Source organism: Comamonas endophytica (genome assembly GCF_023634805.2).
Lineage (GTDB): Bacteria > Pseudomonadota > Gammaproteobacteria > Burkholderiales > Burkholderiaceae_C > Comamonas > Comamonas endophytica.
Genome location: NZ_CP106881.1, coordinates 1,201,880 through 1,256,335, shown reverse-complemented (window position 1 = coordinate 1,256,335; position 54,456 = coordinate 1,201,880). Strand labels below are relative to the sequence as shown.

General features: G+C 66.7%; 62 protein-coding genes and 1 tRNA gene (2 of these 63 only partly in view). 52 read left to right on the top strand and 11 right to left on the bottom strand.

The genetic code is table 11. The annotated features are described in order from the left end of the window. The 33 genes from M9799_RS05595 to tatC form a co-directional block, all read left to right on the top strand. Positions 1-2,171: the end of a glutamate synthase-related protein gene (locus M9799_RS05595; protein ID WP_231043425.1), read on the top strand. It extends 2,560 nt beyond the left edge of the window; 2,171 of the gene's 4,731 nt are visible here — the last part of the coding sequence; its start codon lies off the left edge, out of view; its stop codon occupies positions 2,169-2,171. Positions 2,172-2,218: 47 nt separating this feature from the next. Continuing rightward, complete coding sequence (locus tag M9799_RS05590) at positions 2,219-3,694, top strand: glutamate synthase subunit beta (protein ID WP_231043426.1); 1,476 nt, start codon at positions 2,219-2,221, stop codon at positions 3,692-3,694. A 1,186-nt stretch (positions 3,695-4,880) separates the two neighbouring features. Next, the gene (locus M9799_RS05585) at positions 4,881-5,684 is read left to right on the top strand and encodes an amino acid ABC transporter substrate-binding protein (RefSeq protein ID WP_231043427.1); all 804 of its coding nucleotides are present in this window, start codon (positions 4,881-4,883) and stop codon (positions 5,682-5,684) included. Positions 5,685-5,765: 81 nt separating this feature from the next. After that, the gene (locus tag M9799_RS05580; protein WP_231043428.1) at positions 5,766-6,419 is read left to right on the top strand and encodes an amino acid ABC transporter permease; all 654 of its coding nucleotides are present in this window, start codon (positions 5,766-5,768) and stop codon (positions 6,417-6,419) included. After that, positions 6,400-7,197 carry an amino acid ABC transporter ATP-binding protein gene (locus M9799_RS05575; protein ID WP_304505207.1) on the top strand — a complete coding sequence of 266 codons (798 nt, stop codon included), beginning with the start codon at positions 6,400-6,402 and terminating at the stop codon, positions 7,195-7,197. Before M9799_RS05580 ends, M9799_RS05575 begins: the two co-directional genes overlap by 20 nt. Positions 7,198-7,333: 136 nt before the next feature. Next, a complete protein-coding gene (locus M9799_RS05570; RefSeq protein ID WP_231043429.1) occupies positions 7,334-8,146 on the top strand; it encodes an ABC transporter ATP-binding protein in 813 nt (270 codons plus the stop codon). Next, positions 8,143-8,925: a lipid asymmetry maintenance ABC transporter permease subunit MlaE gene (gene mlaE / locus M9799_RS05565; RefSeq protein WP_231043430.1), complete on the top strand. Its 783-nt coding sequence runs from the start codon at positions 8,143-8,145 to the stop codon at positions 8,923-8,925. Before M9799_RS05570 ends, mlaE begins: the two co-directional genes overlap by 4 nt. A 31-nt stretch (positions 8,926-8,956) precedes the next feature. Continuing rightward, positions 8,957-9,445: an outer membrane lipid asymmetry maintenance protein MlaD gene (mlaD, locus tag M9799_RS05560; protein WP_231043431.1), complete on the top strand. Its 489-nt coding sequence runs from the start codon at positions 8,957-8,959 to the stop codon at positions 9,443-9,445. Continuing rightward, positions 9,442-10,245 (top strand): MlaA family lipoprotein, encoded by an 804-nt coding sequence (locus tag M9799_RS05555; RefSeq protein WP_231043432.1) that lies wholly within the window; start codon positions 9,442-9,444, stop codon positions 10,243-10,245. The genes mlaD and M9799_RS05555 overlap by 4 nt, the downstream gene beginning before the upstream one ends. A gap of 115 nt (positions 10,246-10,360) precedes the next feature. Beyond that, positions 10,361-10,975, top strand: a complete 615-nt coding sequence (locus M9799_RS05550) for an MlaC/ttg2D family ABC transporter substrate-binding protein (RefSeq protein WP_231043433.1) — start codon at positions 10,361-10,363, stop codon at positions 10,973-10,975. Positions 10,976-10,981: 6 nt separating this feature from the next. After that, a complete protein-coding gene (locus M9799_RS05545; protein ID WP_231043434.1) occupies positions 10,982-11,281 on the top strand; it encodes an STAS domain-containing protein in 300 nt (99 codons plus the stop codon). Between the two features lie 75 nt (positions 11,282-11,356). Beyond that, positions 11,357-12,283, top strand: coding sequence for an ABC transporter ATP-binding protein (locus M9799_RS05540; RefSeq protein WP_231043435.1), 927 nt, complete (start codon positions 11,357-11,359; stop codon positions 12,281-12,283). Next, positions 12,280-13,035 carry an ABC transporter permease gene (locus M9799_RS05535; protein ID WP_231043436.1) on the top strand — a complete coding sequence of 252 codons (756 nt, stop codon included), beginning with the start codon at positions 12,280-12,282 and terminating at the stop codon, positions 13,033-13,035. The genes M9799_RS05540 and M9799_RS05535 overlap by 4 nt, the downstream gene beginning before the upstream one ends. A gap of 73 nt (positions 13,036-13,108) precedes the next feature. Beyond that, the gene (locus M9799_RS05530; RefSeq protein WP_231043437.1) at positions 13,109-13,348 is read left to right on the top strand and encodes a BolA family protein; all 240 of its coding nucleotides are present in this window, start codon (positions 13,109-13,111) and stop codon (positions 13,346-13,348) included. A 64-nt stretch (positions 13,349-13,412) separates the two neighbouring features. After that, a complete protein-coding gene (murA, locus tag M9799_RS05525) occupies positions 13,413-14,675 on the top strand; it encodes a UDP-N-acetylglucosamine 1-carboxyvinyltransferase (RefSeq protein WP_231043438.1) in 1,263 nt (420 codons plus the stop codon). Beyond that, a complete protein-coding gene (gene hisG / locus M9799_RS05520) occupies positions 14,675-15,319 on the top strand; it encodes an ATP phosphoribosyltransferase (RefSeq protein WP_231043439.1) in 645 nt (214 codons plus the stop codon). Before murA ends, hisG begins: the two co-directional genes overlap by 1 nt. 18 nt (positions 15,320-15,337) lie before the next feature. Further along, on the top strand, positions 15,338-16,651 hold the full coding sequence (hisD, locus tag M9799_RS05515) for a histidinol dehydrogenase (protein ID WP_377007456.1): 1,314 nt from the start codon (positions 15,338-15,340) through the stop codon (positions 16,649-16,651). Positions 16,652-16,863: 212 nt separating this feature from the next. Continuing rightward, positions 16,864-17,115 carry a DUF6364 family protein gene (locus tag M9799_RS05510; protein ID WP_231043441.1) on the top strand — a complete coding sequence of 84 codons (252 nt, stop codon included), beginning with the start codon at positions 16,864-16,866 and terminating at the stop codon, positions 17,113-17,115. Next, on the top strand, positions 17,112-17,576 hold the full coding sequence (locus tag M9799_RS05505) for a PIN domain-containing protein (RefSeq protein ID WP_231043442.1): 465 nt from the start codon (positions 17,112-17,114) through the stop codon (positions 17,574-17,576). The genes M9799_RS05510 and M9799_RS05505 overlap by 4 nt, the downstream gene beginning before the upstream one ends. Positions 17,577-17,582: 6 nt before the next feature. After that, positions 17,583-18,701 (top strand): pyridoxal phosphate-dependent aminotransferase, encoded by a 1,119-nt coding sequence (locus tag M9799_RS05500; protein ID WP_231043443.1) that lies wholly within the window; start codon positions 17,583-17,585, stop codon positions 18,699-18,701. Then, a complete protein-coding gene (gene hisB / locus M9799_RS05495; RefSeq protein ID WP_231043444.1) occupies positions 18,698-19,324 on the top strand; it encodes an imidazoleglycerol-phosphate dehydratase HisB in 627 nt (208 codons plus the stop codon). The genes M9799_RS05500 and hisB overlap by 4 nt, the downstream gene beginning before the upstream one ends. A 2-nt stretch (positions 19,325-19,326) precedes the next feature. After that, complete coding sequence (gene hisH, locus M9799_RS05490; protein ID WP_255662595.1) at positions 19,327-19,989, top strand: imidazole glycerol phosphate synthase subunit HisH; 663 nt, start codon at positions 19,327-19,329, stop codon at positions 19,987-19,989. A 47-nt stretch (positions 19,990-20,036) separates the two neighbouring features. Beyond that, positions 20,037-20,780 carry a 1-(5-phosphoribosyl)-5-[(5-phosphoribosylamino)methylideneamino]imidazole-4-carboxamide isomerase gene (hisA, locus tag M9799_RS05485; protein WP_231043446.1) on the top strand — a complete coding sequence of 248 codons (744 nt, stop codon included), beginning with the start codon at positions 20,037-20,039 and terminating at the stop codon, positions 20,778-20,780. Then, complete coding sequence (locus M9799_RS05480) at positions 20,761-21,666, top strand: D-hexose-6-phosphate mutarotase (RefSeq protein ID WP_231043447.1); 906 nt, start codon at positions 20,761-20,763, stop codon at positions 21,664-21,666. Before hisA ends, M9799_RS05480 begins: the two co-directional genes overlap by 20 nt. Further along, the gene (gene galE, locus M9799_RS05475) at positions 21,663-22,679 is read left to right on the top strand and encodes a UDP-glucose 4-epimerase GalE (protein ID WP_231043448.1); all 1,017 of its coding nucleotides are present in this window, start codon (positions 21,663-21,665) and stop codon (positions 22,677-22,679) included. Before M9799_RS05480 ends, galE begins: the two co-directional genes overlap by 4 nt. 31 nt (positions 22,680-22,710) lie before the next feature. Continuing rightward, on the top strand, positions 22,711-23,511 hold the full coding sequence (gene hisF, locus M9799_RS05470) for an imidazole glycerol phosphate synthase subunit HisF (RefSeq protein ID WP_231043449.1): 801 nt from the start codon (positions 22,711-22,713) through the stop codon (positions 23,509-23,511). Positions 23,512-23,536: 25 nt separating this feature from the next. Beyond that, the gene (gene hisI, locus M9799_RS05465) at positions 23,537-23,926 is read left to right on the top strand and encodes a phosphoribosyl-AMP cyclohydrolase (protein ID WP_231043450.1); all 390 of its coding nucleotides are present in this window, start codon (positions 23,537-23,539) and stop codon (positions 23,924-23,926) included. Continuing rightward, on the top strand, positions 23,923-24,297 hold the full coding sequence (locus M9799_RS05460) for a phosphoribosyl-ATP diphosphatase (protein WP_377007451.1): 375 nt from the start codon (positions 23,923-23,925) through the stop codon (positions 24,295-24,297). The genes hisI and M9799_RS05460 overlap by 4 nt, the downstream gene beginning before the upstream one ends. A 29-nt stretch (positions 24,298-24,326) precedes the next feature. Next, positions 24,327-24,719: a DUF4870 family protein gene (locus tag M9799_RS05455; protein WP_231043452.1), complete on the top strand. Its 393-nt coding sequence runs from the start codon at positions 24,327-24,329 to the stop codon at positions 24,717-24,719. A gap of 68 nt (positions 24,720-24,787) precedes the next feature. Further along, a complete protein-coding gene (locus M9799_RS05450) occupies positions 24,788-25,144 on the top strand; it encodes a histidine triad nucleotide-binding protein (RefSeq protein WP_231043453.1) in 357 nt (118 codons plus the stop codon). An 83-nt stretch (positions 25,145-25,227) separates the two neighbouring features. Beyond that, positions 25,228-25,476 carry a Sec-independent protein translocase subunit TatA gene (tatA, locus tag M9799_RS05445; protein ID WP_231043454.1) on the top strand — a complete coding sequence of 83 codons (249 nt, stop codon included), beginning with the start codon at positions 25,228-25,230 and terminating at the stop codon, positions 25,474-25,476. Positions 25,477-25,496: 20 nt separating this feature from the next. Then, positions 25,497-25,985: a Sec-independent protein translocase protein TatB gene (tatB, locus tag M9799_RS05440; RefSeq protein ID WP_231043455.1), complete on the top strand. Its 489-nt coding sequence runs from the start codon at positions 25,497-25,499 to the stop codon at positions 25,983-25,985. 109 nt (positions 25,986-26,094) lie between these two features. Next, positions 26,095-26,898, top strand: a complete 804-nt coding sequence (tatC, locus tag M9799_RS05435; protein ID WP_231043456.1) for a twin-arginine translocase subunit TatC — start codon at positions 26,095-26,097, stop codon at positions 26,896-26,898. Between the two features lie 60 nt (positions 26,899-26,958). Here tatC and M9799_RS05430 read toward each other — a convergent pair whose 3' ends face one another. Next, on the bottom strand, positions 26,959-28,107 hold the full coding sequence (locus M9799_RS05430; protein ID WP_231043457.1) for a Do family serine endopeptidase: 1,149 nt from the start codon (positions 28,105-28,107) through the stop codon (positions 26,959-26,961). A 286-nt stretch (positions 28,108-28,393) separates the two neighbouring features. Between M9799_RS05430 and M9799_RS05425 the strand changes: the two genes are divergently transcribed. The 9 genes from M9799_RS05425 to M9799_RS05385 all read left to right on the top strand — a co-directional run bounded on the left by M9799_RS05425 (position 28,394) and on the right by M9799_RS05385 (position 36,048). After that, entirely contained in the window at positions 28,394-29,728 is a 1,335-nt protein-coding gene (locus tag M9799_RS05425) for an MFS transporter (protein WP_231043458.1), read from the top strand. A gap of 31 nt (positions 29,729-29,759) precedes the next feature. After that, positions 29,760-30,521 (top strand): Nif3-like dinuclear metal center hexameric protein, encoded by a 762-nt coding sequence (locus M9799_RS05420; RefSeq protein WP_231043459.1) that lies wholly within the window; start codon positions 29,760-29,762, stop codon positions 30,519-30,521. Between the two features lie 3 nt (positions 30,522-30,524). Next, positions 30,525-31,574, top strand: a complete 1,050-nt coding sequence (gene pdxA / locus M9799_RS05415) for a 4-hydroxythreonine-4-phosphate dehydrogenase PdxA (RefSeq protein ID WP_231043460.1) — start codon at positions 30,525-30,527, stop codon at positions 31,572-31,574. Between the two features lie 271 nt (positions 31,575-31,845). Continuing rightward, positions 31,846-32,442, top strand: coding sequence for a ubiquinol-cytochrome c reductase iron-sulfur subunit (gene petA, locus M9799_RS05410; protein WP_231043461.1), 597 nt, complete (start codon positions 31,846-31,848; stop codon positions 32,440-32,442). A 10-nt stretch (positions 32,443-32,452) separates the two neighbouring features. Beyond that, complete coding sequence (locus M9799_RS05405; RefSeq protein ID WP_231043462.1) at positions 32,453-33,880, top strand: cytochrome b; 1,428 nt, start codon at positions 32,453-32,455, stop codon at positions 33,878-33,880. Then, positions 33,877-34,632 (top strand): cytochrome c1, encoded by a 756-nt coding sequence (locus tag M9799_RS05400; protein ID WP_231043463.1) that lies wholly within the window; start codon positions 33,877-33,879, stop codon positions 34,630-34,632. The genes M9799_RS05405 and M9799_RS05400 overlap by 4 nt, the downstream gene beginning before the upstream one ends. A 108-nt stretch (positions 34,633-34,740) precedes the next feature. Next, entirely contained in the window at positions 34,741-35,352 is a 612-nt protein-coding gene (locus M9799_RS05395) for a glutathione S-transferase N-terminal domain-containing protein (protein WP_175505044.1), read from the top strand. Between the two features lie 15 nt (positions 35,353-35,367). Beyond that, on the top strand, positions 35,368-35,871 hold the full coding sequence (locus M9799_RS05390) for a ClpXP protease specificity-enhancing factor (RefSeq protein WP_231043464.1): 504 nt from the start codon (positions 35,368-35,370) through the stop codon (positions 35,869-35,871). Positions 35,872-35,972: 101 nt separating this feature from the next. After that, positions 35,973-36,048 (top strand) — tRNA-Thr (locus M9799_RS05385). A 17-nt stretch (positions 36,049-36,065) separates the two neighbouring features. Here the strand turns inward: M9799_RS05385 and M9799_RS05380 are convergent. After that, positions 36,066-36,365 (bottom strand): hypothetical protein, encoded by a 300-nt coding sequence (locus M9799_RS05380; protein ID WP_231043465.1) that lies wholly within the window; start codon positions 36,363-36,365, stop codon positions 36,066-36,068. A gap of 171 nt (positions 36,366-36,536) precedes the next feature. On the opposite strand from M9799_RS05380, the gene secA reads away from it, so the two are divergent. The 4 genes from secA (at position 36,537) to M9799_RS05355 (ending at position 42,187) form a co-directional block, all read left to right on the top strand. Beyond that, positions 36,537-39,293: a preprotein translocase subunit SecA gene (gene secA, locus M9799_RS05375; RefSeq protein WP_231043466.1), complete on the top strand. Its 2,757-nt coding sequence runs from the start codon at positions 36,537-36,539 to the stop codon at positions 39,291-39,293. Between the two features lie 106 nt (positions 39,294-39,399). Continuing rightward, a complete protein-coding gene (gene argJ, locus M9799_RS05365) occupies positions 39,400-40,629 on the top strand; it encodes a bifunctional glutamate N-acetyltransferase/amino-acid acetyltransferase ArgJ (RefSeq protein ID WP_231043467.1) in 1,230 nt (409 codons plus the stop codon). Positions 40,630-40,787: 158 nt separating this feature from the next. Further along, positions 40,788-41,732: an ATP-binding protein gene (locus M9799_RS05360; RefSeq protein WP_231043468.1), complete on the top strand. Its 945-nt coding sequence runs from the start codon at positions 40,788-40,790 to the stop codon at positions 41,730-41,732. Further along, positions 41,729-42,187: an NUDIX domain-containing protein gene (locus M9799_RS05355; RefSeq protein WP_231043469.1), complete on the top strand. Its 459-nt coding sequence runs from the start codon at positions 41,729-41,731 to the stop codon at positions 42,185-42,187. The genes M9799_RS05360 and M9799_RS05355 overlap by 4 nt, the downstream gene beginning before the upstream one ends. Here the strand turns inward: M9799_RS05355 and M9799_RS05350 are convergent. The 8 genes from M9799_RS05350 to M9799_RS05315 form a co-directional block, all read right to left on the bottom strand. Then, the gene (locus M9799_RS05350; RefSeq protein WP_231043470.1) at positions 42,184-42,393 is read right to left on the bottom strand and encodes a DNA gyrase inhibitor YacG; all 210 of its coding nucleotides are present in this window, start codon (positions 42,391-42,393) and stop codon (positions 42,184-42,186) included. The genes M9799_RS05355 and M9799_RS05350 overlap by 4 nt on opposite strands. A 7-nt stretch (positions 42,394-42,400) precedes the next feature. Continuing rightward, on the bottom strand, positions 42,401-43,156 hold the full coding sequence (gene zapD, locus M9799_RS05345) for a cell division protein ZapD (protein ID WP_231043471.1): 756 nt from the start codon (positions 43,154-43,156) through the stop codon (positions 42,401-42,403). A 60-nt stretch (positions 43,157-43,216) separates the two neighbouring features. Then, positions 43,217-43,849 carry a dephospho-CoA kinase gene (gene coaE / locus M9799_RS05340; protein ID WP_231043472.1) on the bottom strand — a complete coding sequence of 211 codons (633 nt, stop codon included), beginning with the start codon at positions 43,847-43,849 and terminating at the stop codon, positions 43,217-43,219. Then, positions 43,849-44,730, bottom strand: a complete 882-nt coding sequence (locus M9799_RS05335; protein WP_231043473.1) for a prepilin peptidase — start codon at positions 44,728-44,730, stop codon at positions 43,849-43,851. Before M9799_RS05335 ends, coaE begins: the two co-directional genes overlap by 1 nt. Continuing rightward, entirely contained in the window at positions 44,730-45,938 is a 1,209-nt protein-coding gene (locus tag M9799_RS05330; RefSeq protein WP_231043474.1) for a type II secretion system F family protein, read from the bottom strand. Before M9799_RS05330 ends, M9799_RS05335 begins: the two co-directional genes overlap by 1 nt. Positions 45,939-45,951: 13 nt before the next feature. Beyond that, a complete protein-coding gene (pilB, locus tag M9799_RS05325; RefSeq protein ID WP_231043475.1) occupies positions 45,952-47,691 on the bottom strand; it encodes a type IV-A pilus assembly ATPase PilB in 1,740 nt (579 codons plus the stop codon). Between the two features lie 118 nt (positions 47,692-47,809). Continuing rightward, positions 47,810-48,277: a DUF2269 family protein gene (locus M9799_RS05320; protein WP_231043476.1), complete on the bottom strand. Its 468-nt coding sequence runs from the start codon at positions 48,275-48,277 to the stop codon at positions 47,810-47,812. Between the two features lie 11 nt (positions 48,278-48,288). Next, positions 48,289-49,575 (bottom strand): SDR family oxidoreductase, encoded by a 1,287-nt coding sequence (locus tag M9799_RS05315; protein ID WP_231043477.1) that lies wholly within the window; start codon positions 49,573-49,575, stop codon positions 48,289-48,291. Between the two features lie 107 nt (positions 49,576-49,682). Between M9799_RS05315 and M9799_RS05310 the strand changes: the two genes are divergently transcribed. The 5 genes from M9799_RS05310 to M9799_RS05290 all read left to right on the top strand — a co-directional run bounded on the left by M9799_RS05310 (position 49,683) and on the right by M9799_RS05290 (position 53,904). Further along, positions 49,683-50,192: a hypothetical protein gene (locus M9799_RS05310; RefSeq protein ID WP_231043478.1), complete on the top strand. Its 510-nt coding sequence runs from the start codon at positions 49,683-49,685 to the stop codon at positions 50,190-50,192. Between the two features lie 215 nt (positions 50,193-50,407). After that, positions 50,408-50,752: a KGG domain-containing protein gene (locus tag M9799_RS05305; RefSeq protein WP_231043479.1), complete on the top strand. Its 345-nt coding sequence runs from the start codon at positions 50,408-50,410 to the stop codon at positions 50,750-50,752. Positions 50,753-50,997: 245 nt separating this feature from the next. Continuing rightward, positions 50,998-51,801: a ferritin-like domain-containing protein gene (locus M9799_RS05300; protein WP_231043480.1), complete on the top strand. Its 804-nt coding sequence runs from the start codon at positions 50,998-51,000 to the stop codon at positions 51,799-51,801. A gap of 26 nt (positions 51,802-51,827) precedes the next feature. Next, positions 51,828-53,009 carry a hypothetical protein gene (locus M9799_RS05295; RefSeq protein ID WP_231043481.1) on the top strand — a complete coding sequence of 394 codons (1,182 nt, stop codon included), beginning with the start codon at positions 51,828-51,830 and terminating at the stop codon, positions 53,007-53,009. A 13-nt stretch (positions 53,010-53,022) separates the two neighbouring features. Further along, on the top strand, positions 53,023-53,904 hold the full coding sequence (locus tag M9799_RS05290) for an MBL fold metallo-hydrolase (protein WP_231043482.1): 882 nt from the start codon (positions 53,023-53,025) through the stop codon (positions 53,902-53,904). On the opposite strand, the gene M9799_RS05285 is transcribed toward M9799_RS05290, so the two are convergent. Then, positions 53,892-54,353, bottom strand: coding sequence for an Lrp/AsnC family transcriptional regulator (locus M9799_RS05285; RefSeq protein ID WP_231043483.1), 462 nt, complete (start codon positions 54,351-54,353; stop codon positions 53,892-53,894). The two genes, M9799_RS05290 and M9799_RS05285, sit on opposite strands and share 13 nt — an antisense overlap. Positions 54,354-54,454: 101 nt before the next feature. Between M9799_RS05285 and M9799_RS05280 the strand changes: the two genes are divergently transcribed. Beyond that, a protein-coding gene (locus M9799_RS05280) for an aminotransferase class V-fold PLP-dependent enzyme (protein WP_231043484.1) crosses the window boundary here: on the top strand, positions 54,455-54,456 show a 2-nt sliver of it. The gene runs 1,639 nt beyond the window's last position; just 2 of its 1,641 coding nucleotides fall inside the window; the start codon is cut by the window's right edge — 2 of its three bases fall inside, at positions 54,455-54,456; the stop codon falls past the right edge of the window.

Here is a 54,456-nt window from a genome sequence, read left to right as displayed (position 1 = left end):
ACCAGAGCCAGCGCCACATGACGCTGCGCGGCCTGTTCGAGTTCAAGGGCGACCCGGCGCAGGCCATCCCGCTCGAGGAAGTGGAACCCGCATCGGAGATCGTCAAGCGCTTCGCCACCGGCGCCATGTCGCTGGGCTCGATCTCGACCGAAGCCCATGCCACGCTGGCCGTGGCCATGAACCGCATCGGCGGCAAGAGCAACACCGGCGAAGGCGGCGAGGACCCCACGCGCTACCGCAACGAGCTCAAGGGCATCCCGATCAAGCAGGGCGACACCCTGGGTTCGGTCATCGGCCACGACCAGGTCGAGGTCGACGTCGAGCTGCAGGACGGCGATTCGCTGCGCTCGAAGATCAAGCAGGTCGCATCGGGCCGCTTCGGCGTCACCGCCGAGTACCTGTCATCCTCGGACCAGATCCAGATCAAGATGGCGCAGGGCGCCAAGCCCGGCGAGGGCGGCCAGCTGCCCGGCGGCAAGGTCACCGACTACATCGGCCGCATGCGCCACTCGGTGCCGGGCGTGGGCCTGATCTCGCCCCCGCCGCACCACGACATCTACTCGATCGAGGATCTGGCGCAGCTGATCCACGACCTGAAGAACGTCGCGCCGCATGCCGACGTGTCGGTCAAGCTGGTGTCCGAAGTCGGCGTCGGCACGATTGCCGCGGGTGTGGCGAAGTGCAAGAGCGACCATGTGGTCATTGCCGGCCATGACGGCGGCACCGGCGCCTCGCCGCTGTCGTCCATCAAGCATGCCGGCGGCCCCTGGGAGATCGGCCTGGCCGAAACCCAGCAGACGCTGGTGCTCAACCGCCTGCGCGGCCGCATCCGCGTGCAGGCCGACGGCCAGATGAAGACCGGCCGCGACGTGGTGATCGGCGCGCTGCTGGGCGCCGACGAATTCGGCTTCGCCACCGCGCCGCTGGTGGTCGAAGGCTGCATCATGATGCGCAAGTGCCACCTGAACACCTGCCCGGTGGGCGTGGCCACGCAGGACCCGGTGCTGCGCAAGCAGTTCTCCGGCAAGCCCGAGCATGTGGTGAACTACTTCTTCTTCGTTGCCGAGGAAGTGCGCCAGATCATGGCCCAGCTGGGCATCCGCAAGTTCGACGACATGGTCGGCCGCGCCGACCTGCTCGACATGCGCAAGGGCCTGGCGCACTGGAAGGCCCAGGGCCTGGACTTCAGCCGCCTGTTCGCCCAGCCCATCGTGCCCGCCGACGTGCCGCGCCACCACGTGGACACCCAGGACCACCTGCTGATCAAGGCGCTGGACACCAAGCTGATCGAGCGTTGCAAGCCGGCGATCGAGCAGCGCGAGCCCGTGCGCCTGATGGAAGTGGTGCGCAACGTGAACCGCTCGGTCGGCGCGATGCTGTCGGGTGCCGTGACCCGCGCGCATCCCGAGGGCCTGCCGGATGACACCATCCGCATCCATTTCGAGGGCACGGGCGGCCAGTCGTTCGGCGCCTTCCTGTGCAAGGGCATCACGCTGAACCTGACGGGCGACTCCAACGACTACACCGGCAAGGGCCTTTCGGGCGGCCGCGTGGTCGTGCGCCCGAGCCACGCCTTCCGCGGCGCCTCCGCGGAGAACACCATCGTCGGCAACACCGTCATGTTCGGTGCCACCAGCGGCGAAGCCTTCTTCAGCGGCGTGGCCGGCGAACGCTTCGCGGTGCGCCTGTCGGGTGCCACGGCCGTCGTCGAAGGCACGGGCGACCATGGCTGCGAATACATGACCGGCGGCACCGTGGTGGTGCTGGGCAAGACCGGCCGCAACTTCGCGGCCGGCATGAGCGGCGGCGTGGCCTATGTCTATGACGAGGACGGCACGTTCGCGCAGCGCTGCAACACCGCCTCGGTGACGCTCGAGAAGGTGCTGCCGCACAGCGAGTTCGCCAGCAGCGTGCACCCCGGCATCTGGCACCGCGGCGAGAGCGACGAGCAGCAGCTGCGCGCGCTGGTCGAGGCCCACAGCCGCTGGACCGGCTCGAAGCGGGCGCGCGATCTGCTGGACAACTGGGCCGCGGCGCGTTCCAAGTTCGTCAAGGTGTTCCCGTCGGAATACCAGCGCGCCCTGTCCGAAATCCATGAACGTAAAGCGAAGGAAGCCATTGCTGCGCAAGCAGAACTAGCTACTGAATCCGAGCCAATCGCGGCCAACTGAGCCCGACCAGCCAAGCCATTCGCCAATCATTCAAGGACAGTTTCATCATGGGAAAAGCCACCGGTTTTCTGGAGTACGAGCGCATCGAGGAGGGCTACAAGCCCGTTGCCGAGCGCCTGAAGAACTACAAGGAGTTCGTCATTGCCCTCACGCCCGAGCAGGCGCGGGTGCAGGGCGCGCGCTGCATGGACTGCGGCACGCCGTTTTGCAACAACGGCTGCCCGGTCAACAACATCATTCCGGATTTCAATGATCTGGTGTACCGCGACGACTGGGCCAACGCGATCCGCGTGCTGCACAGCACCAACAACTTCCCCGAGTTCACCGGCCGCATCTGCCCCGCGCCCTGCGAGGCGGCCTGCGTCGTGAACATCAATGCCGCGCCCATCGGCATCAAGAGCATCGAGCACGCGATTGCCGACCGCGCCTGGGCCGAGGGCTGGGTCAAGCCCATGCCCGCGGCCGTCAAGACCGGCAAGACGGTGGCCATCATCGGCGCCGGCCCGGCCGGCATGGCCGCGGCCCAGCAGCTGGCGCGCGCCGGCCACGCCGTGACGCTGTTCGAGAAGAACGACCGCATCGGCGGCCTGCTGCGCTACGGCATCCCCGACTTCAAGATGGAGAAGTCGCACATCGACCTGCGCGCCAAGCAGCTCGAAGCCGAAGGCGTGACCATCCGCACCGGCGTGCTGGTGGCGGGCCCCGAAGGCCTGGGCAAGGATTCCAAGGTCACTAACTGGGCCAAGGAAACCGTCTCTCCCGAGCAGCTGATGGCCGAGTTCGACGCCGTGCTGCTGACCGGCGGCGCCGAGCAGTCGCGCGACCTGCCGGTGCCGGGCCGCGAGCTCAATGGCGTGCACTTCGCCATGGAGTTCCTGCCCCAGCAGAACAAGGTCAACGCCGGCGACAAGCTCAAGAACCAGATCCGCGCCGACGGCAAGACCGTCATCGTGATCGGCGGCGGCGACACCGGCAGCGACTGCGTGGGCACCTCCAACCGCCATGGCGCCGTGAGCGTGACCCAGTTCGAGCTGATGCCCATGCCGCCCGAGCAGGAGAACAAGCCGCTGGTCTGGCCCTACTGGCCCTACAAGCTGCGCACCTCCTCGAGCCACGAGGAAGGCTGCGAGCGCGAGTTCGCCATCGCCACCAAGGAATTCATCGGCGAGAAGGGCCAGCTCACGGGCGTGAAGACCGTGCGCCTCGAGTGGAAGGACGGCAAGATGACCGAAGTTCCGGGCTCGGAGCAGGTGCTCAAGGCCGACCTGGTGTTCCTGGCGATGGGTTTCGTGAGCCCGGTGGCTTCGATTCTCGAGTCCTTCGGTGTCGACAAGGACCAGCGCGGCAACGCCAAGGCCACGACCGACGCGGCCGTGGGCTACGCGACCAACGTGCCCAAGCTGTTTGCCGCGGGCGACATGCGCCGCGGCCAGTCGCTGGTGGTGTGGGCCATCCGCGAAGGGCGCCAAGCGGCGCATGCGGTGGATGCGTTCCTGATGGGGAAGAGTTCGCTGCCGCGTTAAGTCTTTTTGACTTGATTGAAGGCGCCTCTGTGGCGCCTTTTTCGTTGGCTGGGTTTTTGTGCGGTATACGCTGTGTGATTTGCTTACTGCATGCCTCTGCCGAGGGCGGGGGCCGGGTCTCGGCCCGGCAGCCGACTTCATTTTCTTGTACGCACAAGAAAACGAAGCAAAAGAAAGCGCCCCTGCTGTCTGCGTCCCTCCGCTACGCTCCGGGCAACCTGTCGTGCTCGGTCCCGGGCTGCACCGCGGAACTCGCTGCGCGGCTACGCCGCTCCGCTCGAACAACCGCGGTGAGTCAGTTCACCAAGCAGGTGTGTCCTTCGGCACACCTGCCCAGCCCGGGCCCTGCGCGCGTCAGGCGCAGCCAGAAGGGGTGGGAGCGGGATAGCTTCTTTGAGGGGTAAAAGCTGTACCCTTGGCTTTAATGTGCCCTCGCGGTTTTAAAAACCGTTCGTCCTGAGCTTGCCTGGGCGACCCCGTCGAAGGATGGGCAGCCTGCTCTCTATTTTTAGAGCAGGCCGTCCATGGTTCGACAAGCTCACCACGAACGGTATGGGCGCGCCGTGGCAAGGGGTTCGTCCTGAAAGTCCAAATAGCTATCCGGCTCCCGGCTCCCGGCTCCCGGTTCCCGGTTCCCGGTTCCCGGTTCTCGGTTTTCGGTTCTCGGTTCTCGGACCCCGGACCCCGGACCCCGGTTCCCGCCCATCTGGCTGCGCCTGCCGCGCGCAGGGCCGGGGCTGGGCCGGAGTGCCGTAGGACACGGAGGCTTCGTAATCTGACTCACCGCAGTTGTCCGAGCGCAGCGGCGAAGCCGCGTAGCGAGTTCTGCGGTGCAGCCCCGGACCGAGCACGGCAGGTCGCCCGCAGCGCAGCGGAGGGTCGCAGACAGTTGGGGCTAGGCGCCCCCGCCGATTCTTTTGCTTACTTTTCTTGTGCGAGCAAGAAAAGTGAGTCGGCCGCCGGGACGAATCCCCGGCTCCTGCCCGTGGCAACGGCATGGAGTAAACAAATAGTGCAGCGTGTGCAAGACACACAAAAGAGTAAAACCAATCCAACCCACGGGCGCTTTCGCCACACCCCCATGCACTCCCAACCGGACTGCGCCACAATACCCCTCTTTCCCGCAAGCCAGCAGGCGCCGCAAATGCCCCGCCTGGCATGCCATCGTTCCCAGATCTGAACCACCATGAAAAAACGTACCCTCGTCGCAATGCTGGCCCTGAGCGCCATCTTGGCCGCCTGTGGCAAGAACGAGCCTTCGCAGCCTGCTGCCACCGGAGCTGCAGCGCCTGCCGCGGCCGTGACCAAGATCGTGGTGGGCCTGGACGACAACTTCCCACCCATGGGTTTTCGCGACGAGAAGAACGAACTGGTCGGTTTCGACATCGACCTGGCGCGCGAAGCCGGCAAGCGCATGGGCCTGGACATGGAGTTCAAGCCGATCGACTGGAGCGCCAAGGAAGCCGAGCTGGCGGGCAAGCGCGTCGACATGCTGTGGAACGGCCTGACCATCACCGAGCAGCGCAAGGAGAAGATCGCCTTCTCCTCGCCCTACATGGAAAACCACCAGATCATCGTGGTGCTGGCCAGCGGCGGCATCAAGACCAAGGCTGATCTGGCCGGCAAGGTCGTGGGCGCGCAGGACGGCAGCTCGGCGGTGGACGCGATCAACAAGGACGAAGTCGTGGCCAAGAGCTTCAAGCAGCTCAAGACCTTCGGCGACAACATCACCGCGCTGATGGATCTGTCCGCCGGCCGCCTCGATGCCGTGGTGGTCGATGAGGTCGTGGGACGCTTCCATGTGGCGAAGAAGTCCGAGGAGTACCGCGTGCTCGAGGAGAACTTCGGCGTCGAGGAATATGGCGTGGGCCTGCGCAAGGAAGATACAGAGCTGCTGGCCAGGCTGGAAGCGTCCATGGCCGAGATGAAGAAGGACGGCAAGGCCGCCGAGATCGCCACCAAGTGGTTCGGCAAGGACATCATCAAGTAAGCGCAAGCTCCAGCCCCTGGCACCGGCTGCGCCTTTACAGGCCTGCCGGTGTTTTGCTTTTCTGGACCACAAGGCTTTTGCATGGAATACGTAATCTCCCTTCTGGGGCCCCTGTCCCAGGGGGCGCTGGTCACCTTGAAGCTGTTCGTGATCACGCTGGCGCTGGCGATGCCGCTCGGGCTCGCGCTGGCGCTGGCGCGGGTGTCGCGCTTTCGCGCGCTGGCGCGGCTGGTGGGCGGCTACATCTGGCTGATGCGCGGCACGCCGCTGATGCTGCAGATGCTGTTCATCTACTTCGCGCTGCCCTTCGTGCCGGTGATCGGCGTGCGCTTCGACGACTTTCCCGCGGCCGTCGTCGCCTTCTCGCTCAATTACGCGGCCTATTTCGCGGAGATCTTCCGCGCCGGCATCCAGTCGATCGACCGCGGCCAGTACGAGGGCGCCAAGGTGCTGGGCCTGAGCTACGGCCAGACCATGCGCCGCATCGTGCTGCCGCAGATCTGGCCGCGCATCCTGCCGCCGATCAGCAACGAGACCATCACGCTGGTCAAGGACACCTCGCTGATCTACGTGCTCGCGCTCAATGACCTGCTGCGCGCGGCGCGCGGCATCGTGCAGCGCGACTTCACGACCACGCCCTTCATCGTCGCGGCGTGCTTCTATCTTGTCATGACCCTGGTGCTGACCTGGGGCTTCCAGTACCTGGAGAAACGCTATGCCAAATACGACGCCTGAAGTGCAGGCGCCAGGCGCCGAGGTGATGATCAGCGCGCGCGACATCTGCAAGTCCTTTGGCGGCCAGCAGGTGCTGCGCAAGGTCTCGCTGGACCTGCTGCGCGGCGAGGTCGTGGCGGTGATCGGACCTTCGGGCTCGGGCAAGAGCACCTTCCTGCGCTGCCTCAACCACCTGGAGACCATCGACAGCGGCCACCTGGAGATCGAGGGCGAAGTCCTGGCCGCGACCGATGCCGCGGGCGTCTGCAGCTACGTGCCCGAAGCGCAGATCCGGCGCATCGGCCGCAAGATGGGCATGGTGTTCCAGTCGTTCAACCTGTTTCCGCACCTCACGGTGCTGGAGAACGTGATCGAGGCGCCGATGGTCGTCAAGGGCCTGGCGCGCGCGCAGATCGTGCCGCGGGCCGAGGCGCTGCTGGCCAAGGTCGGCCTGCTGGAAAAGCGGGACAGCTACCCGGCGCGCCTGTCGGGCGGACAGAAGCAGCGCGTGGCCATCGCGCGCGCGCTGGCCATGGAGCCCGACATCCTGCTGTTCGACGAGCCCACCTCGGCGCTCGATCCGGAGCTCACCGGCGAGGTGCTGCGCACCATGCGCGAGCTGGCCCAGGAGCACATGACGATGTTGGTCGTGACCCATGAGATGGGCTTCGCGCGCGAAGTGGCGAACCGCGTGGCCTTCATGGACCGTGGCGAATTGATTGAATCGGGGCCGGCCGCGCAATTCTTTGCGCAGCCAAAACACCCACGCACGCAAGCATTTCTGCACAATATGCTTTGACCTCGGTGCCAGTGCGTCGCGCGCGTTCATGCCGGTCGCTGCACGGGGGTTTGTGTGAGCAAACATACATGAATGTATGTAATCGTTTAGTATTCTTTCCTATCCCTTCTCCATCCTCTCTAGGAACTGCCGGTCCATGACAGCCTCCGCGCCCCTGGTTGAACTGCGCAACGTGACCTTTGGTTACGGCGAGCGCGTGATCCTGCGCGACCTCAGCCTGCAGATTCCGCGCGGCAAGGTCACGGCGCTGATGGGTGCTTCCGGTGGCGGCAAGACCACGGTGCTGCGCCTGATCGGCGGCCAGCAGCGCGCCCAGCAGGGCCAGGTGCTGTTCGACGGCCAGGACGTGGGCCGCATGAACCAGGCGCAGCTGTATGCCGCGCGCCGGCGCATGGGCATGCTGTTCCAGTTCGGCGCGCTGTTCACCGACATGAGCGTGTTCGACAACGTGGCCTTCGCGCTGCGCGAGCACACCGACCTGCCCGAGGAGCTGGTGCGCGACATCGTGCTGATGAAGCTGCATGCCGTGGGCCTGCGCGGCGCGCGCTCCCTGATGCCCAGCGAGATCTCCGGCGGCATGGCGCGGCGCGTGGCGCTGGCGCGCGCGATCGCGCTCGACCCGGAGCTGATCATGTACGACGAGCCCTTTGCCGGCCTGGACCCGATCGCGCTGGGCACTGCCGCGCAGCTGATCCGCGAGCTCAACGATGCCATGGGCCTGACCACGGTGCTGGTTTCGCACGACGTGGCCGAAACCTTCCAGGTGGCCGACCACGTGATTATCCTCGGCCCGGCCAGCGTCGCGGCGCAGGGCACGCCGGCCGAAGTCATGGCCAGCGCCGATCCGCTGGTCGACCAGTTCGTGCATGCGCGCGCCAAGGGGCCGGTGCCCTTCCACTATCCAGGCGTCGATGCGGCCCAGGACTTCGGCCCGGGAGCGCGCCCATGAACCGCCTGCATCCCGCGCGCATCGGCCGCGCCGTGCGCGAACAATGCGCCGCCATCGGCTATGCCGCGCGCCTGCTGCTGCGCCTGGCCTGCCTGCTGGGCGCCACGCTGCGCCGTCCGCGCCTGATGGGCGACCAGATCCATTTCCTGGGCAATTATTCGCTGGCCATCATCGGCGTGTCGGGCCTGTTCGTCGGCTTCGTGCTGGGGCTGCAGGGCTATTACACGCTGCAGCGCTACGGCGCTTCCGAGGCGCTGGGCCTGCTGGTGGCGCTGTCGCTGGTGCGCGAGCTCGGGCCGGTCGTGACGGCGCTGCTGTTCGCCGGGCGCGCGGGCACGGCGCTGACGGCGGAGATCGGCCTGATGAAGGCCGGCGAGCAGCTCAGCGCCATGGAGATGATGGCCGTGGACCCGGTGCGCCGCATCCTGGCGCCGCGCTTCTGGGCCGGCGTCATCGCGCTGCCGCTGCTGGCCGCGGTGTTCAGCGCCGTCGGCGTGATCGGCGGCTGGATGGTCGGCGTGCTGATGATCGGCGTCGATGGCGGCGCCTTCTGGGGCCAGATGCAGCAGGGCGTCGACTGGTGGGCCGACGTGGGTAACGGCGTGATCAAGAGCCTGGTGTTCGGCGTGGCCGTCACCTTCATCGCGCTGCTCCAGGGCTATCTGGCGAAACCGACGCCCGAAGGCGTTTCCCGCGCGACGACGCGCACCGTGGTGATGGCCTCGCTGGCCATCCTGGGGCTGGATTTCCTGCTCACCGCGACGATGTTCAGTATTTGATGCTTCCACCATTGGGTGAGAGGAAGAAACCATGCAGCAATCTAAAAGTGACATGTGGGTGGGCTTGTTCGTACTGCTGGGCGCGGCCGCGCTGGCGTTCCTGGCGCTGCAGTCGGCCAACCTGCTGAGCCTGAGCTTCCAGCCGACCTATTCGGTGACGGCGCGCTTCGACAACATCGGCGGCCTCAAGCCCAAGTCCGCGGTGCGCAGCGCCGGCGTGGTCGTGGGCCGGGTGCAGTCGATCACCTTCGACGACCAGACCTTCCAGGCCAGCGTCCAGCTGGACCTCGAAGAGCAATACCGCTTTCCCAAGGACAGCTCGCTCAAGATCCTGACCACCGGACTGCTGGGCGACCAGTACATCGGCATCGAGGCCGGCGCCGACGAAGCCCTGCTGGCGCCGGGCGACCGCATCGTCGCCACCCAGTCGGCCGTGGTGCTGGAAAACCTCATCGGACAGTTCCTCTACAACAAGGCGGAAGAGGGTGGCACCAGCACGCCCGCTCCGGAAAAACAATGAACTCAAGCAATCCCGTAGGCACATCCCGCGCCCCCCTTTCCGTGGCACTGGTGCTGACGCTGGCCTTGGCCGGCTGCGCCACCACGGCCGATCCGCAGGCCGTGGGCGACACGGCCACGGCGTCCACGCCCAACCCCGCCGACCCGTTCGAGCCCTTCAACCGCAGCATCTACAGCTTCAACACCGTGCTCGACGACGCGGTGATCAAGCCCGTGGCCACGGTGTACCGCGACGTCACGCCGGCGCTGGCACGCGAGGGCGTGGGCAACTTCTTTTCCAACCTGGGCGATGCCTGGTCGTTCATCAACAACCTGGCCCAGGGCCGGGGCGAGGGCGCCTACAACAGCATCGTGCGCTTCAGCGTCAACACGTTCCTGGGCATCGGCGGGCTGCTGGACATCGCCGGCGAGATGGGTGTCGAGCGCCGCCCACAGGATTTCGGCCTGACGCTGGGCCGCTGGGGCGTGCCTACCGGGCCCTACCTGGTGCTGCCGGTGCTGGGCCCTTCGACGGTGCGCGACACCGCGGCCCTGCCGGTGGACTTCAAGGGCAATCCGTTGAGCTACAGCAATGACGTGGCTGCGCGCAACAGCCTGTCGGTCCTGGGCCTGGTGGACCGGCGCGCGCGCCTGCTGCAGGCCGGCGAGATGCTCGATGCCGTCGCGCTCGACAAGTACAGCCTGACGCGCGACGTCTACCTGCAGCGCCGCGACCAGCGGGCCCAGGGCAACGGGGATCTGGAAGCCGACGATTTCGCCGATTTCGATGCCGATGCCGGCATGCTGCCGCCCGAAGAGTGAATTTCTTGCATCTGCTTGCAATCCTTGACATGCGCGCCATCTTCCAGGAGGTGCGCTCAAGCACAATCGAACCTGACGAGGTCCCATGACCATCGCTTCGGAAAAGGAAAACAAGATGATGAATCGACGTACCTGGACAGCCACCGCTGCCGCCTGGCTGGCCCTTTCTGCCACTTTGCCGACCACGGCGTTCGCCCAGGAAACGCCCGATGCCCTGGTCAGGCGCGTTTCGGCCGAGGTGCTGGAGACGATCCGCAACGACCCGTCGCTGAAGTCCGGCGACGTCTCGCGCATCGGCGCCCTGGTCGACAAGATGGTCATGCCGCACGTGAACTTCCAGCGCATGACGGCCGCCGCCGTGGGCCCGAAGTGGCGCCAGGCGACCCCCGAGCAGCGCCAGCGCCTGCAGGACGAATTCAAGGCGCTGCTGATCCGCACCTACGCGGGCGCGGTGGCCCAGGTCAATGACCAGACCGTGGTCGTGAAGCCGATGCGCGCCGCTGCCGGCGACAAGGACGTGCTGGTGCGCACCGAAGTGCGCGGCAAGGGCGACCCGATCCAGCTCGACTACCGCCTCGAGCAGAGCGCGGATGGGTCCTGGCGCATCTACAACCTGAACGTGCTGGGCGTGTGGCTGGTGGAAACCTACCGCAGCCAGTTCGCGCAGGAAGTCAATGCGCGCGGCATCGACGGCCTGATCCAGGCCCTGGCTTCGCGCAACAAGGGCTAAGGCATCATGGAGGCTGCACGCCTGCAACTGCCTGCCGAGCTGACCCATGCGCAGGCGCGGGCCTGCGCGCAGGCGCTGAACGCCGGCATCGGCGCCGCGGACCAGCCGCGCGTCGATGTCGATGCATCGGCGCTGCAAAGCTTCGATTCCTCGGCGCTGGCCGTGCTGCTGGGCGGCCGGCGCGCGGCGCTGGCCGCGGGCAAGACGTTCGCGGTGACGGGGCTGCCCGCGGGGCTGCAGTCCCTGGCCGCGCTGTATGGCGTGCGCGCACTGCTCGAGCCTGAAGCCGGCACGCCGGCGCATTGAAACAGCCGCCGTGCGCGGCTTTCGCGGGTGCCCGCAGCGGACAATGCGGGCCCGGGCTTAAAATGCCAAGCTCCCATGCCCGCTGTCTCATTCCAATCCATCTCCAAGACCTACCGCACGCCCAAGGGCGTGTTCCGGGCCCTCAATGACGTCAACCTGGACATCGAGGAGGGCGAGTTCTTCGGCCTGCTCGGGCCCAACGGCGCCGGCAAGACCACGCTGATCAGCATCCTGGCGGGCCTGGCGCGCGCCGATGGCGGCCGCGTGCTGGTGCACGGCAGCGACGTCCAGGCCGACTATGCCCAGGCGCGGCGCAAGCTGGGCATCGTGCCGCAGGAGCTGGTCTTCGACCCGTTCTTCAACGTGCGCGAGGCGCTGCGCTTCCAGTCCGGCTACTTCGGCGTGCGCCACAACGATGCCTGGATCGACGAGCTGCTGCACAGCCTGGGGCTGAGCGACAAGGCCGACGCCAACATGCGCCAGCTCTCGGGCGGCATGAAGCGCCGCGTGCTGGTGGCGCAGGCGCTGGTGCACAAGCCGCCGATCATCGTGCTCGACGAACCCACGGCCGGCGTGGATGTGGAGCTGCGCCAGACGCTGTGGCATTTCATCGCCAAGCTCAACAAGCAGGGCCACACGGTGCTGCTGACCACCCATTACCTGGAAGAGGCCGAGGCGCTGTGCAGCCGCGTCGCCATGCTCAAGAAGGGCGAGATCGTGCGGCTGTCCAGCATGTCCGAGCTGCTCAAGTCGGCCTCGGCCAACGTGCTGCAGTTCAAGACCAACCACCCGCTGCCCGAGCACCTGCGCGTGCTGGCGCGCGTGACCGGGCGCATCGTGCAGATCCCGGCGCATGACGCCGGCGACATCGAGGGCTACCTGTCGGCGCTGCGCGAGGCCGGTGTGGCCATCGAGGACATGGAGATCCGCCGCGCCGACCTGGAGGATGTGTTCCTCAACATCATGGGCGAGGCCCGCACTGCACACGGGAGCGTCGCATGAGAGGCTGGCAGACCCTGTTCTACAAGGAAGTGCTGCGCTTCTGGAAGGTGAGCTTCCAGACCGTGGCCGCGCCGGTGCTGACCTCGGTGCTCTACCTGCTGGTCTTCGGCCATGTGCTGGAGGACCATGTCCTGGTCTATGACCGCATCAGCTACACCGCGTTCCTGATTCCCGGGCTGGTGATGATGAGCGTGCTGCAGAATGCCTTCGCCAACAGCTCCTCGAGCATCGTGCAGAGCAAGATCATGGGCTCGATGGTGTTCATCCTGCTCACCCCGCTGTCGCACTGGGCCTGGTTCGCGGCCTATGTCGGCTCCTCGGTGCTGCGCGGGCTGCTGGTCGGCCTGGGCGTGTTCATCGTCACGCTGTTCTTCGCCGTGCCCGAGTTTGCCGCGCCGCTGTGGATCGTGACCTTCGTGCTGCTGGGCGCGGCGCTGCTGGGCACGCTGGGCGTCATTGCCGGGCTCTGGGCCGACAAGTTCGACCAGATGGCGGCGTTCCAGAACTTCCTGATCATGCCCATGACCTTCCTGTCGGGCGTGTTCTATTCCATCGGTTCGCTGCCGCCGTTCTGGCAGACCGTGAGCCACCTGAACCCGTTCTTCTACATGATCGACGGCTTCCGCTACGGCTTCTTCGGCCAGAGCGATGTCTCGCCCTGGACCAGCCTGGCGATCGTCGGCGGCGCCTGGCTTGCCGTGAGCGCGCTGGCCGTGCACCTGCTGCGCACCGGCTACAAGATCCGCCACTGATCCGCATGGCACCCTTTGTTTGCAACCCTTTTTCCGGCGCAGGCCGCGCCTGCGGCGCTGCGCCCAGCCCGACATGACTGCCGACCAACTCAAAGCCATCATCAGCGCGGGCCTGCCCTGCGAATACCTGGAACTCGAAGGGGACGGCCGCCACTGGTTCGCGACCATCGTCTCCACGCAATTCGAGGGCCAGCGCCCGCTGCAGCGCCAGCGCATGGTGTATGCCACCCTGGGCAACAAGATCCAGACCGACGAGGTCCATGCCCTGTCGATGAAAACCTTCAGCCCGGCCGAATGGGCCCGCAAGGCCTGAGCGGCGCCGTCTTTCTTCGCGCCTGCGTTCCAGGCGGTTTCAACCTTTACTGGGCCTACGAGCCATGGACAAACTCTTGATTCGCGGCGGTCATCCGCTGCACGGCGAGGTCGCGATTTCCGGCGCCAAGAACGCCGCCCTGCCCGATCTGTGCGCGGCGCTGCTCACGGCCGAGCCGGTGGTGCTGCGCAACGTGCCGCGGCTGCAGGACGTGGCGACGATGCTCAAGCTGATCCGCAACATGGGCGTCGAGGCCGAGCATGCGGCCGACGGCTCGGTGCGCATCGACGCGGGCCGCCTGTCCAACCCCGAAGCCCCCTATGAGCTGGTCAAGACCATGCGCGCCTCGGTGCTGGCGCTGGGCCCGCTGCTGGCGCGCTTCGGCAAGGCCACGGTATCGCTGCCCGGCGGCTGCGCCATCGGCTCGCGCCCCGTCGAGCAGCACATCAAGGGCCTGCAGGCGATGGGCGCGCAGATCGTCGTCGAGCACGGCTACATGATCGCCCGGCTGCCCGAGGGCCGCACGCGCCTGCAAGGCGCGCGCATCACCACCGACATGGTCACCGTGACCGGCACCGAGAACTTCCTGATGGCGGCGGCGCTGGCCGAGGGCGAGACGGTGCTGGAGAACGCGGCCATGGAGCCCGAGATCGTCGATCTGGCGGAGATGCTGATAGCGATGGGCGCGCGCATCCAGGGCCACGGCACCAGCCGCATCACCATCCAGGGCGTGGAGCGCCTGCACGGCTGCGATCATCAGGTGGTGGCCGACCGCATCGAGGCCGGCACCTTCCTGTGCGCCGTGGCGGCCACTGGCGGCGACGTGGTGTTGCGCCACGCGCGCGCCGACCACCTGGGCGCCGTGCTCGACAAGCTGCGCGACGCCGGCGTGCAGATCGAGGCGCTCGAAGGCGGCGTGCGTGTGAAGTCCGCGGGCCGCCTCAAGGGGCAGAGCTTCCGCACCACCGAGTACCCGGGTTTCCCGACCGACATGCAGGCCCAGTTCATGGCGCTGAACGTCATTTCCCAAGGCGCGGTGTCGGTGACCGAAACCATCTTCGAGAACCGCTTCATGCATGTCAACGAACTGGTGCGCCTGGGCGCGAAGATCCAGATCGACGGCAAGGTGGCGCGCGTCGAGGGCGTCGAGCGCCTGTCGGGCGCCACGGTGATGGCCACCGACCTGCGCGCCTCGGCCAGCCTGGTCATTGCCGGGCTGGTGGCCAGCGGCGAGACCGTGGTCGACCGCATCTATCACCTCGACCGCGGCTACGACTGCATGGAAGCCAAGCTGCGCGCGATCGGCGCCGATATTGAAAGAGTCTGATGATTACCCTTGCCCTGTCCAAAGGCCGCATTTTTGAAGAGACCCTGCCGCTGCTGGCCGCCGCCGGCATCGAGGTGCTGGAAGACCCGGAGAAATCGCGCAAGCTGATCCTGACCACCAACCAGCCCGACCTGCGCGTGGTGCTGGTGCGCGCCACCGACGTGCCGACCTATGTGCAGTATGGCGGCGCGGATCTCGGCGTGACCGGCAAGGACACGCTGATCGAGCATGGCGCCGAAGGCCTGTACCAGCCGCTGGACCTGCGCATCGCCGAATGCCGCGTGAGCGTGGCGGTGCGCGCCGACTTCGACTACGAACAGGCCGTGAAGCAGGGCAAGCGCCTGAAGGTGGCGACCAAGTACACGGCCATCGCGCGCGAGTTCTTCGCCAGCAAGGGCGTCCACGTCGACATGATCAAGCTCTACGGCAGCATGGAGCTGGCGCCGCTGACCGGGCTGGCCGATGCCATCGTCGATCTGGTGTCGACGGGCAACACGCTCAAGGCCAACCACCTGGTCGAGGTCGAGCGCATCATGGACATCAGCTCGCACCTGGTCGTCAACCAGGCCGCGCTCAAGCTCAAGCAGGCGCCGATGCGCCGCCTGATCGACGTGTTCGCGCGCGCCACGCAGGCCCGGGCCTGAACCATGGAAGCTGAAATGATGAACGCCAAGCCCCTTCGCCTGCGCACCGACAGCGCCGATTTCGAAACCGCCTTCCAGGCCCGGCTGCACTGGTCGGCCGACACCGACGCGGCCATCGAGCAACGCGTGGCCGATATCCTGGCCGATGTGCAAAAGCGCGGCGATGCCGCGGTGCTGGAATACACGCAGCGCTTCGATGGCCTGAGCGCCACCGGGATGCCGGCGCTGGAACTCACGGCCGCCGAGCTCAAGGCCGCATTCGACGGCCTGCCCGGCATCCAGCGCGACGCGCTGCAGGCGGCTGCTGCGCGCGTGCGCCGCTACCACGGGGCGCAAAAGCAGGCCAGTGGCGAGAGCTGGAGCTACCGCGATGAGGACGGCACGCTGCTGGGCCAGAAAGTGACGCCGCTGGACCGCGTGGGCATCTACGTGCCCGGCGGCAAGGCCGCCTATCCCTCGAGCGTGCTGATGAATGCCATCCCCGCGCATGTCGCGGGCGTCGGCGAGATCATCATGGTCGTGCCCACGCCCCAGGGCGCGAAGAACGCGCTGGTGCTGGCCGCGGCGCACGTGGCCGGCGTGCACCGCGCCTTCACCATCGGCGGGGCGCAGGCCGTGGCGGCGCTGGCCTACGGCACGCAGACCGTACCCAAGGTCGACAAGATCACCGGCCCGGGCAATGCCTATGTGGCCAGCGCCAAGAAGCGCGTGTTCGGCACCGTCGGCATCGACATGATTGCCGGGCCCTCGGAAATCCTGGTGCTGGCCGATGGCAGCACGCCCGCCGACTGGGTGGCCATGGACCTGTTCAGCCAGGCCGAGCACGACGAGCTGGCGCAAAGCATTCTGCTGTGCCCCGATGCCGCCTATCTCGATGCGGTGCAGGAGGCCATCGATCGCCTGCTGCCCGAGATGCCGCGCGCGGAGATCATCGCGAAGAGCCTCAACGACCGCGGCGCGCTGATCCTGACGCGCGACATGGAAGAAGCCTGCGCGATCAGCAACCGCATCGCGCCCGAGCACCTGGAGGTCTCGAGCCAGGACCCGCACCGCTGGGAGCCGCTGCTGCGCCATGCCGGCGCGATCTTCCTGGGCGCCTACACCAGCGAATCGCTGGGCGACTACTGCGCCGGCCCGAACCATGTGCTGCCGACGAGCGGCACGGCGCGCTTTTCCTCGCCTTTGGGCGTCTATGACTTCCAGAAGCGCTCGAGCCTGATTGAAGTCAGTGAGGCCGGGGCGCAGACGCTGGGGCGCATTGCTTCGGTGCTGGCGCATGGGGAAGGGTTGCAGGGGCATGCAAGGGCGGCGGAGATGCGGCTGAAGGGTTAAGCCGAACTACCTGTTTGCCCTGGACTTGACCACAGGCCGTTCATCCTTCGACGGGCTCAGGACGAACGGTTTGTAGTTACGCCTGAGTTTGGTAAATGCCGTTCGCCCTGAGCTTGTCGAAGGGCGTTTCAGGTGCAGTACTGGTACTTCGAGACACTGGATGCGTGCCACACGAACTTCGTGTCACACGAATCCCGTGTAAAATCCGTCCCATGAAAAACGTGACCATCACCGTGGACGACAACGTGCTCGAATGGGCCCGTATCGAAGCCGCGCGGCGCGGCACCAGCGTGTCGCGCATGGTCGGCGATTTCCTGGCGGAGATGCAGCGCCGCGAGGATGCCTACGAGCGCGCCTACCTCGCATGGCGCACCGACGAACGCACCTGGCAGGCGGATGGCGAACAGCCATCGGCCACACGCAGCGTATGCCTGTCACGCACCGGAGCCGGGGAGAGCGCATGAGCCGATCCAACCCATTGCGCCAGCCGGTATTCGTCGATACCTCGGTACTGGTCTGTGCCGAAGATGCCTCCGATCCGGCGCAGCCCGCGGTGCTGGGCTGGCTCGACCGCCTGTGGCGCGAGCGCCTGGGGCGCGTCAGTTCGCAGGGGCTGGCCGAGTTCTATGAAACCGTGACCAACGCGAAGCCGCGCCCCATGCCCCAGGGCGACGCGCGCGCCGCCATCCGCCGCTACAACACCTGGACGCCGTGGCAGATCGATGCCGCGACGCTCGAGACCGCCTGGGCCGTCGAGGCGCGCCACCAGCTGGCCTGGGGCGACTGCCTGGCGCTGGCCGCGGCCCAGCACAGCGGCTGCGAGACCCTGCTGTCGCTGCAGCTGCCGCACGGCGCGCAGTTCGGCGGCGTGCAGATCATTCATCCCGGCCAACAGCCCCTGGGCGCTGCCGGGGCAGAGGACTGAAATTCCATGACAGAACCCGAGAATCTTTCGCGCGCGCTGCAGCGCATCCGCCCCGACGTGCGCGCCATGCACGCCTATGTGGTGCAGCCCGCGGGCGGCATGCTGAAGATGGACGCGATGGAAAATCCCTTCGAGCTGCCTGCGCACCTGCAGGCCGCCCTGGGCGCACGCCTCGGGGCGCTGGCGCTGAACCGCTATCCGGGCGAGCGCCTCGAGGACCTCAAGCGCGCGCTGATGGACTACGCGGGCGCACCCGCGGGCTCGGCCATCGTGCTGGGCAATGGCTCGGATGAACTCATCTCGCTGCTGGCCCTGGCCTGCGCCCAGGCCGGCGAGGGCCGGCGCGCGAAGCTGCTGGCGCCGATGCCGGGCTTCGTTATGTACCCGATGAGCGCGCAGCTGCAGGGCCTGGACTTCGTCAATGTCTCGCTGGACGCGGATTTCGCGCTGGACGAGGCGGCGATGCTCGCGGCCATCGCCGAGCACCGCCCGGCCATCACCTACCTGGCCTATCCGAACAACCCCACCGCCACGCTCTGGGACGAAGCCGTGGTGCAGCGCGTGATCGACGCGGCCGGCGCGCAGGGCGGCATCGTCGTCATGGACGAGGCCTACCAGCCCTTTGCCAGCCGCAGCTGGATCGCGCGCATGCATGCCGAGCCCGAGCGCAACGCGCATGTGCTGCTGATGCGCACGCTCAGCAAGTTCGGCCTGGCCGGCGTGCGCCTGGGCTACCTGATAGGCCCGTCCGCGCTGGTGCAGGAAATCGACAAGGTGCGCCCGCCCTACAACGTCAGCGTGCTCAACTGCGAGGCCGCGCTGTTCGCGCTCGAGCATGCCGAGGTGTTTGCCGCTCAGGCCGCCGAGCTCGTGGCCGCGCGCGGCGAGCTGGTCGCCGCGCTGCGCCGCATGCCCGGCGTGCTCAAGGTGTGGGACAGCGAGGCCAACATGGTGCTGATCCGCGTGAGCGACAGCGCCGCCGCGCATGCGGCCATGAAGGCGCGCGGCGTGCTGGTGAAGAATGTCGCGGCGCTGCACCCGCTGCTGGCCCAATGTTTGCGCCTGACCGTGGGCAGCACGGCCGACAATGCTCTTATGCTTGCCGCTCTGGAAGCTTCGATATGACCTCCTCCGCCCTCATTCCCTCCACCGCCGGCGCGCCGCGCACGGCCGAAGTCACCCGCAACACGGCTGAAACGCGCATCAGCGTGCGCATCGATCTCGACGGCACGGGCCAGAACCAGCTCAGCAGCGGCATCGGCTTTCTGGACCACATGCTCGAGCAGATCGCGCGCCACGGCCTGATCGACATGGAAGTGCAGTGCGAGGGCGACCTGCACATCGACGGCCACCACACGGTGGAGGACATCGGCATCACGCTGGGCCAGGCCTTCGCGCGCGCCGTCGGCGACAAGAAGGGCCTGCGCCGCTATGGCCACGCCTACGTGCCGCTCGACGAGGCGCTGTCGCGCGTGGTCATCGATTTCTCGGGCCGCCCGGGCCTGCACATGGACGTGAAGTTCACGGCCGGGCGCATCGGCCAGCTCGACACGCAGCTGGTCTACGAGTTCTTCCAGGGCTTCGTCAACCATGCCGGCATGACGCTGCACATCGACAACCTCAAGGGCTTCAATGCCCACCACCAGTGCGAATCGGTGTTCAAGGCCTTTGCGCGCGCGCTGCGTGCGGCGCTGGAGATCGATCCGCGCGCGGCCACTACCATTCCTTCCACCAAGGGCTCGCTGTGAACATGCCACAAAACTCCGTTGCCGTGGTCGACTACGGCATGGGCAATCTGCGCTCGGTCTCGCAGGCGGTGAAAGCCGCCGCGCAGGGCACGGGCTGGCAGGTCGTGGTGACCGCCGACCCCGAAGTCGTGCGCGCCGCGGACCGCGTGGTGCTGCCCGGCCAGGGCGCCATCCCCGACTGCATGCGCGAGCTGCGCGACTCGGGCCTGCTCGAGCCGGTGCTCGAAGCCGCGCGCAGCAAGCCGCTGTTCGGCGTGTGCGTTGGCATGCAGATGCTGCTGGACCACAGCGAGGAGGGCGACACGCCGGGCCTGGGCCTGATCCACGGCGACGTGCGCAAGTTCCAGCTCGAAGGCCGCACCCAGGCCGACGGCAGCCGCTTCAAGGTGCCGCAGATGGGATGGAACAGCGTGCATCAATGCCTGCAGGGCGGCCAGCCGCACCCGATCTGGCAAGGAGTGCCGGACGGCAGCTTCTTCTATTTCGTGCACAGCTTCTACGCCCGGCCGCAGGACGCGGCGCATTGCGCGGGCGAAACCGATTTCGGCGGGCGCTTTGCCGCCGCCATCGCGCGCGATAATATTTTCGCCACCCAGTTCCACCCGGAGAAAAGCGCCGACCAGGGCCTGGCCCTGTTCCGCAATTTCCTGTACTGGAATCCCTGATTTCCTGTTCCCCGCCGGCGCCGCCGGCACCTTTGCTCTCAATCATCATGCTGCTCATTCCCGCCATCGACCTCAAGGACGGCCACTGCGTTCGCCTCAAGCAGGGCGACATGGACCAATCGACCACCTTTGGCGAAGACCCCGGAGCCATGGCCCGCAAGTGGCTTGACGCCGGCGCCCGCCGCCTGCATCTGGTCGACCTGAACGGCGCGTTCGCGGGCGCGCCCAAGAACAACGCCGCCATCAAGTCGATCCTGGCGGAAGTCGGCAGCGAGATCCCGGTGCAGCTGGGCGGCGGCATCCGCGACCTCGACACCATCGAGCGCTACATCGACGCCGGCATGCGCTACGTGATCATCGGCACGGCGGCGGTGAAGAATCCGGGCTTCCTGCAGGATGCCTGCACGGCCTTTGCCGGCCACATCATCGTCGGCCTCGACGCCAAGGACGGCAAGGTCGCCATCGACGGCTGGAGCAAGCTCACGGGCCAGGACGTGCTGAGCGTGGGCAAGCGCTTCGAGGACTGGGGCGTGGAGTCCATCATCTACACCGACATCGGCCGCGACGGCATGCTCTCGGGCATCAACATCGATGCCACGGTGAAGCTGGCGCAGTCGCTGTCGATCCCGGTCATCGCCTCGGGCGGCCTGGCCGGCATGAGCGATATCGAGCAGCTGTGCGCCGTGGAGAGCGAAGGCGTGCAGGGCGTGATCTGCGGCCGCGCGATCTATTCGGGCAATCTCGACTTCGCAGCGGCTCAAGCCCGCGCAGATGAGCTCGCCGGTGCTTGAGCCGGGCTTCAAGGCCACAGCCGCCGAATGGCAGGGTTTGCCCGCCATCGCGCTGGCGCTGCCCCATGGCGACAGCGCGCTGGTGGCGCTGCAGGGCGCACAGGTCCTTTCCTGGGTCGCCGGCGGCAAGGAGCAGCTGTTCCTGAGCCCGCGCGCGGCCCATGACGGCAGCACGCCGATACGCGGCGGCATTCCGCTGTGCTTTCCCCAGTTCAACCAGCGCGGCCCCCTGGTCAAGCATGGCTTTGCGCGCACGCTGGCCTGGCAGGCGGATGCGGACGATGCATCTGTGGATGGTGATGGCCTGCGCCTCGCGCTGCGCCTGCATGACAGCGAAGCCACACGCGCCGTCTGGCCGCATGCCTTTGCCGCCGAGCTGCGGTTGCTCCTGCAGCCCGGTGCGCTGACGGTGGAGCTGGCGGTGCACAACACCGGCAACGCGCCGCTGGCCTTCACGGCCGCGCTGCACAGCTACCTGCGCGTCGATGAGGTCACCGAGACCACGCTGCAGGGCTTTGACGGGCTGCGCTATTGGGATGCGGTCGAAGACACCCATCCGCAGCAGCAGGGCGCGCTGGCGTTCGGCGCCGAGCTGGACCGGGTCTATCCGCGGCCCGCGCAGGCGATGGAGCTGCACGCCGCTGGCGGCGCGCGGCTGCGCATCACGCAGGACCCGGCCTGGGCCGATACCGTGGTCTGGAACCCCGGTCCGGCGTTATGCGCGCGCTTGGCCGACATGCCTGCCGATGGATACCGGCATATGCTGTGCGTGGAAGCCGCGGCCATCGATGCGCCCGTAGTGCTGGCACCGCAGGGCCGTTGGCAGGCGGCGCAGCGGCTCCAGCATCTGCCGCGCATGGCGCAGACCCCGAAGGAAACGACGTGATTCTTGTGACAGGCGGAGCCGGCTTCATCGGCTCGCATACCTGTGTGGAGCTGGCCGCGGCCGGCGAAGCCTTTGTGATCCTGGACAATTTCAGCAACAGCCAGCGCAGCGTGCTCGAGCGCCTGGAGCGCATCACCGGCCAGGCGCCGCTGTGCGAGGAAGGCGACGTGCGCGACGCTGCGCTGCTGGCGCGGCTTTTCGCCAAGTACCCCATCGATGCGGTGATCCATTTCGCCGCCTCCAAGGCCGTGGGCGAATCGGTCGCCAAGCCACTGGCCTACTACGACAACAATGTCGCCGGCACGCTGGCGCTGCTGCAGGCCATGCAGCAGGCCGACGTGCGCACGCTGGTGTTTTCCTCCTCGGCCACGGTCTATGCGGAATCGGCCGTCATGCCGATCGCCGAGGACTTCGCGCTGGCGCCGAGCAATCCCTATGGCCAGACCAAGCTCATGATCGAGCAGATCCTGGCCGACCTCGACGCCTCCGAGCCGCGCGCCTGGCGCCTGGCGCGGCTGCGCTACTTCAACCCGGTAGGCGCACATGAAAGCGGCCTGATCGGCGAGGACCCGCAGGACGTGCCCAACAACCTGATGCCCTTCGTGGCCCAGGTGGCGACGGGCCTGCGCGACCAGTTGCGCGTGTTCGGCAACGATTACCCGACAGTGGACGGCACCGGCGTGCGCGACTACATCCACGTCACCGACCTGGCCAAGGGGCACCTCGCTGCGCTCAACTACCTGCGCCAGCACCCCGGCCTGCTGACGGTGAACCTGGGCTCGGGCCGCCCGGCCTCGGTGCTGCAGCTGATCGCCGGTTTCGCGCGCGCCAGCGGCCGCCCCATCCCCTATGAAGTGGTCGAGCGCCGCGCCGGCGACCTGGCGCAGTACTGGGCCGACCCGGCGCTGGCCGAACGCCTGCTGGGCTGGCGCGCCGAGCTCGATCTCGACCGCATGTGTGCCGATGTCTGGCGCTGGCAGGATGGCGAAGCCCGCCGCATCGCCCGCGCCTAGACCTTTTCCATTTTTCAGAGATTCCCGCGCCATGCTTGCCAAACGCATCATTCCCTGCCTCGACGTCACCGGCGGCCGCGTCGTCAAGGGCGTCAATTTCCTCGAACTGCGCGACGCCGGCGATCCGGTGGAGATCGCGGCCCGCTACAACGGCCAGGGCGCGGACGAACTCACTTTCCTCGACATCACCGCCACCAGCGACGAGCGTGACCTGATCCTGCACATCATCGAGGCCGTGGCCAGCCAGGTGTTCATTCCGCTCACCGTGGGCGGCGGCGTGCGCACCGTCGAGGACGTGCGCCGCCTGCTCAACGCGGGCGCCGACAAGACCAGCTTCAACTCGGCGGCGCTGGCCAACCCCGATGTGATCAACGCCGCCTCGCAGAAGTACGGCGCGCAGTGCATCGTGGTCGCCATCGACGCCAAGCGCCGCACGCTTGAGGACGCGCAGCGCATCGGCGCCAATGGCCTGCCCCTGGGGCCGGGCTGGGACGTCTACAGCCATGGCGGACGCAAGAACACCGGCCTGGACGCGGTGCAATGGGCCAGCGAGATGGCACGCCGCGGCGCGGGCGAGATCCTGCTGACCAGCATGGACCGCGATGGCACCAAGTCGGGCTTCGACCTCGAACTCACGCGTGCCGTCAGCGACGCGGTCGGCGTGCCGGTCATCGCCTCGGGCGGCGTGGGCAACCTCGACCACCTGGCCGATGGCGTGCAGCAGGGCGGCGCCGATGCGGTGCTGGCGGCCAGCATCTTCCACTATGGCGAGTACACGGTGGGCCAGGCCAAGCAGCGCATGGCCGACAGAGGCATCCCTGTCCGTCTTTGAACGGCAAATAACCGACAATGCAAGCATGAACTGGTTGGATCAAGTGAAATGGGATGCGCAGGGCCTGGTGCCCGTCATTGCGCAGGAGCACGCCTCGGGCGACGTGCTGATGTTCGCCTGGATGAACCGCGAGGCGCTGGCCAAGACGGCCGAGCTGGGGCGCGCGGTGTATTTCAGCCGCTCCCGCAACCGCCTGTGGTTCAAGGGCGAGGAATCGGGCCATGTGCAGCAGGTGCATGAGATGCGCCTGGACTGCGACAACGACGTAGTGCTGCTGAAGATCACCCAGCTGGGCCACGAGCCCGGCATTGCCTGCCATACCGGCCGCCACAGCTGCTTCTACAGCGTGCTCAAGGACGGCGCCTGGACCCCGGTGGAGCCGGTGCTCAAGGACCCTGAAAGCATTTACCGATGAACTCTGCGATGACTGCTCCCCAGAATCTTTCCAGCGAAGGCGCGCTGGCGCGGCTGGCCGCGGTGATTGAAAGCCGCAAGGCCGCCAATGGCGGCGACCCCGAGAAAAGCTATGTCGCCAAGCTGCTGCACAAGGGCCCGGATGCCTTCCTGAAGAAGATCGGCGAGGAAGCCTGCGAAGTCGTGATGGCAGCCAAGGATGTGGACCATGGCAGCGATCCGAGCAAGCTGCTGTACGAGATCGCCGACCTGTGGTTTCATACGATGATTGCCCTGTCGCATTACGGGCTCGATCCCGCGCAGGTCGTTGCCGAGCTCGAGCGCCGCGAGGGCACCAGCGGCCTCGAGGAAAAAGCCCGGCGCAAAGCCTAGCAGCGCGCCATTGAAGGAGGAATAGCATCATGCGTGAAGACATCGTCGAAGCCCGCGCCGCAGACCCCTTGCACAGCGACGGCCTCAAGGCCTGGGGCTGGCTCAGCTACGTGCTGCACCTGGTGGTTGCCGTGGCCGCCGTCGTGCCCGCCGCCCAGCCCAGCATCGTGCTGCTGGTCATTGCATTGATCATCGACCTGGTCAAGCGCAGCGATGCCGCCGGCACCTGGCACGCCAGCCATTTCGCCTGGCGCATCCGCAGCGTGGTCTGGGCCGGTGTCCTGTACCTGGTCACCGCGCCGCTGTGGCTGCTGTTCTTCTTCCCCGGCTGGATCGCCTGGGTCATCATCTCCATCTGGTTCCTGTATCGCATCGTGCGCGGCATGGTGGCGATGAACAAGGGCCAGCCGGTCGAGGCCTAGGCGGCCCTGCCCGAGCGGCCTGCCAGAGCGGCCCTGATCGCCCATCCATCACAAACGCTCCCATCGAAATGCACGATCCCGACTGCCTCTTCTGCAAGATCATCGCCGGCCAGATTCCCTCGCGCAAGGTGTACGAGGACGATCAGGTCTTCGCCTTCCACGACATCCATCCGGGCGCCCCGATCCACTTCCTGATGCTGCCCAAGAAGCACATCGCGTCGATGGCCCAGGTCCAGCCCGGGGATGCGGGCGTGCTCGGCCACATGCTGACGCTGGCGCCGCGGCTGGCCCAGGAGCAGGGCTGCAATCCCTATCCCGAAGGCGGCTTCCGCGTGGTGATCAACACCGGCAACGAGGGCGGGCAGGAAATACATCACCTTCACATGCATGTCATGGGTGGCCCGCGCCCCTGGTTGAAAGGTTGATGACGGCTGTGTGGCCAAAAGGGCGATTCATCATTGCTTCACGCGCGCCGTCTAAAATGTCCGCAATTCGTTAGGAGATATCCATGGGTTCGTTTTCCATCTGGCACTGGCTGATCGTGCTGCTCATCGTCGTCATGGTGTTCGGCACCAAGAAGCTCAAGAACCTCGGCTCCGACCTGGGCGGCGCGGTGAAGGGCTTCAAGGACGGCGTCAAGGACGGGGGCAGCGACACGACGGCAGCGCCGGGCAGCGTGCCGGCTCCCAGCCAGGTTGCCAACCAGACCGCAGCCGACAAGGCCACGATCGACGTGGAAGCCAAGCAAAAGAGCTGAGGCGCTGAGGCACTGCCTGCATGATCGATATTGGCCTGTCCAAGATGGCGCTGATCGGCGCGGTGGCATTGATTGTCATCGGGCCAGAGAAGCTGCCGCGCGTGGCGCGTACCGTGGGGACCTTGCTGGGCAAAGCCCAGCGCTATGTCGCCGATGTGAAAGCCGAGGTCAACCGCTCGATGGAGCTCGATGAGCTCAAGAAGATGAAGGAAACGGTGGAAGGGGCGGCGCGCGATGTCGAGCAGACCATCCATACCAGTGCCGCCGACTTCGAAAGAGACTGGAATGCCAGCACCAGCGAAGCGCTGGACAGCGCCTCGGGCAGCCACACGTCTTCGTACGAGGACCCGGGACGCGGCGTGGTGCCGGCCTACACCCATCCGCGCAAGAACTGGCGGCTCAAGCGCGCCGCCGTGCCACAGTGGTACAAGGCGCGCACGGGAGTGCGCAACAAGGCACAATCGGGTGCGGCGCGCGTGGCGCGCTTTCGTCCGCAGAAGTTCCGCTGAGCCGGCTGCCGCGCGGCAGTTCCGGGGCGGGCGCGGCGCAGGCATTGCGCTGCGCGCTTTTTCATTGGCCTTTCAGAAATGTGTCAGGGCCTGAGCGCCCGATTCCACCATGGCAGACATTCCTCCCAAAGAAGACGAGCTGGCCGGCACCGAGCAGCCCTTCGTGCAGCACCTGCTGGAGCTGCGCAACCGCCTGCTCTATTGCATCTACGGCATCGCGCTCGCGGTGGCCCTCCTGGCGTTGTGGCCCGGCCCGAACGGGCTGATCGACTTCATCTCACACCCGATCAAGGCGCACATGCCGCCCGACGCCAAGCTGATCGCGGTCGGCGTGTTCACGCCCTTCTTCGTGCCGATCAAGGTGCTGGGCATGGTCGGCGTGCTGGCCACGCTGCCCTGGATCATGTACCAGATGTGGGCCTTCGTGTCGCCCGGCCTCTACAGCCACGAGAAGCGCTTCGCGCTGCCGCTGATCCTGTTCGGCAGCCTGCTGGCCTATGTCGGCATCGCCTTCGTGCAGTTCTTCGTGCTCGACAAGATGTTTGCCTTCATCCAGGGATTCACGCCCGACAGCGTGGCCGCGACCCCGGACATCGCCTCCTATGTCGAAGCCATCCTGTCGCTGTACCTGGCCTTCGGCCTGGCCTTCCAGGTGCCGATCGTGGTGATGCTGCTGGTGCGCTTCAATCTGGTCGAGATCGAGAAGCTCAAGTCGTTCCGCGGCTACTTCGTCGTGCTGTCGTTCGTGATCGCCGCCGTGGTCACGCCGCCGGATGTGATTTCCCAGCTGGCGCTGGCCATTCCCATGTGCATCCTCTACGAGGTCGGCATTCTGGGCGCGGGCTGGTTCAGCCGGGTTTCGCGCTCGCCTGAAAGTGACGAGGAGCAGCCATCGACCCCGGTGGAGAAGTAGCTTCTGCACAGCGCATGAAAAAGCGGCCCGCGGGCCGCTTTTTCTTTGCCGTGAATTGGCTTACCGGCGCTGGCCGCGCTGCACCTGGTTCGGGCGCGCAGTCGGTGTGACCTGGATCGTGACTTCGCCATCGCCGCGGCGCAGCTGGAAGTCGGCGGCGGTGCCGGGCGTCAGGCCGGCGACGGTGGTGAGCAGCTCGGAGACGGTGCGCACCGCCTTGCCCTGCACCTGCAGGATCACGTCGCCCGGGCGCATGCCGGCCTGGGCCGCGGGGCCGGCCTGCAGCACGCCGGTGACGATCACGCCCGCGCCGGGCTTGACGCCGAAGGTCTCGGCCAGCTCGGGCGACAGTTCGTTGGGCTCGACGCCGATCCAGCCGCGCGTCACGTGGCCTTCCTTGACGATGCTGTCGAGCACCAGCTTGGCGGTCGACACCGGAATGGCAAAGCCGATGCCCATGCTGCCGCCGGAGCGCGAGTAGATCGCGGTGTTGATGCCCAGCAGGTTGCCGTTCACGTCGACCAGCGCGCCGCCCGAATTGCCGGGGTTGATCGCGGCATCGGTCTGGATGAAGTTCTCGAAGGTGTTGATGCCCAGCTGGCTGCGGCCCAGCGCGCTGACGATGCCGCTGGTCACGGTCTGGCCCACGCCAAAGGGGTTGCCGATGGCCAGCACCTGGTCGCCGACGGCCAACTGGTCGGAATTGCCCAGCACGATCACCGGCAGCTTGTCGAGCGCGATCTTCAGGATGGCGAGATCGGTTTCGGGATCGGTGCCGATGACGCTGGCCTTGGCCTGGCGGCTGTCGGTGAGCGTGACCTCGATGTCGTCCGCGCCTTCGACCACATGGTTGTTGGTCAGGATGTAGCCGTCAGGGCTGATGATGACGCCGCTGCCCAGGCCGGTCTGCTCCTGCGGGCCCTGGTCGCCAAAGAAGAACTGGAACCAGGGGTCGTTGCTGCGCGGGTGGCGCACGGCCTTGCTGGTGTTGATGCTCACCACCGCCGGCGCGGCCTTGCGCGCGGCAGCGCTGAAGCTGCCGGGCGCGGTCGTGCCCGCGGGCAGGGCCGGAGCCTCGACCAGCGCCACGCCGGCGCTGGAGCGGGTCGTGTAGCCGCGCAGCCAGTCCGGCTGCAGCGTCGCGACAACGAAATAGGCGGCAACCATCACGGTCACGGCCTGGGAAAACAAAAGCCAGGAGCGCTTCATGAAATCCATCAGCTAGGGTCGAACAAGCTCCCATTGTGCTGCATGCCCGCACCGACACAAGCGGCATGGTCTGACGCGCTAGTACCGGGGTAGCGCATGCAGGTTAAGGGGAAACCCTAGAATCGTGCCGACTGCGCCAGGCTGCGTTCACTGGCGTCCCGCTCCATCGCTGCGGGGCGCCAGCCATTCTTTCCTCATCCAGGCATTGGAAGAACCGGTTGCCGGGCACCTATCCGGTGCGCGGCAGCTGCGCTGTCTTGTTGTTGACCCATTTTCTGCGAATGCCATGACCACGATTGATTACTCCACCGGCAAGGCCCTGCCAGACGGTGCGCCGCCCCGACCGTTGACGAAGAAGGACTACAAGACCCTGGGGCTGTCGGCCCTCGGCGGCACGCTCGAGTTCTACGATTTCGTCGTCTATATCTTCTTTGCCAACGTGCTGGGCCGCCTGTTCTTTCCCGAGCAGATGCCCGAATGGCTGCGCCAGCTGCAGACCCTGGGCATCTTTGCCGCGGGCTACCTCGCGCGGCCGCTGGGCGGCATCATCATTGCGCACTACGGCGACATCCTGGGCCGCAAGAAGATGTTCACGCTGTCGATCTTCCTGATGTCGCTGCCGACGCTGGTGATCGGCCTGCTGCCGACCTACGAGGCCATCGGCATCGCCGCGCCGCTGCTGCTGCTGGCGATGCGCGTGCTGCAGGGCGCGGCCATCGGCGGTGAAATGCCCGGGGCCTGGGTCTTCGTGGCCGAGCACGTGCCGCAGAAGCACTACGGCCTGGCCGTGGGCACGCTCACGGCCGGCATCACCGGCGGCATCCTGCTGGGCTCGCTGATCGCCGTGGGCATCAACAGCTGGTTCAGCACCAGCGAGATCAATGCCTACGCCTGGCGCATTCCGTTCATCCTGGGCGGCGTGTTCGGCATGGTGTCGGTCTACCTGCGCCGTTTCCTCGAGGAAACGCCGATCTTTCAGGAGCTGGCCGCGCGCAAGAAGATCGGCCGCGAGCTGCCGCTCAAGACCATCCTGCGCGAGCACCGCCCCGCCATCGTGCTGGTGGCGCTGATGACCTGGGTGCTGTCGACGGCGATCGTCGTGGTGATCCTGTTCACGCCGGCCTATCTGCAGAAGGTGTTCCAGATCGCACCGGCGCTGTCGCTGCAGGCCAACGTCGCCGCGACGCTGATGCTGACCATCGGCTGCCTGTTCACGGGCTGGGCCACGGACCGCTTCGGCACGAAGGCGGTGATGATCGTCGGCTGGGGCGGCATGGCCGTGACTGCCTACCTGTTCTACCTGGGTCTGCCGGGCACGGCGACCTCTCTGGTCTGGACCTACGGGCTGGTGGGCTTCTTCGTCGGCTCGATCTCGCTGCTGCCGATCGTCGGCGTGCGCGCGTTCCCGCCGGCGGTGCGCTTCTCGGGTCTGTCGTTCTCCTACAACATGGCCTATGCGGTGTTCGGCGGGCTCACGCCGGTGCTGATCAGTGTCGGTCAGCAGTACGACCAGCTGTTCCCGGCGCACTATGTCGCAGCCATGGGCGTGCTGGGCGTGGCGCTGGCGTTCTGGCCGCTGGCCTCCAGGGGCTGGCAGCTGCGCGGCGGCGAAAAAGCCTGAGTCGCGAGGGCATGGATGCGACAATCGCGCCATGACCCTCTCGCGACAAGACCTGCTGGGCAGCCTCGACGATCTGCTGCAGCCCCAACGCTTCAAGGACTACGGGCCCAACGGCCTGCAGGTCGAAGGCAAGGCGCGCATCAAGCGCCTGGTCAGCGGCGTCACCGCCAGCCGCGCGCTGATCGAGGCTGCCATCGACCTGCAGGCCGATGCCGTCTTCGTGCACCATGGCCTTTTCTGGCGCGGCCATGACGGGCGCGTCACGGGCTGGATGAAGGAGCGCCTGCGCCTGCTGCTGGCGCATGACATCAATCTCTTTGCCTACCACCTGCCGCTCGACGGCCACCCCGAGCTGGGCAACAACGCGCAGCTCGGCCTGCGCCTGGGCTGGGAGGCGCAGGGGCGCTTTGGCGAGCAGGAACTGGGCTGGCTGGGGGCGCTGCCAGCGGCCGCAGCCGGGGCGGATGCCAGCGCCATTGCTTCCCAGGTGCAGCAGACGCTGGGCCGCGACACCACCTGCCTGCCGGGCGACGGCCGGCCGATCCGCCAGCTGGCCTGGTGCACGGGCGGTGCACAGGGCTTCTTCGAGTCGGCCATTGCCGCGGGCGCCGACCTGTTCCTCACCGGTGAGATTTCCGAGCCCCAGGCGCACCTGTCGCGCGAGACCGGCGTCGCTTTCATTGCGGCCGGCCACCATGCGACCGAACGCTATGGCGCGCCCGCAGTCGCGGCGCATGTCGCGGCCGCGCATGGCCTCGACCATGTGTTTGTAGAGATAGATAACCCGGCTTGATCAATGTCCCCGTCTGAATCCTCGGCCCGCGCCATCGCCATCACCCAGGGCGATTGCGCCGGCATAGGCCCCGAAACCATCGCCAAGGCCTTCCGCGATGCGCCTGAAGCGCTGCGCGGCTGCTTTGCCGTGGGCGAGCTGCAGACCATGCGACGCGCGGCGGATGCGGTGCAGCGCGCGGGGGACAGCTCGCTGCCGATCGCGGTGATCGACGGCCCCGACGAAGCCTGGTCCGTTCCCAAGCACTGCCTGCCGCTGCTGGCGCTGCCGGGCCTGCCCGGGCCCGCGCCCTGGGGTGCCATTTCGCGCGAAGCGGGCGAAGCCGCCGCGCGCTGCGTCGAGTGGGCGGCCACGGCGGCGCTGCAGGGGCGGATCGCGGCGCTGGTCACGGCGCCGCTGCACAAGGAGGCGCTGTCGCTGGCCGGCATCGATTTTCCTGGCCACACCGAACTGCTGCAGGCCGCGGCCGCGGCCCATGCGGGCGTGGCGCTGGCCGATATGCCGGTGCGCATGATGCTGGCCAACGACGAACTGCGCACGGTGCTGGTGAGCATCCACATGGCGCTGCGCGCCGCGCTCGAGGCCGTGACCGCGCCGCAGGTGCTCGAGACGCTGCGCATCACCCACGAGGCGCTGGGCCGCACGCTGGGGCGCGCGCCGCGCATTGCCGTGGCCGGCCTCAATCCGCATGCGGGCGAGGGCGGGCTGTTCGGGCGCGAGGAGATCGAGCACATCGCGCCCGCCATTGTCGCGGCGCGCGCGCAGGGCATGGACGTGCACGGGCCTTTCGCTCCCGACACCGTATTCATGCGCGCACGCAATGCGCCGGGCCACCCCGGCGAGTTCGACGTGGTGCTGGCGATGTACCACGACCAGGGGCTGATTCCTGTGAAGTACCTCGGCGTGGAGCAGGGCGTCAATGTGACGCTGGGCCTGCCACTGGTGCGCACCAGCCCCGACCATGGCACGGCCTTCGACATTGCCGGGCAGGGGCTGGCCGATGCCAGCAGCCTGATTGCTGCCGTGAGGATGGCGCGGCAGCTGGCACGCTGAGTGGACGCCAGGCGGCATGGAAATTGCTGCCCTGAACCGCCCATGACGACACCGGCAGCCACAAGTCAAGCAGGTTTCCCTTGATGCGGATTCGCGCAATTTCTGCATGATTGGGCGTGCCAGGACTTCCGGGCCGGTGGACTGCGAAGTGACGAACCGTCGCCTGGCCCATGCCATTGGCAGCGGGTAAGCACGGTGGGAATAACCCCACTCGCCCCGCTACAATTTGCCGTTGACTCCCGAACAATAGCGATCTACCTCGAGGATCCCCATGAGTGATACTCCAATCGATCCCAGCAAGCGCACGTGGATCATCACGTCGGCCTGCGCTGGTGCGGTGGGCGGCGTGGCCACGGCCGTGCCTTTCGTGAGCACCTTCCAGCCCTCCGAAAAGGCCAAGGCGGCGGGCGCGGCGGTGGAGGTGGACATCGCTGCGCTGCAGCCCGGCGAGAAGGTCACGGTGGAGTGGCGCGGCAAGCCGGTCTGGATCATCAAGCGCTCGCCCGAGCAGGTCGCCGAGCTGCCCTCCCTCGATGGGCAACTGGCCGATCCGAAGTCCGAGCGCAAGCCCTCGGAACTGACTCCCGAATACGCGCGCAACGAACATCGCTCGATCAAGCCCGAGATCATGGTCGCCGTCGGCATCTGCACCCATCTGGGCTGTTCGCCGGTCGACAAGCTGCAGCCCGGCCCCCAGCCCTCGTTGCCCGACGACTGGAAGGGCGGCTTCCTGTGCCCCTGCCATGGCTCGACCTTCGACATGGCCGGCCGCGTCTTCAAGAACAAGCCGGCTCCGGACAACCTCGAAGTGCCGCCCCACATGTACCTGTCGGAGACCAAGCTCCTGATCGGTGAAGACAAGGCCTGAGGGACCAGACATGGCACACGAATTCAAGGACATCTCCCCCAACGCCGCGACCGGCGCCAAGGTCTCGAACTGGTTCGAGAACCGCTTCCCCACGGCCTTCGATGCCTACCGCGTCCACATGTCGGAGTACTACGCTCCGAAGAACTTCAACTTCTGGTACATCTTCGGCTCGCTGGCGCTGCTGGTGCTGGTCATCCAGATCGTCACCGGCATCTTCCTGGTCATGCACTACAAGCCCGACGCCGCCAAGGCCTTCGAGTCGGTCGAGTACATCATGCGCGATGTGCCCTGGGGCTGGCTGATCCGCTACATCCACTCGACGGGCGCCTCGGCCTTCTTCATCGTCGTCTACCTGCACATGTTCCGCGGCCTGATCTACGGGTCGTACCGCAAGCCGCGCGAGCTGGTCTGGATCTTCGGCTGCGCGATCTTCCTGGCGCTGATGGCCGAGGCCTTCATGGGCTACCTGCTGCCCTGGGGCCAGATGTCCTACTGGGGCGCGCAGGTCATCGTCAACCTGTTTGCCGCGATTCCCTTCATCGGGCCGGACCTGGCGCTGCTGATCCGCGGCGATTACGTGGTGGGCGATGCCACGCTCAACCGCTTCTTTGCCTTCCACGTGATCGCCGTGCCGCTGGTGCTGCTGGGCCTGGTCGTGGCGCACCTGCTGGCGCTGCACGACGTGGGCTCGAACAATCCCGACGGCATCGAGATCAAGGGCCCGGGCGCGCCCCGGGACGAACAGGGCCGCCCGCTCGACGGCGTGGCTTTCCACCCCTACTACACGGTGCACGACATCCTGGGCGTCTGCGTGTTCCTGTTCCTGTTCTCGGCCGTGGTGTTCTTCGCGCCCGAGTTCGGCGGCTACTTCCTCGAGTACAACAACTTCATCCCGGCCGATCCGCTGAAGACGCCCTCGCACATCGCGCCCGTCTGGTATTTCACGCCTTTCTATTCGATGCTGCGCGCCATCACCACCGAGATGATGTACGTGCTGATCGCCTGCGTGGCGCTGGGCGCGGGCTACGGCGTGTTCAGGTCGCGGCTGCCCTCGATCGTGAAGGGCGTGATGGTGGTCGTGGCATTGGGGGCGATTGCCATGATGCTGTCGATCGACGCCAAGTTCTGGGGCGTGGTCGTGATGGGCGGCGCCGTCATCATCCTGTTCGCGCTGCCCTGGCTGGACCACAGCCCGGTCAGGTCGATCCGCTACCGTCCGCAATGGCACAAGTATGTCTACGCGGTGTTCGTCATCGACTTCATGGTGCTGGGCTACCTGGGCGTGAAGCCGCCCTCGCCGCTGTTCGAGCGCATCTCCCAGGTCGGCACGCTGTTCTATTTCGGCTTCTTCCTCCTGATGCCCTGGTGGAGCCGCCTGGGCACGCCGAAGCCCGTGCCCGACCGCGTGACCTTCAAGCCGCACGGAGAACAAGAATGAAGAAACTGATCCTCACGCTGATGGCCGCCCTGGGGTTCGCAGCCGGTGCGCAGGCTGCCGAAGGCGGCATGGCCTGGGACAAGGCGCCGCTCAAGACCAACGACCAGGCTTCGCTGCAGAACGGAGCCAAGCTGTTCGTCAACTACTGCCTGGGCTGCCATTCGGCGTCGTTCATGCGCTACAACCGGCTCAAGGACATCGGCCTGACCGACCAGGAGATCAAGGACAACCTGCTGTTCACGACCGACAAGGTCGGCGAGACCATGAAGGCCGCGATCGATCCGCGCCAGGCCAAGGACTGGTTCGGCGGCAATCCGCCGGACCTCACGGTGATCGCGCGCTCGCGCGCCGGCGCGGGCGGCTCGGGCGCCGACTACCTCTATACCTTCCTGCGCACCTTCTACCGCGACGAGACCAAGCCCACGGGCTGGAACAACCTGGCCTACCCGAACGTCGGCATGCCGCATGCGCTGTGGCAGATGCAGGGCGTGCGCCGCGCGGTGTTCGAGGAGCAGGAGGTGCACGGCAAGAAAACCCCGGTTTTCAAGGGCTGGGAACAGCTGAGTCCGGGGGCAATGACGGCGGTGCAGTACGATCAGGCCGTTGGCGACTTGGTGAATTACCTCCAGTGGATGGGCGAGCCCGCACAGAACAGCCGTATTCGCGTCGGCGTCTGGGTGCTCATCTTCCTCGGGGTCTTCATCGTGATTGCCTGGCGCTTGAACGCTGCATTCTGGAAAGACGTCAAGTAACGCACGGTCCATGTCCGGGGACGCACGCCTGCCGCGTGCCCCCGCCGGATCGGTACAGAGTGGGCGCTTCAGGCGTCCCACTCTTTTTGATTTTTAGGAGCTCTCACCATGATGGTGCTTTATTCGGGAACAACCTGCCCCTTCTCCCACCGCTGCCGCTTTGTGCTGTTTGAAAAGGGCATGGACTTCGAGATCCGTGATGTGGACCTGTACAGCAAGCCCGAAGACATCAATGTGATGAATCCCTACGGCCAGGTGCCGATCCTGGTCGAGCGCGACCTGATCCTGTACGAGTCGAACATCATCAACGAATACATCGACGAGCGCTTCCCCCATCCCCAGCTGATGCCCGGCGACCCGGTGGACCGCGCGCGCGTGCGCCTGTTCCTGCTGAACTTCGAGAAGGAACTGTTCGTCCACGTCAACATCCTCGAGGCGCGCAACGTCAAGGGCAACGAGAAGGCCATCGAGAAGGCGCGCGCGCACATCCGCGACCGCCTGACGCAGCTGGCGCCGGTGTTCCTCAAGAACAAGTACATGCTGGGCGAGAACTTCTCGATGCTCGACGTGGCCATCGCGCCGCTGCTGTGGCGCCTGGACTACTACGGCATCGAGCTGAGCAAGAACGCCGCGCCCCTGCTCAAGTACGCCGAGCGCATCTTCTCGCGCCCCGCCTACATCGAAGCGCTGACGCCTTCGGAAAAGGTGATGCGCAAGTAAGCCGGGAGCCAGTCCATGACCGCATCGGAATCCAGTTCCACCCGCCCGTACATGATCCGCGCGCTGCACGAGTGGTGCACGGACAACGGGCTGACACCGTATCTTGCGGTGCGCGTGGACCACTCGGTCCAGGTGCCGCAGGAGTTCGTCAAGGACGGCGAGATCGTGCTCAACACCAGCTATGACGCCACGGGCGGGCTGCAGCTGGGCAACGATTTCATCGCCTTCAAGGCGCGCTTCGGCGGCCAGCCACGCGACATCATGGTGCCCGTGGGCCGGGTCATCGCCATCTACGCGCGTGAAACCGGCGAGGGCATGGCCTTTGCGCTGTCGCCGGAGGTGTCGGAGCGCAATGCCGCGGGCGATGCGCCTGCCGCGTTGAGCCCGGTCCCCTCCCAGGGCGAAGCCGATGCACCGGTGGTGCAGCTGGTGCCGGCCGATGACGGCGACGCCGCGCCGCAGCCCCCGCGCACGCCCCCGTCGGGCGGCGCGCGGCCTGCGCTCAAGCGCGTCAAGTGAGATGGGGGGCTGGCTCGCGAGCCAGCCTCCGGTTTTCGCCGGCAAATAAAATGCCGCGTCCGGATTTGCGCCCGTTTTCCATGCGCTAGAATTCGGGCTTCGCCGGTTTAGCTCAGTTGGTAGAGCACCCGCCTTGTAAGCGGTAGGTCGTCAGTTCGAATCCGACAACCGGCACCATCTTCTCAAGAAATCCCTCAAGCCTGTACCTTGAGCCTGATTTCGGTCACATCCCACCCCTTCACGCGCAAATGCGCCGCAAATGCCGGCAGCAGCTGGCGCAGCTTCGCCGCCGCGGCATTGTTCCTGACCAGCAGGCACCAGCAGCTGCCCTCGATGGGGCCGGCCTGCACCACCTTGCGCAAGGTGATCGGCATCAGCGGCTGGATGGCTTCGAGACGAGCGGAGGAATCCTGCGTCATGGCCACCAGCTTGGCCAGCGTGGGCGAGGACTGGGCGGCTTGCTGCAGTGAAATGGGGTAGTTGCGACGGTTCATAGGGCCAGGCATGCCCCGCACGGGATGAGGCAGTTAGAATGATTCAATCAGTCTTCCGCATTATGGGTTCTTGCTGTAGAAATTCCATGGGGCGGCCTTATCTGAAATCCATTCTTCTTAGGGACTCCGGTTTCCTTGCATGCCTTGGGCAGGCAAGGTGAATCTGTTTGCATGGCTACCAACTTCCTCACCAAACTATTCGGCAGCCGCAATGACCGGCTTCTCAAGCAATACCGCAAGACGGTGGCTCGCATCAATGCGATGGAGCCCGAATTCGAGAAGCTCAGCGACGAAGCGCTGCGTGCCAAGACCCAGGAATTCAAGGAGCGGGTGAGCCAGGGCCAAAGCCTGGACGATCTGCTGCCCGAAGCCTTTGCCGTCGTGCGCGAAGGCTCCAAGCGCGTCATGAAGATGCGCCACTTCGACGTGCAGATGCTCGGCGGCATGGCGCTGCACTACGGCAAGGTGGCCGAAATGCGCACTGGCGAGGGCAAGACGCTCACCGCCACGCTGCCCGTCTACCTGAATGCGCTGGCCGGCGCCGGCGTGCATGTGGTGACCGTCAACGACTACCTCGCCAACCGCGATGCGCAGTGGATGGCCCGGCTGTACAACTTCCTCGGCCTGACGGTGGGCATCAACCTGCCGAACATGCCGCGCGAGGAGAAGCAGGCCGCCTACCAGGCCGACATCACCTATGGCACGAACAACGAATACGGCTTCGACTACCTGCGCGACAACATGGTCTACGAGTCGGGCGACCGCGTGCAGCGCCAGCTCAACTACGCGATCGTCGACGAGGTGGACTCGATCCTGATCGACGAGGCGCGCACGCCGCTGATCATCAGCGGCCAGGCCGACGACAACACCGCCATGTACCTGGCGATGAATTCCATCGTGCCGATGCTCACGCGCCAGATCGGCGAAGCCGATCCGCGCACCGGCGAGGGCGTCACCACGCCGGGCGACTTCACGGTGGACGAGAAGACCCAGCAGGTCTTCCTGACCGAGCAGGGCCACGAGACGGCCGAGCGCGTGCTGGCCAACGCCAAGCTGATCGCCGAGGGCGCCTCGCTCTACGATCCGGCCAACATCACGCTGATGCACCACCTGTACGCCTCGCTGCGTGCCAACCACCTGTACCACCGCGACCAGCACTACGTGGTGCAGAACGGCGAGATCATCATCGTCGACGAATTCACCGGCCGCCTGATGGCAGGCCGCCGCTGGAGCGACGGCCTGCACCAGGCCGTCGAAGCCAAGGAAGGCGTCACGATCCAGGCCGAGAACCAGACGCTGGCCTCGATCACCTTCCAGAACTATTTCCGCCTCTACAGCAAGCTTGGCGGCATGACCGGCACGGCCGATACCGAAGCCTACGAGTTCCAGGAAATCTACGGCCTGGAAACCGTGGTCATCCCGCCGAACCGCCAGAGCCGCCGCGAGGACCAGCTCGACCGCGTCTACAAGACCACGGCCGAGAAGTACGCGGCCGCGATCCAGGACATCCGCGAATGCCACGAGCGCGGCCAGCCGGTGCTGGTCGGCACGACCTCGATCGAGAACTCGGAAATCATCGACCAGCTGCTCAACGAGGCCAAGCTGCCGCACCAGGTGCTCAATGCCAAGCAGCATGCGCGCGAGGCCGACATCGTCGCCCAGGCCGGCCGCGTGGGCATGATCACCATCGCCACCAACATGGCCGGCCGCGGCACCGACATCGTGCTGGGCGGCAACCTGGAGAAGCTGCTCAGCGCGGTCGAAGCCGACAGCTCGCTGGGCGAGGCGGAGCGTGCACGCCGCATGGAGGAAGTGCGTGCGCAGTGGCAGGCCGAGCACGAGAAGGTGTCGGCCCTGGGCGGCCTGCGCATCATCGCCACCGAGCGCCATGAATCGCGCCGCATCGACAACCAGCTGCGCGGCCGCTCGGGCCGCCAGGGCGACCCCGGCTCCTCGCGCTTCTACCTGAGCCTCGACGACCAGCTGCTGCGCATCTTCGCCGGCGACCGCGTCAAGGCCATCATGGAGCGGCTGAAGATGCCCGATGGCGAAGCCATCGAGGCCGGCATCGTCACGCGCTCGATCGAATCGGCGCAGCGCAAGGTCGAGGCGCGCAACTTCGACGTGCGCAAGCAGCTGCTCGAATACGACGACGTCGCCAACGACCAGCGCAAGGTCATCTACCAGCAGCGCAACGAGATCCTCGACGCGGTCGATCTGCACGAACTGATCGGCGTCATGCGCGAAGAGACCGTCACCGACATGGTGCGTCAGTACGTGCCCGCCGACTCGATGGAAGAGCAGTGGGACCTGCCGGGGCTGGAAAAGCAGCTGCGCGAGGAATGGCGCCTGGAGCTGCCGCTGGCGCAGGAAGCCGGCGCGGCCGAAGCCATCACCGACGAGGAAATCCTCGAGAAGGTGCTGCAGGCGGCGCAGGCGGCGTTCGACGCCAAGGTGCAGCTGATCGGCCGCGAGAACTTCACCCAGTTCCAGCGCGCGGTGCTGCTGCAGAGCTTCGACTCGAACTGGCGCGACCACCTGGCGGCGCTCGACTACCTGCGCCAGGGCATCCATCTGCGCGGCTATGCGCAAAAGCAGCCCAAGCAGGAATACAAGCGCGAGGCCTTCGAGCTGTTCCGCCAGCTGATCGACCAGGTCAAGAGCGAAGTCACACGCGTGCTGATGACGGTGCAGGTGCAGTCCAGCGCCCAGATCGACGAGGCCACCGAAGTGCTGGGCCAGCGCGCCGAGCATATCGCCAACGTCACCTACACCTCGCCCGCCGAGGACGGCAGCCAGACCACGGTGCGCGCCGAGGAAGCCGCCGCCGGCGACACCGGCGCACCGATGCCGCGCGTGGGCCGCAACGACCCCTGCCCCTGCGGCAGCGGCCTGAAATTCAAGCAGTGCCACGGCAAACTGGCTTGATCGATTTGTGAACCAATACGAAGCACGGGCTGCGGCCCGTGTTTTGCATTGACCGCTGCGTTCTTCCGCATAATCGTTTGATTTCCTCTTCACGAAAGACATTCGCATGCCCGTGAATCTCTCCGCTCCCGTTGCCGCCGAACTGCTTGCCATCGACGGTGTCCGTATTGGCGTCGCCGAAGCCGGCGTGCGCAAGGCCAACCGCAAGGACCTGACGGTGTTCCTGCTCGATGAAGGCGCGGCCGTGGCCGGCGTGTTCACACAGAACCGCTTCTGCGCCGCGCCGGTGCAGGTCAGCCGCGAGCACCTGGCCCGGGGCGGCGCGGTGCGCGCCATGGTCATCAACACCGGCAATGCCAACGCCGGCACCGGTGCGCAGGGCCTGGCCAATGCGCGCGCCACCAGCGCCGCGCTGGCCGAGCTGCTGGGCGTGTCCGCGCACCAGGTGCTGCCGTTCTCCACCGGCGTGATCATGGAGCCGCTGCCCGTGGATCGCATCGTCGCCGGCCTGCCCGCGGCGCTGGCCGACGCGCAGCCCGCGCACTGGGCGCGCGCGGCCGAAGGCATCATGACCACCGACACCCTGCCCAAGGCCTTCAGCCGCCAGGTGCGCATCGGCGAAGCCACGGTCTCGATCACCGGCATCAGCAAGGGCGCGGGCATGATCCGCCCGAACATGGCGACCATGCTCGGTTTCCTGGCTACCGATGCGAACATCGCGCCCGAGCTGCTGCAGCCGCTGGTGACCCAGCTGGCCGAGGGCTCGTTCAACCGCGTGACCATCGACGGCGACACCTCGACCAACGATTCCTTCGTGCTGGTGGCGACCAACCGCGCCAAGCACGCACAGATCACCTCGCTGACCAGCGCCGAGGGCCAGGCCCTGCAGGCGGCGCTGCTGGAAGTGGCGCAGAAGCTGGCCCAGGCCATCGTGCGCGACGGCGAGGGTGCCACCAAGTTCATCACCGTGCGCGTCGAAGGCGGAAAGACCGGCGAGGAATGCCGCCAGGTGGCCTATGCCATCGCGCATTCGCCGCTGGTCAAGACCGCGTTCTTCGCCAGCGACCCGAACCTGGGCCGCATCCTGGCTGCTGTCGGCTATGCGGGCATTGCCGATCTCGACCAGACCGGCATCGACCTCTATCTCGACGACGTGCACGTGGCGATCAAGGGTGGCCGCAACCCCGACTACCGCGAGGAAGACGGCCAGCGCGTCATGAAGCAGCAGGAAATCACGGTGCGCGTGCTGCTGGGACGTGGCGATGCCGTCGATACGGTGTGGACCTGCGATTTCAGCCACGAATATGTGACCATCAACGCGGATTACCGTTCCTGACGCCATCCTGCCCAGCAATGCCGGGCAGGTTTCCGTTTGTCCTGAGCTTGCCTTGGCGGCCCCGTCGAAGGATGGACGTCCATGGTTCGACAGGCTCACCACGAACGGTAACGTGCTGGCGCTTGCGATAAAACATCCCGAGACACAAAAGCCCTGCCATGACGGATTCCCAAGCCAACCCCCTCGAGCGCCTGGTGGCGCGTGCCGAACAGCTGATGCAGCGCATCGAGGCCGTGCTGCCCCAGCCGCTGCAGTCGCCCCAGGACTGGAGCGAGGCCATCGCCTGGCGCTACCGCAAGCGCGCCAATGGCTGCGGGCTGCTCGAGCCGGTGCGGCACATCGGCGCGATGGCGCTGTCGGACCTGCAGAACATCGAGGGCCAGAAGGAGAAGATCGCGCGCAACACCGAGCAGTTCGTGCAGGGGCGCACGGCCAACAACGTGCTGCTGACGGGCGCGCGCGGCACGGGCAAGTCCTCGCTGATCCGCGCCTGCCTGCATGAATATGCGCCGCAGGGCCTGCGCCTGATCGAGGTCGACAAGCAGGACCTGACCGACCTCCCCGACATCGTCGACGTGGTGGCCGGCCGGCCCGAGAAGTTCATCATCTACTGCGATGACCTGAGCTTCGAGGAGGGCGAGCCCGGCTACAAGGCCATGAAATCGATCCTCGATGGCTCGGTGTCGGCCGCAAGCCCGAATGTGCTGGTCTATGCCACCAGCAACCGGCGCCATCTGCTGCCCGAGTACATGAGCGACAACCTCGCGGCGCAACGCGGCGGCGATGGCGAGATCCATCCCGGCGAGGTGGTGGAGGAGAAGATCTCGCTGTCGGAACGCTTCGGCCTGTGGGTCAGCTTCTATCCCTTCAGCCAGGAGGAATATCTGGCGGTGGTGGCGCAATGGCTGTCGGCGCTGGGCGTGGATGAGGCGGCAATAGCCGCGGCGCGCGCCGAGGCCCTGGTCTGGGCGCTCGAGCGCGGATCGCGCAGCGGGCGCGTGGCGCACCAGTTCGCGCGCGACTACGCGGGACGGGAGTCCCATGCCGCGGCTGCCGCGGGTATTGCCGATGTCAGCGGTCTTGCAGAAGAGGCCGAACTGTGAGCCTGCGCAAACATACCGAAGTCGCGGTCGGCGTGCTGATCCGCGCCGACGATGCGCTGCTGCTGACCTCGCGTCCCGAGGGCAAGCCCTGCGCGGGCTACTGGGAGTTCCCGGGCGGCAAGCTGGAAGACGGCGAATCGGTGGAGCAGGCGCTGCGCCGCGAGCTGATCGAGGAACTGGGCATCACCATCGGCGCGGCCGAGGTCTGGAAGGTCACCGAGCACGACTACCCGCATGCGCTGGTGCGGTTGCACTGGTGCAAGGTGCGCGACTGGCAGGGCACGTTCGACATGCGCGAAGGCCAGTCGATGGCCTGGCAGCAGCTGCCGCTCGATGTCAAACCGGTGCTGCCGGGCTCGTTGCCGGTGCTGCAATGGCTGGCGCAGGAGCGTGGGATGGCATTCGATGCCGAGCATTACACCCGGCATCTGCCCGAGGCCACGCCTGGCCTTTAATCTTGCTGTTCGCGGGGATCGCCGTGCGGGGCACCTTCGGGTGGCACCTGCGAGGGCACACGGAATTCCTCATTCGCCCAGGCGCCCAGGTCGATCTGGCGGCAGCGCTCGCTGCAGAACGGGCGCCAGCGGTTCTGCGGGCCGAACACGCTCGGGCCCTTGCAGGTGGGGCAGCGCACGATGGGGGCTTCGGGGGTATTTGTCATCGCGTCTTCAAGCGCAAAGTGTTATTTCGAAAGCCGCGTTCTCGGGGCAGGGCTGCAGCTTGCCATTGGCATCCGCGCGCATCATCCGCACCGACACCAGCAGCCGGTTGCCGCTGATCTCCGGCACCAGGTTCAGCGCGGGATCGATGCGCAGGCGCAGCAGCTGGAAGCTCCGTCCCGTCGGCAGGTTCTGCTGGAACTGGCCGTTCTCGGCCACGACGCGCTGGGGCACGCCGGTGTCGCGCAGCATCTGCATCAGCACGAACAGCGCATCGGCCAGCGGGGTCAGCGAACTGGTCCAGCCTTCCAGCGCCTGCTGGCGCACGTGGACGTCCAGATGCTGCCATGCATGGTAGGCCGGCAGGTCGAAGCCGCAGGTGCCGCCGGGAATGCTGACGCGGCTGCGGATGGCCATCAGCCAGTCGTTCTCGGTCAGGACCTGGCCGGTCTTTCCGGTCTGGGCATTGAGCGCCGCGAAGCAGGCGTCAAGCCGGTCGATGATCTGGTCGAGCAGCTCGCTGGCAATGGTCGGATTGCCGCGGTAGCTGTCGAGCAGCGCCTTCTGCTTCTCCAGGTCCTTGAGCACGTCGGCCTTGAGGTCCACGCGCGCCGCGACGTCCATGATCTCGAAGATCGTGACCAGCGCGAAATGGTGGTCGGTCGGCGCCGGGCGTGCGATCAGCTCGCCCAGGCGGCGGAACAGGCATTCCAGCCGGAGATAGGTTCTCAGGCGTTCATTGAAAGGGTATTCGTAGAGGATCACGCTGGCAGGGCTCCCAGGGCCTGTTCATCTCAGTGCGGCTGCAGGTCAAGCCATGGGCCATCATAGCCCGAACAACGCGCCGATCCGAAACGCATGCGCGCGCAAACGCTCCAGATCCTGCGTGTCATTGTAAATAATGATATCGGCCGCTGCCCGCCGCGCCCGGCGCGTGGCCTGGGCCGCGAGGATGCGTTCGATGGCTTCGGGCGCCAGCTGGCTGCGCCGCATGACGCGTTCGATCTGCGTGGCTTCGCGGCAATCGACCACCAGCACCTGGTCCAGCTGGCCGCTCCAGCGGCCCGATTCGACCAGCAGCGGAATGTCCAGAACCAGCAGCTTCGCCCCCGCCTGCTCGGCCTGCGCAATGCGCCCGGCCGTGGCCTGGCCCACCAGCGGATGCACGATGGCTTCGAGCCGCGCGCGCGCCGTCGGGTCGGCAAAGGCCAGCGCGCGCATGCGCTCGCGGTGCAGGCCGCCATCTGCGTCGATCAGTTCGGCGCCAAAGGCCGCGGCGATGGGCGCCATGGCCAGGCCACCGGCCGCCGTGACGCTGCGCGCGATCTGGTCGGCATCGATATGGATGGCGCCGCGCGCCGCCAGCATCGCGGCAAAGGTGCTCTTGCCGCTGCCGATGCCGCCCGTGACGCCCAGGCGCGGCGTGCGCCAGCGGGAGGTCGGGGCGCCGCGCTCCATCACAGCCCCAGCAGCGCCAGGAAGCGCTCGAGCATGCGCTGCGGCCCGAAGAGGAGGGCCGCAAAGCCGGCGCCCGCCAGGAACGGGCCGAAAGGAATGTAGCCGCCCTCGCGCAGCTGGCTGCGCAGCTTCATGGCAATGCCGACCACCGCGCCGATCACCGAGGCCGCAAGGATCATCGGCACCAGCGCCTGCCAGCCGAACCAGGCGCCCAGCGCGGCAAACAGCTTGAAGTCGCCATAGCCCATGCCGTCCTTGCCGGTCGCCAGCTTGAAGCCCCAGAACACCAGCCACAGCGACAGATAGCCCGCGGCCGCGCCCCAGACCGCATCGGCCAGCGGCACTTCCGTCCAGCGCAGTGCCGCCGCGAGCAGTCCTGCCCATAGCAGCGGCAGCGTGATGCCGTCGGGCAGCAGCGTGGTGTCCCAGTCGATCAGCGCCAGCGCCAGCAGCGCGGCGCTGAAGCCGCACCATGCCAGGCCGGTGGCGGTGAGACCCCACTTTCCCAGGCAGAAGGCGAACAGCGCGGCCGTGGCCAGCTCCACCAGCGGATAGCGCGGGCTGATGCGCGCCTTGCACGCCGCGCATTGCCCGCGCAGCGCCAGATAGCTCAGCACCGGGATGTTTTCATACCAGCGGATCGCATGGCCGCAGTGCGGGCAGCGCGAACGCGGGGTGCTCAGGCTGAAGGGTTCCGCGGCCGCAGCGGGAGGCGGGGCCTGGCCCGCGGCCAGTGCCTGCTCCTGCGCATGCTGCAGGCATTCCTCGGCCCATTGCCGCTCCATGATCTTCGGCAGGCGGTGGATCACCACGTTCAGGAAACTGCCGATCAGCAGGCCCAGCACGCCGCCCAGGGCGGCGAATTCCCAACCCATCGGCATCAGACCACCTGGCCCAGCTGGAAGATCGGCAGGTACATGGCGACCACGATGCCGCCGATGATGGTGCCAAGGAAGACGATGATGATCGGCTCCATCAGGCTCGACAGGCCGGCCACCATCTCGTCGACCTCCTGCTCGTAGAAATCGGCGGCCTTGCCCAGCATGTGGTCGATCGAGCCCGATTCCTCGCCGATGGCGCACATCTGCAGCACCATCGAGGGAAACACATTGGTCGCGGTCATGGCGGCCGTGAGGCTGGTGCCGGTCGAGACCTCCTGCTGGATCTTCTCGGTGGCCTGGGCATAGACGGCATTGCCCGCCGCGCCGCCCACCGAATCCAGCGCCTCGACCAGCGGCACGCCCGCGGCAAACATCGTCGAGAGCGTGCGCGTCCAGCGCGCGACGCTGGATTTCTGTATCAGCACGCCGAAGATCGGCAGGCGCAGCATGAGCCGGTCCATGGTCATCTGGATGTTCGGGCTGCGCCGCCAGGCCTGCATGAAGAAGTAGATGCCGCCGCCGATCAGGCCGAAGATCAGCCACCACCACTGCACGAAGACGTCGCTGATGGCCATGACCAGCAGCGTGGGCGCGGGCAGGTCCGCGCCGAAGGAGCTGAACACCTCCTTGAAGGCCGGCACCACGAAGATCATGATCACCGCGATGACCACGAAGGTGACGACGATCACCGCGCTCGGATACATCAGGGCCGATTTGATCTTGCCCTTGATGGCCTCGGTCTTTTCCATGTAGAGCGCCAGCCGGTCGAGCAGGGTCTCCAGGATGCCGGCCGATTCCCCGGCCTCGACCAGGTTGCAGTAGAGGCTGTTGAAATACATCGGATGCTTGCGGAAGGCCGCGTTCAGCGAGGTGCCCACCTCGACGTCGGCGCGGATGTCGTTGAGCAGGCGGGTCACGCTGGCGTTGGTGTTGCCGCGCGCGACGATGTCGAAGGACTGCAGCAGCGGCACGCCGGCCTTCATCATCGTGGCCAGCTGGCGCGTGAACAGCGCGATGTCCTTGGGCTTGATCTTCTTGCCCGAGCGGGTGCGGCGCTTCTTGATGCGCGTGGGAAAGATGCCCTGGCGCCGCAGCGTGGCCTGCACCTGGTTCTCGCCGCCCGCGCGCGTCTCGCCGCGCACGATCTTGCCGTGCCGGTCCTTGCCTTCCCACTCGAAGACGAAATCCTGGATGCCTGCTGTCGCCATGCCGCTCCCTCGTTTATTCGTTGGTCACCGCCAGCACCTCTTCCAGTGAAGTCAGTCCCAGCCGCGCCTTGTACAGGCCCGATTCGCGCAGCGAGCGCACCCCCTCGAGCTTGGCCTGCGCCGCGATCTCGAGCGCGCTGCCGTCGCGCAGGATGATGCGCTGGATTTCCTCGGAGACCGGCATGACCTGGTAGATGCCGACGCGGCCCTTGTAGCCGCTGTTGCAGGCCTTGCAGCCCACGGCCTTGTAGGTCACCCAGCTGCCGTCGATGTCGTTGGCGTCGTAGCCGGCGTCCAGCAGCGCCTGGTGCGGCACGTCGGCCGGCTGCTTGCATTGCTGGCACAGGCGCCGCGCCAGGCGCTGGGCGGTGATCAGGATGACGCTCGAGGCGATGTTGAAGGGCGCGATGCCCATGTTGCGCATGCGCGTGAGCGTGCTGGGCGCGTCGTTGGTGTGCACGGTGGACAGCACCAGGTGGCCGGTCTGGGCGGCCTTGATCGAGGTATCGGCGGTTTCCAGGTCGCGGATTTCGCCGACCATGATGATGTCGGGATCCTGGCGCAGGAAGGCCTTGAGCGCGGTGGCGAAGGTCAGGCCGGCCTTTTCGTTGACGTTGACCTGGTTGACGCCGGGCAGGTTGATTTCCGAGGGGTCCTCGGCGGTCGCGATGTTGACGCCCGGCTTGTTCAGCAGGTTCAGGCAGGTGTAGAGCGACACCGTCTTGCCCGAGCCCGTGGGGCCCGTGACCAGGATCATGCCGTAGGGGCGGCTGATGGCGTGCAGCAGCCGCTCCTTCTCCTCGGGCTCGTAGCCCAGCGCCTCGATGCCCATCTTGGCGCTCTCGGGGTCCAGGATACGGATCACGATCTTCTCGCCGAACAGCGTGGGCAGCGTGCTCACGCGGAAGTCGATGGTGCGGTTGGGACCGACCTTGAGCTTCATGCGCCCATCCTGCGGCACGCGCTTCTCGGAGATGTCCAGGCGCGAGATGACCTTGATGCGCGAGGCCAGCTTGTCCTTGATGGCAATGGGCGGCGAGGCGATCTCGCGCAGCTCGCCGTCGATGCGGAAGCGCACCCGGTACTGGTGCTCGTAGGGCTCGAAATGCAGGTCGGAGGCGCGCATGTTGAACGCATCGAGCAGCATCTTGTGCAGGAATTTCACGACCGGCGCGTCTTCGACGTCCGATGCCGCGGCATTGTCGGCGGGTTCGTCGGGCTCCTCGGCCTTGATGTCGTCGAAGTTGAAGTCGCTGGAGGCGGTGTACGACTGCAGCGACTCGGCGGCGCTCTTGTGCGTGGCCTCGCACAGCGCCACCAGCTTGTCGTACTCGGCAATGATCCAGTCGATCCCCATCTGCGACGTGAACTTGATGCGTTCCGCCGCTTCCTGGTCGGTGGGGTCGGCAGCGGCGATCGTCAGCCGGTTGTTGCGCTTGCTCAGCACCACCACGCGGTAGGTCAGGCAGAGCTTGGGTGCCAGCAGCCCCTGTGGCAGCATCGCGGGATCGACCGCGTCCAGGTCTATCAGCGGCGCGCCGAACACGGCGGACAGGGTATGCGCCAGCTGGGAGGGAGAGACCGTCCCGGAGCCGATGAGCTCGGAGATGAAGCTGGTGCGCGAAGCCTGGGATTTCCGGTGCAGTTCCTCGGCTGCCTGGGCCGTGATCGTGCCGGCAGAAATCAGGGCGCGACCCAGGCCGGGAAGCGCCGTGCTGGAGGAAGGCGGGTTGGCGGAATCGGCAGCAGGCATGGATCAGCAGGGATGGAAGAGCTCGAATATAGTCGCCTTATCATCCCTCATTCGCGGCAGGCTGCATAGCACCGGCGCAAATAGGCCCCAAGTTGCCGGGAGCCGCATTCCTGTCGCTCTAGAACGAAGGTTTGGCAACCATCAGCCAGAAGATCGCCAGGAAGGCCGCAAGCGCCGGCACGCCCAGCGCCACCCAGGCCACGAACAGGCGGCGGAACTGCGCGTTGGCCGGCTCGCCGCGCTCGGCGCACTGCTGGGCCAGGTCGCGCAGCCGCATCTGCAGCCACACGACGGGCAGCCAGCAGGCTATGGCCACCGCATACAGTCCCAGCGACCAGGCGACCCAGCCGGTACCCAGCGGAATGCCCATCAGATGCAGCAGCCAGAAACCGGTCAGCGGCTGGGCGATGGCAGTGGTGGCGGTGAACATCCAGTCGGCGCGCACGACCCAGCGCGCCACGTGGGCGATCAGCCGCATGTCGCCGCCGAGCACCGTGACCAGCAGATAGAACGCCGATCCGATGCCGGTGCCGAACAGCACGGTGGAGGACAGGATATGCAACCACTTGAGCAGGAAATATTCCATGGCGATGCACTTCAGCGCCGGTTGTGGCGCAGGGGGGGCTCGAAGGCCCAGAGCAGGCCGATGAGCAGGGCAAAGGGCAGGTTCTTGGACAGCGGCCCGAAGGGATGCAGCCACCACTCGGGCGCCCGCAGGCTGAGGATGGCGGTGTAGCCGAGCATGGTGGCGAGTTGTGCCAGCCAGACCCAGCGCCTGGCCTGGCCGCGGGTGAAGAACACCGCCACGCCCAGCGCCAGGTCCAGCACGGCCGCCACGTAGAGCGACCACCAGGCCAGGACGCCCGTGAGCCCCACGCCAGCCAGCAGCGCCAGGCTCGCGTGCTCGGGGTACAGGCCCAGCGACACCAGGCCGGTCCAGATCCACAGCAGCGCCACGGCCAGGCGCATCGGGGGAAGCCAGAGCGCGAGCATTGCCGCGTGCCGGTGCGCGCGCGCTTCGCCAGGGCCTTGGCCGCGTCCCGGCGGCTGCGGCGCATGTCCCAGCAGCTGCGCGAAGCCGGTGGCACTGGCGGCATTGCCGCGCAGCAGCATGCCCACGGCCTCGCGGGTCATGGGGGTGCGCGGCCACCATTCCAGCAGCCGCGCACCCCACAGCGCCAAGCCGTCGGGCAGGCTGAAAATGCGCTGCCGGGTGGAGATGCCCTGGCGCTCGCGCAACTGGCCGAGGTACTCGCGCAGCGTCAGTGGCTCGGGGCCGACGAAGGCCAGCGTGCGCTGGCCCGCGGCCGGCTGCGTGACCAGCTTCACCAGCCCTTGCACCACATCTTCCAGGCGCACGGGCTGTACCGCCGAGGCACCGCCGCGCGGCAGCATCAGCCAGGGCAGGGTGGCCAGGCTGTCGAACAGCGCGGCGCTGGCAACTCCGGGTCCATAGACCAGCGAGGGCTGCACGATGGTCGAGGCCACCGGCAGGCCGCGCAGCAGGTCGTCGGCGGCTTTCTTGCTGCGGTGGAAGGCGCTGGCTGCTCCTTCGTCGGCGCCCAGCGCGGAAATCTGGATCACATGCCGCACGCCCGCAGCGACGCAGCCGTGGAAGAGCTCCTGCGGCCCCCGGGTGTGCACCGCGTCGAAGGACTGACCCGCGCTTTCGCGGATGATGCCGGCCGCATTGACCACGACCTGCACGCCCTGCAGCTGCTGCGCCCACCACTGGCGCGACGGCACGGCCGCCAGGTCGACTGGCAGGCCCGCGGGATCCGCAGGCGCGCGCGATGCCGCCACCACCTCGCAATGCGCGGCGCGCAGGGCGCGCACCAGCGCGCTGCCAATGGCGCCGGTGGCGCCCGTCACGAGGACCTTCATGCTGGCACGTTAAGCCGCGCTCCCTGTCCAACGCGTAGGAGCCATTCCTACAATCGCGTCGGCTTGCCCGGCCGATACTGGGCCCATCCAGTCACGGGAAAGACGCCATGCCCGATTCCTCCACTTCGCCACGCAAGGCGCTGCTGTATGAAGCCCTGATCGCAGGCAGTTGCGCCAGCCTGCTGTCGACGCTGGCCCTGGCCTGGGCCGGGCACCGCGAGCTCCGCAGCGCTGTCGCGCCGGTCAATGCGGTCAGCCACTGGCGCTGGGGCCGGCCGGCCCTGCGCCAGCGGGCCGTGACGAGGCGCCATACGCTGCTGGGGTATGCAATCCACCATGGCGCCTCGATATGGTGGGCGGCGCTGCATGCCGCCGCCATGCAGCGCCACCGGCTGCACCATGAACCCGCTGCCGTACTGGCGAGCGCCGCGGTGACAAGCGCCATTGCCTGCGTGGTGGATTTCAAGTGCACGCCAGAGCGCTTCACGCCGGGTTTCGAGCACCACCTGTCGCACAGGTCCGTAGCCGGCGTCTACGCCTTGTTTGCCGTCGGTCTGGCGCTGGGCGCCCTGGCGGTACGCGGCCGCCACGCGGCGCAGGGCGAGCCGTCGGATTGACCCTGGCAATCTTGGCTCACCAAACGTGGGGGGTGTGTCAATCTGAAACCTTTGTCTGGAAAGATCCTGGAGGAAAGTGAGCAGTTGCTCATCCATCTTTCCCGTCCTACGGCAATGTAGTCCAAGGACCACCAGATATCCAGGAGGAGGGGCAGATACTGGCCTCCGCATGTGCTGTTGCGCATGCTGGATTCTTCACTCAACAGGAGCTAAAGATGGCCAATAGCAATCAGCAAGGTGGCGGCAACCAGAACCAATCCGGTGGATCGTCGGAACGTGGCTTTGCGTCCATGGACAGCGACAAGCAACGCGAGATCGCAGCCGAGGGCGGACGTGCCGCCCATGCTTCCGGCAACGCGCATGAGTTCACCTCCGAAGAAGCCCGGGAAGCCGGCTCCAAGAGCCATGGCGGGCAGGGCTCGGGCGGTAACCAAGGCGGCTCCGGCAGCAACCAGGGCGGCTCTGGTGGCAACCAGGGCGGCTCCGGCGGCACCCGCGGCGGCACCAGCGAGCAGCATGCCGAAGCCGGCCGCCAAAGCCACAAGAACGACCAGCGTTGACAGGGCGTATAGCCATAGGCCAGTTGCAACCAGACTGGCATAGACGTCAGTGTCGTTCATGAGACCCGGCAAAGCGCATTGTTTTGACAGCGACCCTATACGTGCCAAGGCGCCACCCCCTGGGCCGAGTGGCGCCCCGCAGCAGAAAAGCCCGCGTGAGCAAGCACAGCCCCAACAAAGCCAGCGACGGGCAAGGTGATGCTTCGGTCACCTGATAAATCCTCCCACGATGCAAGGAGCAGATGATGGAACCCACCACCACCGGAATGAACAAGACCGGCGCCACGGTCAACCCCGATGGCGTCGAAGCGATGGTCGAGGCTGTGCAGCGCTACAGCCCGCCGACCCCGATCGATACCAGCGCTGCCGCGCGCGAACGCCTGCTGTACCTGCGGGAATCCGATGCCGTCGGTTCCGTGCCCAAGCCGGCGTCGCTGAGTGGCACCCTCAAGACCGGCGTCGCCCAGCTGCTCGGTGACCGCCCCGAACTGCTGATGGACAAGATCGGCGAAAGAATTGCCTTCGAGCGCGGCGGCGTGCGCCTCTACGATGCGTTGATGGTGAAGTTCCAGGCCGCCGCCGCCGCCGGCGTGGCCCTGCCGCCGATCGCACAGGCCTGCAAGGAACTGGGCGAGGATCCACGCCTGATCACCCTGCGCGAAGAGCTGCCGGAACAGACGCTGGCGCGCATCCGCGCCGAGGAACTGGCGCATTTCCACATGCTGTGCGACGCGATGCGGAAGCTTGGTGGCGACCCGACTGCCCAGACGCCCTGCGCCGATGTGATCGGCACGGCCTCGATGGGCCTGATCCAGGTGGTGAGCGATCCACGCACGACGCTGGCGCAGTCGTTCAACGCCATGCTGACGGCCGAGCTGACGGACAACGCCGGCTGGGAGCTGCTGGTGCAGCTGACCGACAAGGCCGGCGAACACAAGCTGGCGGGCCAATTCCTGCAGGCGCAGCATGAGGAAGCGCAGCATGTGCTGGTGATCCGCAGCTGGCTCACCGCGCTGCTGACCGCCGAGGAGCATTCGTCCGCCATCTGATCCCAACTGCTTCCAGGAGAAACCCAATGACGCTCAATCTCTTTCAAGACCGGGGTGTGGCGCTTGACCGCCAGCGCATGAGCTGGAAAGACATGGTGGGAAAACCCATCAGCAAACTCGATGACGATGCATTCACGCGCACGCGCATCATTCTGATGAATGGTGTCGAGCTCGACTCGCTGCGCACCAAGCAGGTCGCGTTGCGCATGAATGCACCTGCACGGGTGGCACTGGCCCAGCTGATGCGCGTCGAGCAGCACCAGGCCACCACCATCAACTGGCTGCTGGGCGCGGACCATTCGCCGCTCGAGACCACGATTGCCTACGAGCAGACCGCCATCGAGGTCACGGCCGCAGTGGCGCAGCTCGAGCCCGATGCCTATCTGTCCCAGGGCTACCGCTATGCGCTGCTGGAGGATTTCGACCATCTCTACCGCTACAGCGCGCTGCTCGACCGCCTCGAGGGCAAGGACGCCAACAACATCACCCAGGGCTACACCGACATCGTGCCGGCGCGCGCCACCTGGTTCCACCACCGTGCGCCCGAGCATGACCTGCTCGAGCCCTATGGCCCCGACGCGGTGCTGGCCACCAAGCTGCACGCGCTCACGCTCACCGGCGGCGAATACCAGACTCACGACTACTACATGAATATCGGCCCGATCTTTGCCGACCCGATTGCGCGCCAGCTCTATGCCGAGATCGCCTCGGTCGAGTCGCAGCACATCACGCATTACGGCTCGATGCTCAATCCGCACGAGTCGCCGCTGGAAAAGCTGCTGATCTCCGAAGCCTGCGAGGTCTGGAACTATGCGGGCTGCGCGGCACAGGAGACCAATCCCCGCGTGAAGGCCATCTGGGAGCGCTTCCTCGACTACGAACTGGGCCATTTCCAGGTCGCGCTCAGGCTCTTCAAGGACATCGAGCGCCGCGATCCGGCCGAGGTGCTGGGCAATGGTGCCTTGCCGGACTTCATCCAGTTCCGCAGCCACCGCGACTACCTGCGGCGCGTGGTCGAGGAGGAAACCAACCTGCGCAAGGACGGCACGCGCTTCGTGGGTACCGAGGAGGAGGGCGAATCCTCGCTGGCCTACCGCGATGCGGTCAATGCGGCGGGCTCGCCATCGCAGGCGATTTCCGAGACCTATGCCTGGGCCCCGGGAACCGAGCTGGTGCGCGACGGCGCGCGCGGCCTGGGCAAGCTCTGAGGCACAGGCGCGCATGCCCAGGATCCACCATCTCAACTGCATCTGCGCCTGCCCGCTGGGCGGGCGCCTGATGGACGGGCGTGCGCCCACGGTCTTCCAGCGCGGCACGCTGTGCTGCCATTGCCTGCTGCTGGAGACCTCCGAGGGCCTGACGCTGGTCGATACCGGCTACGGCCTGGGCGACGTGCGCGAGCCGCAGCGCCGCCTGAGCAGCTTCTTCCTCTGGCTGATGTCGCCCGATCTGCGCGAGGAGATGACCGCCGCGCGCCAGATCGAGCGCCTGGGGTTCCGCCGCGAGGACGTGCGGCATATCGTGCTGACCCATCTGGACTTCGACCACGCGGGCGGCCTCGACGACTTCCCGCGGGCCGCGGTGCATCTGCTGCGCAGCGAGCGCGAGGCGGCCGAGGCGCAGCACACCTGGCTCGACCGCCAGCGCTACCGGCCCGCGCAGTGGGCGAGCCGCCCGCGCTGGCAGGTCTATGACGCAGCGCAGGGCGACACCTGGCAGGGCCTGCAGTGCGTGCGTGCGCTGCGCGGCTTGACGGACGACGTGCTGCTGGTGCCGCTGGCCGGCCACACGCTGGGCCATGCTGGCGTCGCGGTGCGCTCGGGCGAAGGCTGGATGCTGATGGCCGGCGATGCGTATTTTCACCACCGCGAGATGGACCTCGAGGATCCCTGGTGCACGCCGGGCCTGCGCATGTACCAGACGATGATGGAAAAGGACCGCAAGGCGCGCCTGGCCAACCAGGGCCGGCTGCGCGCGCTCAAGGCGCAGGCTGGCGCCGCCATCGACATCCTGAGCGCGCACGATCCGCTGGAATTCGAGCGCGTTGCGGGCCGCGCGATGTATACGCTGCCCGAAGCCGTGCCGGCGGTTCAGCGCACATAGCCCAGCGGCAGCGCGGTGGTGTATTTGAGCTCCTCCATCGCGAAGCTCGAGGAAACGTCCAGCAGCTGGGTGCCGGCGATCAGGCGCTTGTAGACCTTGTCGTAGGCGGCGATGTCGGGCACCACCACGCGCAGCAGGTAGTCGACGTCGCCGCTCATGCGGTAGAACTCGACCACCTCGGAAATGGCCTCGACGGTGGCATGGAAGCGGTCGAACCATTCCTGGCTGTGGGTGCTGGTGCGCACCGCGACGAACACCGTGACGCTGACGTTGGCATGGTTGCGGTCCACCAGCGCCACGTTGCGCGTGATGACGCCCGCCTCCTTGAGGCGCTGGATGCGCCGCCAGCAGGAGGTCTGCGACAGGGCCAGTTCGGCAGCCAGATCGGCAACCGGTACATCGGCATCCTGCTGGAGCTTTTCGAGCAAACGGCGGTCGGTGGAATCCATTTTCATATTCATGCATCGATGTGGAATGGCTTTGCACAGGAGGGCATAGCCAAGCAGTATTCTGCAAGAGCAATACGCTGGCCCCGTTGGAAAATTCCTCCAT

Coding starts and splice junctions, on each gene's coding strand:
- M9799_RS05590 (WP_231043426.1), top strand. CDS start 2,219: ATGGGAAAAGCCACCGGTTTTCTGGAGTACGAGCGCATCGAGGAGGGC.
- M9799_RS05585 (WP_231043427.1), top strand. CDS start 4,881: ATGAAAAAACGTACCCTCGTCGCAATGCTGGCCCTGAGCGCCATCTTG.
- M9799_RS05580 (WP_231043428.1), top strand. CDS start 5,766: ATGGAATACGTAATCTCCCTTCTGGGGCCCCTGTCCCAGGGGGCGCTG.
- M9799_RS05575 (WP_304505207.1), top strand. CDS start 6,400: ATGCCAAATACGACGCCTGAAGTGCAGGCGCCAGGCGCCGAGGTGATG.
- M9799_RS05570 (WP_231043429.1), top strand. CDS start 7,334: ATGACAGCCTCCGCGCCCCTGGTTGAACTGCGCAACGTGACCTTTGGT.
- mlaE (WP_231043430.1), top strand. CDS start 8,143: ATGAACCGCCTGCATCCCGCGCGCATCGGCCGCGCCGTGCGCGAACAA.
- mlaD (WP_231043431.1), top strand. CDS start 8,957: ATGCAGCAATCTAAAAGTGACATGTGGGTGGGCTTGTTCGTACTGCTG.
- M9799_RS05555 (WP_231043432.1), top strand. CDS start 9,442: ATGAACTCAAGCAATCCCGTAGGCACATCCCGCGCCCCCCTTTCCGTG.
- M9799_RS05550 (WP_231043433.1), top strand. CDS start 10,361: ATGATGAATCGACGTACCTGGACAGCCACCGCTGCCGCCTGGCTGGCC.
- M9799_RS05545 (WP_231043434.1), top strand. CDS start 10,982: ATGGAGGCTGCACGCCTGCAACTGCCTGCCGAGCTGACCCATGCGCAG.
- M9799_RS05540 (WP_231043435.1), top strand. CDS start 11,357: ATGCCCGCTGTCTCATTCCAATCCATCTCCAAGACCTACCGCACGCCC.
- M9799_RS05535 (WP_231043436.1), top strand. CDS start 12,280: ATGAGAGGCTGGCAGACCCTGTTCTACAAGGAAGTGCTGCGCTTCTGG.
- M9799_RS05530 (WP_231043437.1), top strand. CDS start 13,109: ATGACTGCCGACCAACTCAAAGCCATCATCAGCGCGGGCCTGCCCTGC.
- murA (WP_231043438.1), top strand. CDS start 13,413: ATGGACAAACTCTTGATTCGCGGCGGTCATCCGCTGCACGGCGAGGTC.
- hisG (WP_231043439.1), top strand. CDS start 14,675: ATGATTACCCTTGCCCTGTCCAAAGGCCGCATTTTTGAAGAGACCCTG.
- hisD (WP_377007456.1), top strand. CDS start 15,338: ATGAACGCCAAGCCCCTTCGCCTGCGCACCGACAGCGCCGATTTCGAA.
- M9799_RS05510 (WP_231043441.1), top strand. CDS start 16,864: ATGAAAAACGTGACCATCACCGTGGACGACAACGTGCTCGAATGGGCC.
- M9799_RS05505 (WP_231043442.1), top strand. CDS start 17,112: ATGAGCCGATCCAACCCATTGCGCCAGCCGGTATTCGTCGATACCTCG.
- M9799_RS05500 (WP_231043443.1), top strand. CDS start 17,583: ATGACAGAACCCGAGAATCTTTCGCGCGCGCTGCAGCGCATCCGCCCC.
- hisB (WP_231043444.1), top strand. CDS start 18,698: ATGACCTCCTCCGCCCTCATTCCCTCCACCGCCGGCGCGCCGCGCACG.
- hisH (WP_255662595.1), top strand. CDS start 19,327: ATGCCACAAAACTCCGTTGCCGTGGTCGACTACGGCATGGGCAATCTG.
- hisA (WP_231043446.1), top strand. CDS start 20,037: ATGCTGCTCATTCCCGCCATCGACCTCAAGGACGGCCACTGCGTTCGC.
- M9799_RS05480 (WP_231043447.1), top strand. CDS start 20,761: ATGAGCTCGCCGGTGCTTGAGCCGGGCTTCAAGGCCACAGCCGCCGAA.
- hisF (WP_231043449.1), top strand. CDS start 22,711: ATGCTTGCCAAACGCATCATTCCCTGCCTCGACGTCACCGGCGGCCGC.
- hisI (WP_231043450.1), top strand. CDS start 23,537: ATGAACTGGTTGGATCAAGTGAAATGGGATGCGCAGGGCCTGGTGCCC.
- M9799_RS05460 (WP_377007451.1), top strand. CDS start 23,923: ATGAACTCTGCGATGACTGCTCCCCAGAATCTTTCCAGCGAAGGCGCG.
- M9799_RS05455 (WP_231043452.1), top strand. CDS start 24,327: ATGCGTGAAGACATCGTCGAAGCCCGCGCCGCAGACCCCTTGCACAGC.
- M9799_RS05450 (WP_231043453.1), top strand. CDS start 24,788: ATGCACGATCCCGACTGCCTCTTCTGCAAGATCATCGCCGGCCAGATT.
- tatA (WP_231043454.1), top strand. CDS start 25,228: ATGGGTTCGTTTTCCATCTGGCACTGGCTGATCGTGCTGCTCATCGTC.
- tatB (WP_231043455.1), top strand. CDS start 25,497: ATGATCGATATTGGCCTGTCCAAGATGGCGCTGATCGGCGCGGTGGCA.
- tatC (WP_231043456.1), top strand. CDS start 26,095: ATGGCAGACATTCCTCCCAAAGAAGACGAGCTGGCCGGCACCGAGCAG.
- M9799_RS05430 (WP_231043457.1), bottom strand. CDS start 28,107: ATGAAGCGCTCCTGGCTTTTGTTTTCCCAGGCCGTGACCGTGATGGTT.
- M9799_RS05425 (WP_231043458.1), top strand. CDS start 28,394: ATGACCACGATTGATTACTCCACCGGCAAGGCCCTGCCAGACGGTGCG.
- M9799_RS05420 (WP_231043459.1), top strand. CDS start 29,760: ATGACCCTCTCGCGACAAGACCTGCTGGGCAGCCTCGACGATCTGCTG.
- pdxA (WP_231043460.1), top strand. CDS start 30,525: ATGTCCCCGTCTGAATCCTCGGCCCGCGCCATCGCCATCACCCAGGGC.
- petA (WP_231043461.1), top strand. CDS start 31,846: ATGAGTGATACTCCAATCGATCCCAGCAAGCGCACGTGGATCATCACG.
- M9799_RS05405 (WP_231043462.1), top strand. CDS start 32,453: ATGGCACACGAATTCAAGGACATCTCCCCCAACGCCGCGACCGGCGCC.
- M9799_RS05400 (WP_231043463.1), top strand. CDS start 33,877: ATGAAGAAACTGATCCTCACGCTGATGGCCGCCCTGGGGTTCGCAGCC.
- M9799_RS05395 (WP_175505044.1), top strand. CDS start 34,741: ATGATGGTGCTTTATTCGGGAACAACCTGCCCCTTCTCCCACCGCTGC.
- M9799_RS05390 (WP_231043464.1), top strand. CDS start 35,368: ATGACCGCATCGGAATCCAGTTCCACCCGCCCGTACATGATCCGCGCG.
- M9799_RS05380 (WP_231043465.1), bottom strand. CDS start 36,365: ATGAACCGTCGCAACTACCCCATTTCACTGCAGCAAGCCGCCCAGTCC.
- secA (WP_231043466.1), top strand. CDS start 36,537: ATGGCTACCAACTTCCTCACCAAACTATTCGGCAGCCGCAATGACCGG.
- argJ (WP_231043467.1), top strand. CDS start 39,400: ATGCCCGTGAATCTCTCCGCTCCCGTTGCCGCCGAACTGCTTGCCATC.
- M9799_RS05360 (WP_231043468.1), top strand. CDS start 40,788: ATGACGGATTCCCAAGCCAACCCCCTCGAGCGCCTGGTGGCGCGTGCC.
- M9799_RS05350 (WP_231043470.1), bottom strand. CDS start 42,393: ATGACAAATACCCCCGAAGCCCCCATCGTGCGCTGCCCCACCTGCAAG.
- coaE (WP_231043472.1), bottom strand. CDS start 43,849: ATGGAGCGCGGCGCCCCGACCTCCCGCTGGCGCACGCCGCGCCTGGGC.
- M9799_RS05335 (WP_231043473.1), bottom strand. CDS start 44,730: ATGCCGATGGGTTGGGAATTCGCCGCCCTGGGCGGCGTGCTGGGCCTG.
- M9799_RS05330 (WP_231043474.1), bottom strand. CDS start 45,938: ATGGCGACAGCAGGCATCCAGGATTTCGTCTTCGAGTGGGAAGGCAAG.
- pilB (WP_231043475.1), bottom strand. CDS start 47,691: ATGCCTGCTGCCGATTCCGCCAACCCGCCTTCCTCCAGCACGGCGCTT.
- M9799_RS05320 (WP_231043476.1), bottom strand. CDS start 48,277: ATGGAATATTTCCTGCTCAAGTGGTTGCATATCCTGTCCTCCACCGTG.
- M9799_RS05315 (WP_231043477.1), bottom strand. CDS start 49,575: ATGAAGGTCCTCGTGACGGGCGCCACCGGCGCCATTGGCAGCGCGCTG.
- M9799_RS05310 (WP_231043478.1), top strand. CDS start 49,683: ATGCCCGATTCCTCCACTTCGCCACGCAAGGCGCTGCTGTATGAAGCC.
- M9799_RS05305 (WP_231043479.1), top strand. CDS start 50,408: ATGGCCAATAGCAATCAGCAAGGTGGCGGCAACCAGAACCAATCCGGT.
- M9799_RS05300 (WP_231043480.1), top strand. CDS start 50,998: ATGGAACCCACCACCACCGGAATGAACAAGACCGGCGCCACGGTCAAC.
- M9799_RS05295 (WP_231043481.1), top strand. CDS start 51,828: ATGACGCTCAATCTCTTTCAAGACCGGGGTGTGGCGCTTGACCGCCAG.
- M9799_RS05290 (WP_231043482.1), top strand. CDS start 53,023: ATGCCCAGGATCCACCATCTCAACTGCATCTGCGCCTGCCCGCTGGGC.
- M9799_RS05285 (WP_231043483.1), bottom strand. CDS start 54,353: ATGGATTCCACCGACCGCCGTTTGCTCGAAAAGCTCCAGCAGGATGCC.